Origin of the sequence: Kocuria kalidii (assembly GCF_044462225.1) — a bacterium.
Classification (GTDB): domain Bacteria; phylum Actinomycetota; class Actinomycetes; order Actinomycetales; family Micrococcaceae; genus Kocuria; species Kocuria kalidii.
In genome coordinates, this window is the sequence record NZ_JBISWJ010000063.1 from 1 (window position 1) to 42,239 (window position 42,239).

Genomic DNA, 42,239 nt, shown 5'->3' on the forward strand with positions numbered 1-42,239 from the left:
CCGCCCCCGGGGACCCCTCCTTGTGCTGTCCGGCCCGGATCCTAGTGTTTCCGCTGGTGGGGCCGCCCGGCCCCCCGGCACCGGGAATCCGAGGAGGACGTCACTCTCATGATGGGACCGAGCCATGCGGCCTGCGGGGCGGCCGCATGGGTGGCGCTGACCGCCGACTACCGGCTGCACCTGCAGGACCTGAGCCTCCCGATCGGGTGGGGCCTGCTGGACGTCGGCGACGCCGGGGTCCTCACCGGCGCGCTCGTCACCGCCGGCGCTGCGCTGCTCCCGGACCTCGACCACCCGGGCGGGACCGTGGCCCGGTCCCTGCGCCCCCTGTCCACGTGGCTGTCCCGCGGGATCTGCCGGCTCTCGGGCGGGCACCGTCGCGGCACCCACTCGGTGCTGGGGGTGCTGGCGTTCACCGGCCTGGCCGCGGCCGCGCAGAGGATCGGCGTCCCCGTCGGGGACCTCGGCCGGGTGTGGCCGCTGGCGGCGGTCATGTCCGTGCTGCTCATCGCGTTCGCCGTGCAGGTGCTCGCCTTCGTGCCGGAGCGGGTGGCCAAGCTCAACTGGGTCGTGGGGATCGGGCTCGGCGTCGTCGTGGGCCTGTACCCGCCCGCCCACGAGTGGTGGTTCGCCGCGGCGGTGGGCACGGGCGTGCTGGCCCACATGGCCGGGGACCTGGTGACCACGCGCGGGATCCACCTGCTCTATCCGCTGCGGATGCCGCTGCCCCTGCCGCGGTCGGTGTACAAGAACCGGTCGTTCCTCACCGTCCCGCTGATCGGCAACGCCGGCTCGGCCGCGGAGCTCGCACTGCTCGCCCCGATCACCCTCTTCGCGCTGACGGGCCTGTGGGGCGCGTTCGCCCGGGCCACCGGTCTGGCGGTCGCCTGAGCCCTCAGACCACGCGGCCGTCGTCGGCGTGCCGGCGCTCCTGCTCCGCCCGCTCCTTCTTGATCAGCTCGAGCGTGCGGACGAGCCGCGGCAGGGTGATGATGACGAGCCCGCCCACCATGTTCAGCGGGATGACCCACAGCATCCACAGCAGCCACTCCGTGTAGGAGATGTCGGCGCCCGCGTGCATCGCCCCGAAGATGATGGCCGAGTTCAGCGCTCCGTGCAGCATGCCCAGCCCGACGACCAGCAGGCCGTCGATGAGCGCGATGACGGTGTGCACCACCTCGTTGCTCGACCCCTGGCTCATCCGCGTCCCGAGCGTGATGGTGCTGCCGGCCAGCAGCGCCAGGGCGGCCGTCTCCAGCGACAGACCGCCCTCGAGGTACTTGGTGGCCGACTCCTCCAGGACGTCGTGGAACTGCGGGAACCCCGCCACGATGAACCAGGTGAACAACCACCCGCCCAGCAGGTTGGTCAGCAGGGTCACCACCCAGAAGCGCACCAGCTGCAACCAGGTGCTGTGCCGGGAGACGACGGCGTAGATGGGCACCAGGAAGTTCTCCGTGAACAGCTCCGAGTGGGCGAGCTGGAGGGCGAGCAGCCCGAAGCCGAACGCCGCGCCGGCCAGCAGGTCCGATCCGGTGGCCTCCTTGACCGCGAGGTAGGCGAGGATGCCCACGCCCACGTCGATGCCGCCGAAGAGCCCCGTGATGGTCAGCGCCCGCCACGTGCGGGTCAGCCGTTCCGCCCCCTCGGTGACCGTGTTCTCGAAGCCCTCGACCAGCTCGTCCTCGAGCGGCTCGTCCGTCCGGCCCAGCTCCTTGCGCTTCTCCTCGAGATTCTCGCTGTCGGGTTCCATCGGTGCTCCCTGTGTGCCGTCATCGATCCCTGCCCGGGATACGGCAAGCTTACTGATGGATGGCCCACCTGCTCGATTGGCCTTCGGGGGCGAGTGTGGGTAGGATTGTCGTCGTTGCTCTCAGCGGTGTGCCGCTGAGGTCGGCGAGCGCGAGTGGCGGAATAGGCAGACGCGCACGGTTCAGGTCCGTGTGCCCGAGAGGGCGTGGGGGTTCAACTCCCCCCTCGCGCACCGCACAGCAGGAAGAGCGGGACACCCGGCGGGTGTCCCGCTCTTCCTCGTTCCGCCCGCCGGTGCCTCCGGGGGCACCGGCGGCGGCCTCAGCCGACCGGGACCACGCCGGCGTAGTCGGTCTGGTAGCCGGTGACGGGCGCGTGCGGGATCTCGTCCCAGCGCTCCGGGTCCTCCTGCTGGACCTCGCCGGTGGCCAGGCCCAGCAGCAGCTCCTTCATGGCGAGCACGTTCTGCTGCACGCTCTTGCCGCGGGCCTTCTGCCCGAGGCTCCCGTCCGAGGAGTTGCCCGAGGTCTCGAAGAACACGACCGGGTGGGAGTGGCCCTCCGGATTGAGCCCGTCGTGGTCCAGGCCGAGCATCATCGCCGAGACCACACCGCCCTTGATGTCGATCTCGAGGCTGCCGCCGACCTGGTAGCGGTCCATGCTGATGTAGCCGTACTTCGACAGCTCGTCGTGGACGTGGACGTGCATCTGGCGGGTGAGCCTGTCGTAGGCCCCGTCCGCCAGCCCGGGCAGGGTCGGTCCGCCCGGTGCGAGCGAGATGCCGAGGGAGAGGGTGACGTCGTCGCCGGTCCCGTGCTGCTGCTTCAGCCCCTGGTGGTGGATGTCGATGCCCCACGCCGGGTCCACGGTGGTCCAGTACTCGTAGAACGCCCGGGACTCGTCGGCCGCGAACCCGTCCGCCGTCCAGTCGCGGTTGAGGTCGATGCGCTGCGGCGTCCCGCCCTCCGGCGCGCCGGAGACCTGGTCCCACAGGACGGTGTGCCGGATGTTGGCCTCGGCGCCGTCCGGGTTGTACATGGGGATGACGTGGAAGGTGAACTTCTCGCGCAGCAGCTCGTACTCGGCCGAGCCGTTGCTGCCGAGGTCCTTGAGCAGGGTCAGCAGGGCGTCGGTGCCGTAGGGCTCGTTGCCGTGGATGCGGCCCTGGAGCCACACGTGCTCCTCGCCGGAGCCCACGGTGGCGACCCACAGGTCACGGCCCTGCTCGGAGGTGCTCACCTCCGTCCCGGCCTCCGCCAGGGTGAAGGCGTCCACGCCGTAGCGGCTGGTCCGCTCGAGCTTCTGCAGCTCCCGCACCACGTCGTCGTGGCCGAGGATGCTGGAGATGTTGGTGCTCCCCTCGGTCGAGGGGAAGTTGGCGTCCGCGGCCGCCGGGGACGCGGCGCCGAGGGGGAGCGCGACGGCGAGCGCGGCCACCGCCGCGATCCGTCGGTGCGGGCGGCGCGCGGAGCGGGGGGTCGCGGGGTCGCGGTGCTGAGGGGTCACGTGCTGGTCCTCCGGGGGAATGGTCGGTGCTGCCGGCGCGGTCCCACGGGGAGCCGCACCGGAGCGGGGGTGCTGGTGATGCTAATCACTTCTGCACATCTCCGGCAGCCACCGGCGGACAACCGAAGAAGTACTGCTCAGTAGCACGACCTCCCCCGGCAGATCGTCCACGGGTCCGGCGGGGGCCCACGGGCGGGGCCCCGTCGCGACCGGGGCTGCATCGCGGCCGTCAGACGTTTGCACTAAGTGCAACGTTGCACTTAGTGTAACCACGTGATCCCCTCGGAAGACCGCCGGCGTCAGCTCAAGACCGCCAACCGCCGCGCCATCATCGATGCCGCCGCGGCACTGGCGGAGGAGCAGGGACTCGGCAACTTCACGGTCAGCGACCTCGCCCGGCGCGCGGACGTCTCGCGGCGCACCATCTTCAACCACTTCGCCTCCGTGGACGAGGCCGTCTACGTCCGGTTCAGCGAGCTGCTGGGAGTGATCGTCGACGACTTCGTCGAGATCGCCGACGCCACGCCACCACCGGCCGCCCCGACCACGGGGGCCGTCTTCGAGCAGCTGGCGGACGTCATCGAGCGGACCGAGCTGGTCCAGCCCCTCTCGCACATCGCCCGGCTCGTGGGCACCAGCGAGGACCACCCCGCCACGGTGCTGTGGAGCCACGAGGTGATGCAGAGCGTGACCGTCCGGCTGACCGGCGAGGTGACCCGCCGCAATCCGCAGGCGGACCCGTTCACCGTCGCCCTGCTGGCCGGCTCGCTGATCAACGCCGTGGTCGTCGTCCTCGAGCAGTGGACGGCCGAGACCTCGGCCGTCGACACCCCCCAGAGCCGCATCGTCTGGCAGCGCCTGCTGCGCACCGCGGTGGAGCATCTGCGGCGCGGCTTCGCCGCCTGACCCGAGCGCCCCGGCCCCGGCCGGTCCCCCACCACCGACAGAGAAGAACCATGGCACAACTCCTGTACCGACTCGGGCGCTTCGCCGCCCGCCGCGCGTGGACCGTGATCGCGGCCTGGGCGGCCGTGCTCGTCATCGCGGGCAGCGCCTTCGCCGTCGCCGGCGGGCAGCTGACCACCGCCATCACCATCCCCGGCACCGAGACCCAGCAGCTGGCCGACCGGCTCCGGACCGAGCTTCCCGACGCCGGGCACGGCACCGGGCGCATCGTGTTCCGGACCGAGGACGGCGAGCCGTTCACCGCGGAGCAGCGCGAGCAGATCGACGCCGCGCTCACCGCGGCCGGCGGGTCCCCGGGCGTGCAGGCGGTGCTCGACCCCTTCGAGGCCCAGGACGAGCGCCGCGAGCAGGCCCAGCAGCTCGAGGACGGCCGCGCGCAGCTCGCCGACGGCCGGGACCGGCTCGAGGAGGGTCGCGCGCAGCTCGCCGAGGCCGAGGCCGCTCTCGAGGAGAACCAGCAGCAGCTCGACGACGCCCGGGAGCAGGCCGAGGAGGCCGACGCCCCCGGCCGGGTGCTCGACGAGCTCGACGAGCGCCAGGAGGCCCTCGACGACGCACGCGCGGAGCTGGAGCGCACCCGGACCGAGCTCGAGGCCGGAGCGGGCGAGCTCACGGCCTCCGCGCCCGAGCTCGAGCGCGGCGAGCGGCTGCTCGCCCTGGCCGAGGACATCCGCACGGTCTCCGAGGACGGGACCACGGCGATGGCCGTGGTGACCTTCACGGCCGAGCAGCAGGCCGTGACCGCGGAGGACAAGGACGCGCTGCAGGCCGCGGTCGACGGCGTGGACGTCGACGGGGTGGAGGTCGCGTACTCCACCGAGATCGCCCAGGACATCTCCCAGCTGTTCGGCCCCGCCGAGGTGATCGGCGTGGTCATTGCGGCCGTCGTCCTGCTCGCCATGCTGGGCACCCTGGTGGCCGCGGGCCTGCCCATCCTCATGGCGCTGGTCGGGGTGGGGGTCGGCGCCCTCGCCACCCTGTCCTTCTCCGGGGTCGTGGAGATGACGTCGGTGACCCCGATGCTCGGGCTGATGCTCGGTCTGGCCGTGGGCATCGACTACTCGCTGTTCATCCTCAACCGGCACCGCCAGCAGCTGCTGCGGGGCATGGACCTGCACGAGTCGATCGGGCTGGCCACGGGGACGTCGGGCAACGCGGTGGTCTTCGCCGGGCTGACCGTCATCATCGCCCTGGCCGCGCTCAACGTCACGGGCATCCCGTTCCTGGGCCTCATGGGCACCGCGGCGGCGTCCTTCGTGGCCGTGGCCGTGCTGATCGCGATCACCCTCACCCCGGCCCTCCTGTCGCTGGTCGGGCCGCGGCTGCTCTCGCGCCGGGCCCGGGTGCGGGCGGCGCGCACGCCGGCGCACCGCGGGGAGCGCCGCGAGGGCGTGGCGACGCGCCGACCCGTGCTGACGCTCGTGGCCGGCGTCGTGGCGCTCCTGCTGGTCGCCCTGCCGGCCGCCTCCATGCGGCTGGGCCTGCCGGACGGCTCCTCGGAGCCCGCGGGCTCCACCCAGTACCGGGCCTACCAGATGATCGACGAGAAGTTCGGCGCCGGGACCAACGGGCCCGTGCTCGTGGTCGCGGACCTGCCCGCGGACACCGGAGCGGAGGAGGCCGCCGATCTCCAGGTGGCCGTCGGGGAGGAGCTGATGGACCGCGAGAACGTGGTCTCGGTCCTTCCCGCGGGGCTCTCCGAGGACCGCGGCACGGCGGTCTTCCAGGTCGTCCCCGCCGACGGCCCGGCGGACGAGTCCACCGAGGAGCTCGTCGACGACCTCCGCGCCCTCTCGCCCGCCCTGGAGGACGAGTACGGCGTGGCCGTCGGCGTCACCGGACAGACCGGCGGCAACATCGACGTCTCGCAGAAGCTGGCCGACGCGCTGCCCGTGTACCTCCTCGTGGTCGTGGGACTGTCGCTGGTGCTGATGGTGCTCGTCTTCCGCTCCGTGCTGGTCCCGGTCATCGCCACCGCCGGGTTCATGCTCTCCCTGTTCGCCGCCTTCGGCGCCGTGGTGGCCATCTACCAGTGGGGCTGGCTGGGCGCCCTCTTCGGCGTGCACGACCCCGGGCCGGTGCTCAGCTTCCTGCCCACGCTCCTGGTGGGGGTGCTCTTCGGACTGGCCATGGACTACCAGCTGTTCCTCGTCTCGGGGATGCGGGAGGCCTACGTCCACGGTCGCCCGGCCCGCGCCGCCGTGCGCGAGGGCCTGAACGCGGGCCGGGCCGTGGTGACCGCCGCGGCGATCATCATGATCTCGGTGTTCACCGGCTTCGTCTTCTCGCACATGGCGATGGTGCGCCCGCTCGGCTTCGGCCTGGCCTTCGGCGTCCTCGTCGACGCGTTCGTGGTGCGGATGACCCTGATCCCCGCGGCCATGCACCTGCTGGGCGACAAGGCCTGGTGGCTCCCCCGCGGGCTGGACCGGCTGCTGCCCGACGTCGACGTCGAGGGCGACTCCCTGCGCCGCGACAGCGCCCCTCCGGCCCCGGCCGACCCGAGCGGCTGGGGCGGCGCGGAGCCGGGCGCGGTGCCCGAGAGGACCCCGGAGCCCGCCGGCGTGCGGTGACGTCGGCCACACCCGGTGCGGAGGTGACGCGCGACGTCGTCCTCCTCCGCGCCGGCGCCATAGACTGGACCACTGTGAAAGCACTGCTCCTGGAGAACGTCCACCCCGAGGCCGAACGCATCCTGTCCGAGAAGGGCATCGAGGTCGAGACCCGCAAGGGTGCCCTCGACACCGGAGAGCTCGTCGAGGCGCTCGAGGGCGTCGAGCTGCTCGGCATCCGCTCGAAGACCCACGTGACCCGGGAGGTGTTCGAGGCACATCCGCAGCTGCTGTCCGTGGGCGCCTTCTGCATCGGCACGAACCAGATCGACCTCACGGCCGCCACGGAGCACGCCGTGACCTGCTTCAACGCCCCCTACTCCAACACCCGCTCCGTGGTGGAGCTCGCGATCGCCGAGATCATCTCGATGGCCCGGCACCTCACCGACAAGAACAGCGCCATGCACGAGGGCGTGTGGGACAAGTCCGCCCAGGGCGCCCACGAGGTCCGCGGCCGCACCCTGGGCATCGTGGGCTACGGCAACATCGGCTCCCAGCTGTCCGTGCTGGCCGAGACGCTCGGGATGCGGGTCTACTACTACGACGTCGTGGACCGCCTGCCCCTGGGCAACGCCCAGCGCTGCGACACGCTGGAGGAGCTGCTGGAGCGCGTCGAGACCGTCTCGCTGCACGTGGACGGCCGCGCCGGCAACGACAACCTGTTCGGGCGCGAGCAGTTCGAGCGGATGCGCCCCCGGTCGCTCTTCCTCAACCTGTGCCGCGGCATGGTGGTCGACTACAACGCCCTGCGGGACGCCCTGGTCGGCGGGCACATCGCCGGCGCGTCCGTGGACGTCTTCCCCAACGAGCCCAAGGTGGCCGGGGACCCGTTCAGCTCGGTGCTGCAGGGCCTGCCCAACGTGATCCTCACCCCGCACATCGGCGGCTCCACGCAGGAGGCGCAGGTGGACATCGGGCGGTTCGTGGCCGGCAAGCTCTCCTCCTTCGTGACCTCGGGCTCCACGACCCTGTCGGTGAACATGCCGCAGGTCCAGCTGGACACCGCCGTCAACGGGACCCGCATCCTGCACCTGCACCGCAACGTGCCGGGGGTCCTCGCGACCGTCAACAGCGTCCTGGGCGACCACGGCATCAACATCGACCGCCAGCAGCTGTCCACCCGCGGGGACACCGGCTTCCTCGTGACGGACGCGGGCAACGGCGTGACCCGGGAGGTCATCGAGCAGATCCTGGGGCTGCCCGAGACCATCCGGCTCAGCACGATCAACTGAGTCCCGGCCCGCCTGCCTCCCGCAGGTGACGGAGGCAGGTGGCACAATGACCGCATGAGCGGCGTCCCGGAGCAGCCTGCCGTCCACGGCAGGGGCACCCACGGAGCAGTGGTGTCCGCCCCCGCACCGGCGGGGGCGGTGCCGGGCCCCGACGACGGCGCCCGCGCCGGCGACGACTCCGCCCCCGTGCCGATACCCCCGGGACCGGAGCTCCCGGTGCCGGCGTCCACGGGCACCGGCGTTCCGCCCCCGCCGGGGGCCTCCCCGCTGCTCGCTCCCCGCCCCTCCGGGGAGGCGCCGGATGCCTGAGCCGTGCACGGCCGGTCCCGGGTCCGCGGTCCCCGTGGACGACCCCGCGATTTCACCGGATGGCCACCGCGAGTTCCCGCCCGGTGGCACCGTGGTCGGGCCGCCGGGTCCACCATGGGACGACGACGCCCCCGCACGCCCCCACCCTGGAGCAGTGATGTCACCAGACACCGTCCTTCTCGACCGTTCCACGACTCCGGGCGTCGCGGACCCGGCGGTGCCGCTCATCGGACCGGCCACGGGCCGCGCCCTGCACGTGATGAGCTACAACATCCGCTACCACCACAGCGGCACCCGCGCCGGGGACCCGGACCACTGGCCCGACCGCGCGCCCCGGCTGGCGCGGATGCTCCAGCTCGAGCAGCCCACGCTCCTCGGCGTGCAGGAGGCGCTGCACCACCAGCTGCCCGCGGTGGAACAGGCCCTGCCCGCCGGCTACGGGATGGTCGGCTACGGCCGCGCCGGGGGCAGCAAGGGCGAGTACTCCGCGATCTTCTACGACGCCCGCCGCCTGGAGCTGCTGGAGTGGGACCAGTTCTGGCTCTCCGACACGCCGGAGCTCATCGGCTCCACCACGTGGGGCAACGACGTCCCCCGGATCGTCACCTGGGGCCGGTTCCAGGACCGCGGCACCGGCGCCGACCTGGTGCTCGTCAACACCCACTTCGACCACGACTCCGAGACCGCCCGGGACCGCAGCGCCCAGGCCCTCGTCGAGCTCGTGCACAGCTTCCGTCCGCACACCCCCACCGTGGTCACCGGGGACTTCAACGCGGAGGCGGGCGGGTCCGGCGCCTACTCGACGCTCGTGGACTCCGGGATGCTCGGCGACACCTGGACGGCCGCCGAGGAACGGCTCACCCCCGCGTGGGGGACGTTCCCGGACTACGGCGAGGCCGTGCGGGGCGACGAGCGCATCGACTGGGTGCTGGCCAGCCCCGACGTGAGGGTCTGCCGCAGCGCGATCAACCCGGCGCGCTTCGCCGGGGGCCACCCCAGCGACCACGCCCCCGTCCAGGCGCTCGTCACCGTCGGGGAGGACTGAGCGCTACGGCGCCGCGGGGCCGAGGGTGAGTGCGCGCCACGGCTGGGCGCCGTCGGCCTCCGCCCCCATCGACCCGACGGTCCGGGCGGTGCGTGCCAGCGACGCCGCGTCCTCCTCCGGGGAGCGGCACACGTCCTCGGCGGGCAGCGCGCACCACCGGATCGGGTCCAGGGTGAGGATGTGCGGCGTCCACACCGGGTCGCCGGCGACCCACTCCCCGTCCTCGCGGGCGAACGACATGCTGACCGTGAGGCCCTCGTTGTTGACCGGCACGCGGGTGGCGTGCTCCGAGAGGCTGTTGCCCAGCCCGTGCACGATCCAGGTGTCCCCGTGCTTCTCGATCGGCAGCACCGAGTGCGTGTGGTGGCCGTAGACGAAGTCGAACTCCCCGCTGTCGGCGAGCGCGTGCGTGACCTCGAGCTGCTGCGGGTCGGGCGACGAGGAGTACTCCTGCCCGGCGTGGACCGCGGCCAGCACGATCTCCGCCCCGTCCTCCCGGGCCCGGCGCGCCTTGCCGACCATCTCGGGCACGTCCAGCAGGTCCACCCGCCACGGGGCGTCCGGGACGTTGCCGTTGAGCCCGTAGGTGCCGGTCACCAGACCCACGCGCACGCCGTCCACGTCGAGGACCAGCGGCTCCTGCGCGTCCTCGGCCGTGCGGTACGTGCCGGTGGTGGCGATCCCGGCGTCCTCCAGGACGTCGAGGGTCCGCTCGAGGCCCTCCGGGCCGGCGTCCACGGCGTGGTTGGTGGCCGTGGTGCACGCGTCGTAGCCGAGGTCCGCCAGCGCCGGAACGATCTGCGGCGGCACCTCGAACGAGGGGTACCCGGAGAAGGGGCCCTCGGGCTCGGCGAGCGGGGTCTCCATGTCGCAGATCGCGAGATCCGCCTCCTCCGTGAAGGGGCGCAGCCCTTCCACGAGCGGGCCGAAGTCCAGGTCCCCGTCCCCGTCGGCCTCGGCCTGCGCCCACAGCCCCGGGTGGAGCAGGACGTCCCCGGTGACCACGACCTCCAGCCGGTCCGGCGCCGGGCTCGGCGTGGCGGACGGGGTTCCGCCCGCCGGCGGGGCCGAGGCCGGGGCGGCGTCCGGGGCGGCGTCGGGCGGCTCCGCCGAGCAGCCGGCAAGGACCACGACGACCGCCACGAGGGCCGCGACCGGTCCCGCCGCGGGGCCGCGGCGGACCGGTGGCAGGTGGGGAGGAGAGGTCATGGACCGAGGGTAGGCCACCCGTCCCCGGCCTGCCCACCCCGGCCGGGGCCCGCCCCGGGGCGGGGTGGGCGGGCCGGGGAGCGCACCGCGCGGGGCAGGGCGGTGGCCGCGGAGGTCAGGAGAGGACGGTGGACCAGAGTCCCTCGTCCTCGGGACGGTGCGGGACCTCGGTGCGGGGCACCACCTCGGCCGGCGCGGGGTGGGCCCTGCCCTTCAGCGCGAGCATCTGCTCGAGGTCGTCCAGGGGCGTGGGCGAGTTGTCGGCGCGCAGGTCGACGTCGAGCAGCACGGGGTACTGGAAGCCCGCGAGGGTGTCGGCCACGAGCACCGCCGCGCTCTGCCGGCCCCGGCTGTCCCCGCCCGCGTCCTGGCCGGCGCGCAGGCAGGCCAGCAGCGCACGGGCCATCTCGGTGCTGGTCGGCCCCGTCCCCGCGAGCGCCCCGTCCATCGTGGCGCGCATGGCCTCGACGACCTCCGGGCCGGTCAGGTAGTTGCCGATGACCACGAAGTGGGCCCCGGCCACGCCCCCGGCCCAGGGCGTGCACAGGCTGCCGGTGAGGTGCGCTCCGGGGCCCTCCACGGGCAGGACCGCCACCTGGCGCAGCGCCAGGTCGGGGTCGGCGTCGGTGAGTCCCGCGATCGCCTCCTCGGCCGTGCCCCCGTGGTGCAGGGTGCGGAGCATCTCGAAGCGCAGCCGCCGGTTGGTCCACGCCTGGGACGCCACCACCCCGGCGGTGGGCACGAGGGCGGGCACGGCGTTGCCCACGGCGAGGGAGCAGCTCGCCGTGGCGGCCCCGAGCAGGCGGGAGTCCGCGCTCCGGGCGATCACGGTGTAGGTCACAAGCACCTCCTGGCCGTCACTGCGTGACGGCCGCGTCGTCGTCGATGGCCGGCCCCGCGCCGACCGGGGAGGACGCTCCCGGCACGCCGTGCCGCCCCGGCCGTGCGCCCCACGGGCCCCGCCCTCAGGAGGCGGGGCCGCCGGCGTGCTCGAGCCGGGCCAGCACCGGGAAGTGGTCGGAGGCCCACACTCCGCGCGGACGGTCCGCCAGCACCCGGGAGCCGAGGACCCGGACCGGCCCGCCGTACAGGATCCAGTCCAGCCGCGGCGTCCTGGGCCGGGGCCCCCGGTACCGGTGGAACGTGCCGGGGGCGTCCGCGGGCAGGGTGTCCCGCAGCCCGCCGGACAGCGCCGCGTCCCACGTGCGGGAGCGGCCGGCGGCCGCGTTCATGTCCCCGAGGAGCAGGAGGGGCCCGCCCCACTCCTGGTGGAGGCGCTGCAGCACGGCGAGCTTGCGCAACCGGGCGGACTCCGGCCACGGGTCGAGATGGGTGGCCACGGCGCGCCAGAGCACTCCCGTGCGGCGGTCCCGCAGGTCCGCCAGGACCAGGGTGCGGGGGAAGAAGTCGCCCGGCCACTTCGACCCCGGGACGTCCGAGGTCGGGGACAGCCAGCGCTGCTGCCACCGCTCGATCTCGAAGCGGGCCGTGTCCACGGCCAGCAGGCACCGCTCGCCGCGGCCGCCGGCGTCCCTGCCCTCGCCGAGCAGGACATGGTCGGCGCCCAGGGCCCCCTGGAGCAGGTGCACCTGCCCCGGGAGGACCTCCTGCAGGGCGGTCAGCTGCGGCCGGTGCGCCCGGAGCACCGTCTGCACCGCCGGGGCGCGGGTGAACCACGCGTCCGGCGACGCCCGGCGGTACGACTCCATCGGGCGCCGCACGTTGAAGGTCATGGCCGTGAACGCGCCCCGGCCCCGCGGACCACGAAGGTCGGCGGGGCCGGGGCGGGCGGGGGCGGCCACGATCGCGGGACGGACTACTGCGCGGCGGACTCCGCCGCGCCCTTCTCCGTGCGGGCGCCGCCGTGCTGCAGGTCGCCGCCGCTGTTCTCGAGGTGGGCGCGCATGAACCACTGGAAGAGCTCGAGCTCCTTGACCTGGCCGATGAGCATGTCCTCGGTGACGGGATCGAGCTCGCCGACCTTCTGGATGGCGTCCCGGTGGTCCCCGATCACGCCGTTGTAGACCAGGTCCAGGGCCGCGAGGTGCTCCACGCCGGTGGCGCGGTTGACCGAGTAGTCGTCCCAGCTGCGGGCCTGGACGAGATCACCGGGCAGGCCGCTCGGCCCCACGCCCATGGTGGCCATGCGCTCGGCGAGCTCGTCGACGAAGCCGCGCACGAGCTCGATCTGCGGGTCGAGCATCTCGTGGACGGAGATGAAGTTGGGACCCACCACGTTCCAGTGGGCGTGCTTGAGGGTCAGCTGGAGGTCGTTGAGGGCGTGCAGTCGCTGCTGCAGCGTCTGGGCGACCTCGTGCCCGTCCTCGGTGGACAGGCCGGGCACGGTGTACGGGGCGGTGCGCTGGTTCGGAGTGGCCATGAGTGCGTCTCCATGATTCCGGCCGCCGCCGGACGGCGGCCTTGCTCGACAACAGTGGACGGCTCGCCGGAGCGGGCCTTTGTCCCCACTATGGCACGGGCGCGGAAGAGTGTCAGCACCCTGTCCATTCGCTCTGCGCGATACGCTGCGCCGGCGCCGGGGACCGCCGGGCCGGGCCTTGCCAGGGCTCCGCGCCGCTGGTTGTCTGGACCCATGGACACCACTCCCGCCTCCGGCGACCAGCTCCCCGACGACCCGCACCTGGCCGAGGACATCGGCGTGGCCGCCGACACCCCTGCCGAGGACATGGAGCAGGAACCCCTGCCCACCGGGCAGACCAACGCCGGGCAGCAGGTCTCCGGCGTGCGCGATGCCGGTGCGGCCGCCGACGGGGAGGACCGGGGCCCGGCAGCGGCCGGCTGATCCCGTGACGGCGCCGACCCTCCCCCGGCGGCCATGAGCACCCGGGGCACCAGCACGGACGGCATCGCCCGGGCCACCGGGACGTCCTGGGCGGCCTGGACGTCCCGGCTCGACGAGCTCGGCGGCCGCGAGATGACCCACGCCGAGCTCGCGCGGGCCGCGGCGGAGCAGCTCGAGGGCGTCGTCGACAACCACGAGTGGTGGGGACAGGCCGTCGCCGTGGCCTACGAGCAGCACACGGGCGCCCGCCGACCCGGGCAGGCCGGGGACGGCACCTTCGGGGTGAACGCGAGCCGCACCGTGGCCGGCACCCCGGACGAGGTGCTCGCCCGGTGGGGCGCGGCCATGGCCGGGCGCGACGGGGCCGGCGGCGTCCCGTTCCAGCGCCCTCCGACCACCGCGGCCACGGAGAAGTGGCGCTACTGGCGGGTCCGGCTGGCCGACGGGACCCGGGCCACCGCGACCATCGGCGGCAAGGGGCCCGGCCGCACCACGATCGCCCTGGCGCACACCGGGCTGGGCAGCGCCGAGGACGTCGAACGGTGGCGCGCGGTCTGGAAGGAGCTGCTGGCCGGCCTCTGAGTCCGGGCCCCGCTTGTGAGACGGCTCACTCCTCGCCTACGGTGACCCAAGTACCTGAGACGAGGAGTATCGCGTGACCCTGCCCTACCCGCATCTGCTGGCTCCCCTGGAGCTGGGCTTCACGACGCTGCCCAACCGGGTGCTCATGGGTTCGATGCACACCGGCCTCGAGGAGCTGCCAGGGGGGTTCGAACGCCTCGCGGAGTTCTACGCGGAGCGGGTGCGGGGCGGTGTGGGGCTCATCGTGACGGGCGGCATCGGCCCCAGTCCCGAGGGCGCCACGCACGCCGGCGGTGCCGTGCTCAACACCCCGGAGGAGGCGGCCCGGCACCGCACGGTCACCGACGCCGTGCACGCCGAGGGCGGACGGATCGCCCTGCAGATCCTGCACACCGGCCGCTACGCCATGACGCCCGACGCCGTGGCCCCGAGCCCGCTGCGCGCCCCCATCAGCCCGGTGGTCCCGCACGAGCTCACCGCGGAGGAGGTCGAGCGGACCATCGAGGACTTCGCCCGCACCGCCGCGCTCGCCCGGGAGGCCGGCTACGACGGCGTGGAGGTGATGGGCTCCGAGGGCTACCTCATCAACGAGTTCGTCGCCGCGGAGACCAACCACCGCACCGACCGGTGGGGCGGGTCCTACGAGAACCGGATGCGCCTGCCCGTGGAGATCGTCCGCCGCGTCCGCGAGCGCACCGGCCCGGACTTCATCCTGGTCTACCGGCTCTCCATGCTGGACCTGGTCCCGGGCGGCTCCTCGCTCGAGGAGGTCGTGGCGCTGGCCCGGGCGGTCGAGGCCGCCGGCGCCACCCTGCTCAACACCGGCATCGGCTGGCACGAGGCGCGCATCCCCACGATCGCCACGGTCGTCCCGCGCGGGGGCTTCTCGTGGGTGACCCGCCGGCTGAAGGGCGAGGTGGGCATCCCGCTGGTCGCCGTCAACCGCATCAACACCCCGGAGACCGCGGAGCGGATCCTGGCCGACGGGGACGCCGACATGGTGTCGCTGGCCCGGCCCCTGCTCGCGGACCCGGCCTTCGTGGACAAGGCGGCACGCGGCCGGGCGGACGCGATCAACACGTGCATCGCGTGCAACCAGGCGTGCCTCGACCACACCTTCGCCGGCAGGGTCGCGTCCTGCCTGGTGAATCCCCGGGCCGGGCACGAGACCCTGCTGCGGCTGGGCCCCACCCGCCGGGCGGAGCGCATCGGCGTGGTCGGCGCGGGCCCCGCCGGGCTGGCCTGCGCCGTGAGCGCCGCGGAGGCCGGGCACGCCGTCACCCTCTTCGAGGCGGAGGACCGGATCGGCGGGCAGTTCCTGATGGCCCTGCGCATCCCCGGCAAGGAGGAGTACGCGGAGACCCTGCGCTACTACGGGGTGCGGCTCGCCGAGCTGGGCGTGGACGTGCGGCTCGGGACACCGGCCGGACCCGCGCACCTGTGCGGCTTCGACCGTCTCGTGCTGGCCACCGGGGTCGAGCCGCGGGTGCCGGCGATCGAGGGGGTGGAGCACCCCTCGGTCGTGGGCTACCGGGACGTCCTGCAGCACGGAGCGCCCGTGGGCCGGCGGGTCGCGGTGCTCGGCGCCGGCGGGATCGGCTTCGACGTCGCCGAGTTCCTGCTGCACCCCGCGGGCGCGGACTTCTACCGGGCGTGGGGCGTCGACACGACGCTGTCCACGCGGGGCGGGCTCGTCCCGCCCCGGCCCGGGCGGCCCGCGCGCGAGGTGACGCTGCTGCAGCGCTCCCCCGGCAAGCCGGGGGCGGGCCTGGGCCGTACGACCGGCTGGATCCACCGGGCCTCGCTCCGGGCCGGGGGCGTCCGCACCCTGACCGGGGTGACGTACCGGCGGATCGACGACGACGGCCTGCACCTCACCGTGCCGGGCCCGGACGGCACGGAACCGGTCGAGCAGGTGCTGGCCGTCGACACCGTGGTGCTGTGCACCGGCCAGGAGCCGCTGCGGACGCTGCGCGACGAGCTGGCCCGTGCCGGGCACGACCCGGGCGCCGTCCCGGTGCACCTCGTCGGCGGGGCCGACGTGGCGGCCGAGCTGGACGCCAAGCGGGCGATCCGGCAGGCCACGGAGCTCGTCGCGTCCATCGGCTGAGCCCCCGCTCGTGTCCCCGGGTGCCACCATGGGGGCAGTCCCGCAGGAAGGAATCCCATGCAGCTCGACCTCCAGCTCGTCAACGCCACGGTCCTGACCATGGATCCGGCCCGCCCCCTCGCGTCGAGCGTCGGCGTGCACGGCGGGCGGATCGTGGTCCTCGACGACCCGGACGTCCCGGCGGCCGAGACCGTGGACCTGGGCGGGGCCACCGTGCTGCCCGGCTTCGTGGACGCGCACTGCCACACCACGTGGTTCGGGCTGGGCCTGGCGGAGGTGGACCTCTCCGGCGTCACGTCCCTGGACGAGTTCTACGCGGCCCTGGAACGCGGCATGGCCGCGAAGCCCCGGGACGAGGAGTGGCTCATGGCCACCGGCTTCTACCCGGCCACCGTGGGCGGGGCGCTGCCCGACATCGACGTCCTCGACCGCATCACGGGCCGCACCCCGCTGTTCGTCCGGTTCACGTCCGGCCATGCGGCGGCGGTGAACTCCGAGGCGCTGCGCCGGGCCGAGATCTTCACCCCCGGGACCCCGGACCCGGTGGGCGGACGGGTCGTGCGGGACGACACCGGACGCGCCACGGGCCTGGTCGAGGAGACCGCGCAGGCGGTGGTGCAGGAGCTGTTCCGCCCGTATCCGATGGCCAAGATCGTGGCGGCCCTCGACCGCGCGACCGCCCGCTACGCCGCGGAGGGCATCACCACGTTCGCCGAGGCCGGGGTGGGGGGCGGATGGATCGGGCACAACCCCTCCGAGCTGCAGGCCTACCAGCAGGCCCGGGAGGCCGGCGCCCTGCACGCCCGGGCCCAGGTGATGCCCGTGCTGGACGTGCTGCACGGGATCGGCGGGCTCGGGGACGGCTCCGAGCGGGGGCTCGACCTCGGGCTGCGCACCGGTTTCGGCGACGACGAGCTGAGCCTCGGTCCGGTCAAGGTGTTCGTCGACGGGTCGCTGCTGGGGGAGACCGCCGCGGTGACCGAGGTCTTCTGCGGCGGGGGGCACTCCACGGGCTACTTCCAGGAGAACCCCGAGCAGATGGCCGAGGCGATCCGCAACGCCTACCGCGCGGGCTGGTCCGTGGCCGCCCACGCCATCGGGGACCGGGCCATCGACTTCGCGATCGACGTGATCACCCGGTGCCAGGACGAGCACGGGCGCCACCGTGCCCCCAACCGGATCGAGCACGCGAGCATCACCCGCCCCGACCAGCTCCCGCGGCTCGCGGCGGCGGGGATCTGCGTGACCCCGCAGATCGGCTTCCTGCGCCCCATGGCCGCCCAGTTCCGCCGGCTCCTGGGTCCGGAGCGCACGGACTGGACCTACCGGGGCCGCAGCTTCCTGGACGCCGGGGTGCGGATCGCGGGCAGCTCCGACCGACCGGTCGCCGACGGCGACGTGCTGCGGTCGGTCCAGGCCTGGACCGACCGTCTGGACGGGGACGGGCGGCGGTTCGGCCCCGCCGGTGAGCGGCTCGACGTGGTGGAGGCCCTCGCCGCCTACACGTCCGAGGCCGCCAAGGCCCTGGGGATGTTCGACCGGATCGGCTCGCTCACCCCCGGCAAGCTCGCGGACCTGGTCGTGCTCGACGACAACCCCGTGGATGTGCACCGGAGGGGCGGGTCCGTGGAGCACATCGGTGTCCGGGCCACCTACCGGGGCGGCCGGCCCACGCACCTCGCCGGCTGAGGGGACGGCGGCTCAGCCCTCGACGAGGATCCCGTCCTCGTCGGCCCACACCGTCCGGCCCGGGCGGAAGGTCACGCCCTCGATGACGACCGGCACGTCCTGCTCGCCGATCCCGTCCTTGGCGGACTTGCGCGGGTTGGAGCCCAGGGCCTTGACGCCCAGGGGCAGCCCGGCCAGGGCGACCCGGTCCCGCACGGGGCCGTTGACGATGACCCCGGCCCACCCGTTGCGCACCGCGGACTCCGCGATCATGTCCCCCATGAGGGCGGTGCCCATGGAGCCGTGGCCGTCGACCACCAGGACCGCGCCCTCGCCCGGGGAGTTGAGCACGGCCTTCACCAGGCCGTTGTCCTGGAAGCAGCGGACCGTGCGCACCGGACCGGTGAACGCGGCCGTCCCGCCCAGGTCGAGGAACTGGCGCGGGCAGGACATCAGCTGCTCGCCGCGCTCGTCGTAGAGGTCGGCGGTGCTGAACGGGCGCGGATCGGTCATGGGCTGCTCCTCGGCTTCCGGTGGCTGTTCCGGGACCAGCCTAGCCACCGGCGCCGCGGCCCTCGGTGCCCGAGTGCTCCGGGGCCGGCCGCGGCGCGCGCTCCGCCGGGGCGCCGACGGTCGTGCCCAGCGGGATCTCGTCGATGAGCAGGGACAGCACGAGGCACCCCGCCGCGACCGGCAGTCCCCACAGGAAGATGGGGGGCAGCGACTGCGCGAAGGCCTGCGCCACGGCGTCCTGCACCGGGACCGGCAGGGTCGCGAGCACCTGGGGGCTCAGGGCGTCGACGTCGAGGGAGGGCACGGCACGGTCCGCGAGCGCGTCGTCGAGCCGGGCGACGAAGACCGAGCCGAAGACGGCGATCCCGAAGGACGCGCCGATCTGCCGGAAGAAGTTCGACGACGACGTCGCGGCCCCCACCTCCGAGGGCGGCACCGCGTTCTGCACGATGAGGACGAGGTTCTGCAGCAGGCAGCCGATGCCGAGCCCGGTGACGGCCATCCCCGCGGCCGTCAGGACGTACGGGGTGGTCCGGTCGATCAGCGACAGCAGCACCAGTCCGGCGGCCATCACCACGGAGCCCAGCACGGGCCAGTGTTTGTAGCGACCGGTGCGCGCGATGCGCCGGCCCGTGCCGATCGTGCCGACGAGCATCCCGACGGTCACGGGGATCATCATCAGACCGGCCCGGGTGGCCGACACGCCGTCGACCATCTGCAGGTACGTGGGCAGGTAGGTGATCGTCGCGAACATGATCACGCCCATGCCCACGGCCGCCGCGGTGGGCACGACGAAGTTGCGCACCCGGAACAGGTGCAGGGGGACGATCGGCTCCGGGGCGCGGCGCTCGACCAGCACGAACAGCACGCCGAGCACCAGGACCGCCCCGGAGAGACCGAGGATGCGCGGGCTCGACCACGCGTACGCGGTGCCGGCCCACGTGGTGAGGAGCACGAAGGCCACACTGCCCAGCGCCAGGAGCGCCGCGCCCAGCACGTCGAGCCGCACCCGCCCCCGGGGGACGTGCGGCAGGTGCAGGAAGCGGGGGATGAACACGAGCGTCACCAGGCCCAGGGGCAGGTTGATGTAGAAGACCCACCGCCAGCTCACGAGGTCCGTGAGGAACCCGCCCAGCAGCGGCCCGCTCACCGAGGCGAGGCCGAAGGCGGCCCCGATCACACCCATGTACTTCCCGCGCTCGCGCGGGGAGACCAGGTCCGCGATGATCGCCTGCGCCCCGATCAGCAGGCCGCCGCCGCCCAGCCCCTGCAGGGCGCGGAAGACGATGAGCTGGGTCATGTCCTGGGCGGCGCCCGAGAGCACCGACCCCAGCAGGAAGACCACGACGGCCACGAGGAAGATCCGCTTGCGCCCGTAGAGGTCGCCCAGCTTCCCGTAGACCGGGAGGCCCACGGTGGCGGCGAGCACGTACGCCGCCACCACCCAGGAGATCCGGTCGAGCCCGTCGAGGTCGCCCACGATCGAGGGCAGCGCGGTGGCCACGATCGTCTGGTCGAGGGCGGCCAGCAGCACCGCCATCAGCAGGCCCAGGAACGTCAGCAGCAGCTGGCGACGCCCGGTGCGCCCGGCGTCCGGGACCACCGGGTCAGCGGTCGATCTTCAGCACGGAGCCGTCCTGGACGTTGACGTACACGTCCGCCGAGTTGCCGTCCGGCTCGTCGATCTCGACCTCCCACACGGTCGTGCCGTCCTCCGTCTCGAGCTGCGCCTCGTCGACCGTGCCGTTGGCCGTCTGCAGCGCCGTGTCCAGCGCGTCCTCGAGGGGGACCCGGACCAGGGCGAGCCGCTCCCGGTCGTCGCCGTCGAGGCCGCCCTCCTCCTCCTGGCTGATCACGTCGTTCCCGTCCTGCGAGACGTACAGCTCGTGCTCGCGGTCGTCGGAGGCGACGCTGACCTCCCAGCTGGCCGGGCTGTCCTCCCGGCCGATCTCGAAGGCCTGGGCGTCGCCGCCCACCGCGTCCTCGGCCGCGCCGATCGCGGAGGCCACGACGGCGGCCTCACCGCCGGACCCGCCGGTGGCGTCCGCACCGGGGCTCTCCGAGGGCGCGCCGGTGCCCGAGGGCGAGGGAGAGCCGGAGTCGTCGGCGGTGGGGCTCGCGTCGTCGTCCGGCGTCCCGGTGTCCTCCGCCGGAGCGGCGGTCTCCACGGGGAGGGGGGCTCCGTCCTCGTCGCCGTCGCCGCACCCGGCGAGGAACAGGAGGGACAGGGCGAGCGCACCCGCGAGCGGGCCCTTCTTGTCAGTGTGCTTCATGCTGTGGATTCTTCTCCCCGGCGGGGCCCGTGGCAAGGACGTCGCCGGGGCGCGGACCCGCCCGGCGCGCACCCCCCACCCGCCTCACAGGCGTCGCGTCTACTATCCTGGAGAACGCCTGACCCGGGACCGGGTGCATGCGCACCGTGATCGACGCCAGGAAGGAGGCGGTATGGGTTTCCTCGAGAACCTCGAGAAGAACATCGAGAAGGCCGTCCGCGCCGCCTTCTCCACCGGCTCCCGGAAGCGGGTGGAGGCGGTCGAGATCGCCAGCGCCCTGCGGCGGGAGCTCGACCAGGAGGCGTTCACGATCTCCGCCGGCCGCACCATGGCCCCCAACGTCTTCGTCGTGGAGTTCTCGGACGACGACTTCCCCCGCGCCCAGGACTGGGGCACGCCGCTCGCGGAGGAGCTGTGCGACGTCGTCATCAAGCACGCGCGCAGCCAGGCCTACACCCTGCAGGGAGCGGTCAAGGTGTCGTTCACCCGCAACCCGGAGGTGGAGGCCGGCGAGTTCCGCGTCCACTCCTCGGCGCAGCGCACCGCGGAGTCGCCCAACACCCCCTCGACCCCGAGCGGGCAGCGGATCGCCCGCGGCCACCGCCGCGAGGAGGACGACCCCGTCCGGACCGCGCCCGTCCAGCACTGGATCCCGGTGCTCGACGTCGAGGGCGACCGGTTCTCCATCAATGCGGACTCGATCGTCCTGGGCCGTTCCGCCGAGGCGGACATCACGGTGGAGGACACCGGCGTGTCCCGCAAGCACCTCGAGATCCGGCGGCAGGGCGAGCACTTCGTGGCCGTGGACCTCGGCTCGACCAACGGTTCCTACGTGGACGGGGAGCGGGTGATCGGCCGCACCGAGCTGGTCAACGGCTCCGTGATCACCATGGGACGGACCAGGATCACGTTCCGCCTCCTGACCCCGAAGGGGAGCCGCTGAATGTCCGAGCTCACCGTCACCCTGCTCCGATTCGGCTTCCTGGCCCTCCTCTGGATCTTCATCCTCAGCATCGTCGCGAGCCAGGGGCGCGACATGGCGGTCGGGGGGAGGCTCCCGGCCGTGCTCACGCGCTCCCGCCCCGACCGGCGCGCCGCGGCGGACGACCCGGTGCCGCCCGCCGCGGGTCCCGCCACCGGGCAGCGCTCCCGCCCCGGGACGCTGGCCGTCCTGGACGGGCCCCTCCGCGGCCGGACCTACTCCCTGGGCGACGCCCCCGTGCTGCTGGGCCGCTCCCCCGAGGTGACCGTGCCCCTCGGCGACGACTACGCCTCGGGCCGGCACGCCCGGCTGTTCCCGCAGGGGTCCCGCTGGTTCCTCGAGGACCTCGGCTCCACCAACGGCACCTTCGTGGGCCAGCAGCGCCTCTCCAGGGCCGTGCCGCTCGAGCCCGGGACCCCGTTCCGGGTGGGCAAGACCGTCCTGGAACTGAGGGCCTGACGCATGGCGATCGCCTTCCGCTACGCCGCACGCTCCGACGTGGGCAGGGTCCGGTCGAAGAACGACGACTCCGCCTACGCGGGCCGCCACCTCGCCGTGGTCGCCGACGGCATGGGCGGGCACGTGGGCGGGGACGTCGCGTCGGCCTCCGCGGTCATGGACCTCACGGGCCTCGACCGGCCCGACCACCACGGCGACGGGGCGACCGTGCTCACGGACGAGATCCAGAACGCCAACCAGAACCTCGCCCGGCTGGTCCTGGGCAATGCCCGCCTCGGCGGGATGGGCACCACCGTCACGGCCCTGCTGGCCGACCAGGACGAGCTCGTCGTGGCCCACATCGGCGACTCCCGCGCCTACCGGCTCCGGGGCGACGAGTTCCGCCAGGTCACCAAGGACCACACCTTCGTCCAGCGGCTCATCGACGAGGGCCGCCTGCGCCCCGACGAGGCCGAGTCCCACCCGCACAAGAACGTGCTGATGCGCGTGCTCGGGGACGTCGACGCGTCCCCCGAGATCGACGTGGAGACCGTCCGCCCCGAGAGCGGCGAGCGCTGGCTGCTGTGCTCGGACGGCCTCAACGCCGTGGTCCGGCCGGAGACCATCGAGTCCGTGCTCGGCTCCACCGACGACCTCAACCAGATCGTGGACACGCTCGTGGAGCTGACCCTCGACCGCGGAGCCCCGGACAACGTGACCGTGGTGGTCGTCCAGGTCTTCGAGACCGACGAGACCGCGCCCGTGCCGCTCGTCGGCGAGACGCGCGGTGCGCTCCCGGACGCCTCGCGCACCTCCGACGAGATCACCGCGGACACCGGAACGCAGACCCCGGCCGAGGACGCGTCCGAGTCCTCGGCGGCCGCGCTGCGCCGCGGCCTCGCCGCCCGCCCCCACCTGCTCGTGGGCGCGGCCGCCAACGCCACCCAGACCGGGCGCATCCCCACCGTCAGCGACAGCGTCCTCGAGCGCCGCGCGACCCTCCTGCAGACGTCGGCCCCCGACACGCTGGCGGATCCGCAGGAGGTCGAGTCGGCGCTGCACCGCGCGGACGCCGCCGCCCCGTCCCCGCGCCGGCGCCGGCACAGGCGTGCCGTGACGGTGCTCGCCCTCGCCACGGCCGGGCTGCTCCTCGTCGCCGGCGGATGGCTGACCGGCGGCTGGATCAGCTCGCAGTACTACGTCGGCGAGCAGCAGGGCAGCGTGGCGATCTACAACGGTGTCTCCCAGTCGCTCGGTCCCGTGAGCCTGAGCGACCTCGAGCGCACCACCGACCTGCGGATCGACGACCTCCCGGGCTTCGCCCAGGAGCGGGTGCGCAGCGCCATCCCGGCGGACAGCCTCGAGGAGGCGGAGCGCATCGTGCGCGAGCTGCGCGAGTCCGTCCCGGAGGAGACCGACGGCACCGCGCCGCGCCCCACCGGCACCGTCCTGCGGGCCACGGACCCACCCGCGGCCCCGCCCGCCGCCGGCACCGGTGAGGACCGATGAGCGCCCCCGCCGGGGCCTCCGCCCAGGAGCAGACCGGACCCCGCCAGAAGCCGCGGCGGCTCGCCGAGCTGCTCCTGCTCGTCCTGGCCGTGGGCATCGGCGTGGGCGCGAACATCCTCGTGGACCCCGACCAGCTCGGCTCCGGGGACCCGCACATCCTTCTCTCGGGACTGGTCCTGGGCATCGGCGCCCTGCTGCTGCACGTGGTGGTGCGGCTGCGGGCCAAGTACGCGGACCCCTACGTCCTGCCGATCGTGGTGGCGCTCAACGGCCTGGGCATCGCCATGATCCACCGGATCGACCTCACCACGGACCAGTCGGCCGCGGGCGCCCAGGTGGTGTGGACGGCCTTCGCGATGACCGCCGCCGGCCTGGTGCTCTGGTTCCTCAAGGACCACCGGGTGCTGCGGCGGATCACCTACATCTGCCTCCTGCTCAGCGGGCTGCTGCTGGTCCTCCCCCTCCTGCCCGGTCTCGGTCTGGAACTCAACGGCGCCCGGATCTGGGTCTCGGTGGGCGGCCGCACGTTCCAGCCCGGCGAGGTCGCCAAGATCACGCTGGCCGTCTTCTTCGCGGGCTACCTCTCGACCAACCGGGACCTCATCCTCCTGGCCGGCAAGAAGGTCGGCCCCGTGCGCCTGCCGCGGTTCCGGGACATGGCCCCCATGTTCGCCGCCTGGATCATCGCGATCGGCGTGCTCGTGTTCCAGCGGGACCTCGGTTCCGCCATCCTGTTCTTCGGCCTGTTCCTGGCCATGATCTACCTGGCCACGACCCGGCTGAGCTGGATCGTCATCGGCCTCCTGCTCGTGGCCGTGGGCGGCTTCCTGGCCAGCCAGGTCTTCGGCCACGTCGCCGCGCGGCTGGACTCCTGGCTCAACGCGTTCGACCCCGAGGTGTACAACCGGGCCCCGGGCGGCTCCGGGCAGATCGTCCAGGGCCTCTTCGGGCTCTCCTCGGGCGGGCTCTTCGGACAGGGACTGGGACAGGGCCGGCCCGACCTCGTGTCCTACGCCAACTCGGACATGATCATCACCGCGTTCGGCGAGGAGCTGGGGCTGATCGGGCTCAGCGCCGTGCTGGTGCTGTTCTTCCTCTTCGTCACCCGGGGCTTCCGGGCCGCCCTGGGCACCCGCGACGCCTTCGGCAAGCTGCTGGCCGCGGGGCTCTCCGCGGTCATGGTCCTGCAGCTGTTCGTGGTGGTGGGCGGGGTCACCCGCCTCATCCCCCTCACCGGGCTCACCACCCCGTTCATGTCCGCCGGCGGGTCCTCGCTGCTGTCCAACTGGATCATCGCGGCGATCATCCTGGCGATCTCCCACACGGCCCGCCGGCCCGTGGTCACCGGTCCGGCCACCGAGGCCGACCTCGCCGAGGTCGCCGCCCACGAGGCCGCGCTGCGCGAGGCGGCCCGGCAGGACGAGCAGGAGCGCGCCGAGCGCCGCCGCGACCGCCGCAACGGGGAGCAGACGGACGGGTCGCCGGCGGACGAGGACGCTCCCGGCGCCGAGCAGCCCGCCACGCCGGCGGAGACCACCCGCGGAACCGCGCCGTCCCCCGACACCGCAGCCACCGAGCCGATCGCGGCCGCGGGCCCGGGCGGGCACCGGGACGCCGGGGACGAGGACGAGGACCATCTCGGCGGCACGCCCACCGAGGCGATGTCCCGCCTCACCGACCATGACCGCAGGGACCCCGGAGGGTCCCGGAGCACCGAGCGCGGAGGAGCATCGTGAACCGGGCGATCCGACACACCTGGGTGGCCGGCGTGGCGATCTTCACCGTGCTGCTCCTCGCGCTGACCTACGTGCAGTTCTTCGCGGCGGGCGCGCTCGAGGCCCACCCCTGGAACAACCGCAGCCTGTACGACCAGTTCGGCGCCGACCGCGGGGCGATCCTGGTGGACGGCGACCCGAAGGCCTCCTCCGTGCCCTCGGAGGACGACTTCGAGTTCCAGCGCGTCTATGCGGATCCGCTGGCGTACGGTCACCTGACGGGCTACTTCTCCCTGGTCTACGGCGCCACGGGACTCGAGGCAGCCCTCGGCGACGAGCTCTCCGGCGCCTCCGACGAGCAGTTCTACGACCGGGTGGTCTCGATGTTCTCCGGGAACCAGCCCACGGGCGCCTCGGTCGAGCTCACGATCGACCCCGTGCTGCAGCAGACCGCCGCCGAGGTGCTGCAGGGGCGGAAGGGGTCCGTGGTGGCCCTCGACCCGGAGACGGGCGCGATCCTCGCCATGGTCTCGAGCCCCGGCTACGACCCCAACGAGCTGGCCTCGCACGACTCGGGCTCCGTGATCGCCGCCGCGGAGCGGCTCAACGCGGACCCCGAGGAGCCCCTCGTCAACCGGGCCGTCGCCGGCGACCTCTACGCCCCCGCCTCGACGTTCAAGATCATCGACACCGTGGCCGCCCTGGAGTCCGGGGACTACACCACGGAGACCCTGATCCCGAACCCCCAGGAGCTGCCCCTGCCCGGCACCGACGTGACCCTGCCCAACTACGTGGGCGGCACGTGCACCGCCCGCACGCAGGCGGACCTGGAGTTCGCCCTCGAGCAGTCCTGCAACACGCCGTTCGCCTCGATCGCCCTGGACCTCGGGGAGGACGCGATCCGGGAGACCGCCCGGAACTTCGGCTACGGGGAGCCCCTCTCGGTGCCGCTGCAGGTGACCCCCTCCGTCTTCCCCGAGGAGCTCAACGAGGCGCAGCTCGCGCTGTCCTCGATCGGCCAGTACGACGTGCGGACCACGCCGCTGCAGGTGGCCATGACGAGCGCCACGATCGCCAACGACGGCGTGATGATGAAGCCGCAGCTCGTGGAGACCGTGCGCTCCGCCGACCTGTCCGTGATCGAGGAGTTCACCCCGGAGCAGCTGCGCCGCTCCACGAGCGCGGACGTCGCCAACACCGTCACGGAGCTCATGGTCGAGGTCGTCGACGACGGCATCGCGGGCGGCGCGGCCCTGCCCGGCGTCGAGGTGGCCGGCAAGACGGGCACCGCCGAGATCGGCTCGGACGAGGGCCTCAACGACGCCTGGTTCACGGGCTTCGCCCCGGCCGACGACCCCCAGGTGGCCCTCGCCGTCGTCTTCGAGGACGTGGACGTGGCGACGGGCGCCTCCCTGACCAGTCCGAGTGCCAAGCGACTCTTCGAGGCGGTGTTGAACAAGTGAGACCATCGTCGAGCACCGTCCTGGGCGGGCGCTACGCACTGACCGATCGGATCGCGATCGGCGGCATGGGTGAGGTGTGGAAGGCCAAGGACCGGGTCCTGGGCCGCATCGTGGCCGTGAAGATCCTCAAGGAGGAGTACACGGGGGACCCGAACTTCCTGCAGCGCTTCCGCGCGGAGGCCCGGCACACCGCTCTCCTGAACCACCCCGGCGTCGCGAACGTCTTCGACTACGGCGAGGAGGAGGGCTCCGCCTTCCTGGTCATGGAGCTGGTCCCCGGCGAGCCGCTGTCCAACATCATCGAGCGGCGCAAGACCCTCGGACCGGACACGGTGCTCAACTACATCGGGCAGACGGCCCGGGCCCTGGCGGCCGCGCACGCCCAGGGCCTCGTGCACCGGGACGTGAAGCCCGGCAACCTCATCATCACCCCGGACAACCGGGTGAAGGTCACGGACTTCGGGATCGCCCGCCTGGCGGACCAGGTGCCCCTCACGGCCACCGGGCAGGTCATGGGCACCGCCCAGTACCTCGCCCCGGAGCAGGCCACGGGCCAGACCGCCACGGGGTCCTCGGACATCTACTCGCTGGGCATCATCGGCTACGAGTGCCTGGCCGGGCGGCGCCCGTTCACCGGGGAGTCGCAGATCGCGATCGCCCTCGCGCAGGTCAACGACCCCCCGCCGCCGCTGTCCGACGCCGTGCCCGAGACCGTGCGGGCGCTCCTGATGTCGATGCTCGCGAAGGACCCGCGGGACCGCCCGGCCACGGCCGGCGCCCTGGGCACCGCCGTGGACGCCATCCGCCGCGGTGACGAGGACGCCGCGGTCGCCGCGGTCCCCGGCATGCGGCCCTTCCTCGACCTGCCCGACGACGACGCCACCCAGGCGTTCGAGCCGGTGCGCGACGAGCCGACCCAGGTGCTGGACCGCGACAGCAGGTCCGCGGCGGCGGCCGCGGGCGCGGCGGCCGGACCGCCGCGCCCGATCACCGCCGAGCTGACCGTCGTCGACGCCCCCCGCCGCCCCGAGGAGGACGCCGGGAGCTACGGCGCCGGCCCGGCCCGGCCCGCGCAGCGCCCCGAGACCCGCTCGGTGTGGTCCTGGCTGCTGCCGGTGCTCCTGGTGCTGCTCGTCCTGGGGGGCCTGCTGTGGTTCTTCCTCCTCCGCGATCCCGTGCCCGTGAGCCAGGAGCCGTCGCCGACCGGCACCGTGTCCACCTCGCCGCTGTCCGTGGCCCCGGCCGATCCGGCGGCGGAGGACCCCGGCGCGGACGCGGTGGAGGTCCTCGCCGCCCGGTACGAGGGCCGGCCCGTGGACGACGTGGTGCAGGAGCTCTCGGACCTCGGCTTCCCCGTGGAGCGCGTGGGCCGCACGGCGGACGACGAGGAGAACACCGTCCTGTCCCTGAACCCGGTGGGCCAGGTGTCGCGGAGCACGACCATCACGGTCGAGTACTCGACGGGCCCGGACACCGTCGAGCTGCCCACGGGGATGGTGGGCCGGCCGGCGCAGCCCCTGATCGACGAGATCACCGCCCTCGGCGTCAACATCACCCTCCGGGAGGAGGCCACCGCGGACGCGGAGCCGGACACGGTGCTGCGGACCCAGCCGCTGGGCGGGTCCACCGTCCGCCCCGGCGACACCGTCGAGATGTGGGTCGCCGTCGCGCCGGGGGCCACCCCCACCACCGGATCCCCCGCGTCCACGGCGTCTCCGGCCGGATCCGACCAGGAGGGCTGAGCCGTGCCGGGCCGGAACGTCGTTCCCCGCCTGATCAACGACCGCTACGAGGTGGGCGAGACCGTCGGCCGCGGCGGGATGGCGACGGTCCACCTCGGGCGGGACCTGCGACTGGACCGGCGGGTGGCCATCAAGGTGCTGCGCCCCGAACTGGCCCGGGACGACACGTTCCACGAGCGCTTCAAGCGCGAGGCGCAGTCCGTGGCGGCGCTGAACCACCACTCGATCGTCTCGGTCTACGACACGGGCGAGATCCTCGCGGAGACCGACGAGGGCGTGGACCGGCCCTACATCGTGATGGAGTACGTGCCCGGGCGGACCCTGCGCGAGCTGATCCACGAGGACGCCGTCACTCCCCGGGACGCCGTGGACATCACGCTCGGCATCCTCGACGCCCTCGAGTACAGCCACCGGGCGGGCATCGTCCACCGTGACATCAAGCCCGCCAACGTGATCGTCACCCCGGAACGGCAGATCAAGGTCATGGACTTCGGGATCGCCCGGGCGGTCGAGGACACCGCACCGGCGCTCACCCAGGCCCAGGCGGTCCTCGGCACCGCGCAGTACCTGTCCCCGGAGCAGGCCCGGGGCGAGTCCGTGGACGCCCGCTCCGACCTCTACTCCGCCGGGTGCGTGCTCTTCGAGATGCTCACGGGGCGGGCGCCGTTCGTGGGCGCGTCCTCGGTGGACATCGCCGCCCAGCACGTCCGGGACCGTCCCCCCGCGCCCTCCGAGCTGGATCCCCGGCTCGGGTCCCGTGTCGACGCCTTCGTCGCGAAGGCTCTCGCCAAGGACCGGTCCGTCCGCTTCCAGGACGCGGGGCAGATGCGCCGCGCCCTGCGCGAGCTGCGCCCGGCGGTGCCGGACGATCTCGACGCCACCCAGTCCCTGCACACGGTGCCGGATCAGGACGAGGACACGAAGACCCTCCCGCCCGTCCCCGTGCCCGTCCCCGCCCCGATGGGGGCCGGCGAGCCGACGGCCGAGGGCACGGCGGTCCCGCCGGCCGCGAGGACGGGGGACGGCGGCTCGGCCCCGGCGCGGCGCCGCCGGCGGCGGTCCCTGCGCGGCGCGATGCTGGGCCTGCTCGTGCTGGCGGCCCTCGGCGTCCTGGGGTTCGTGGCCCTCCAGTGGTTCCAGGACCAGCGCGGCGGGCCGGCGTTCACCGCCGTGCCCTACGTGGCGGGCATGGACGCGTCGGTGGCCGAGACGGTCCTGCGCAACGCGGACCTCGTGCCGCAGCGCGAGGAGGTCTTCGACGACGTCGTGCCCGAGGGCGACGTGGTGGGCACCGACCCGGTGGCCGACACGCGGCTCGAGGAGGGTGCCACCGTCGTCATCGACGTCTCGAGGGGTCCGTCGGAGGTGGAGGTCCCCGAGGAGCTCGTGGGCCGGTCGGAGGCGGACGTGCGGGAGGCCCTGGAGGCCGCGGGGCTCGAGGCCGGGGACACCCGCACGGCGAACAGCTCGTGGGCGCCGCGGGGGATGGTGGTCGGGACCGTCCCGGCCGGCGGGACCACCGTCCCGATCGGCTCGGAGGTGGAGCTCGTCCTGTCCACGGGGCGGGTGACCGTGCCTCAGCTCGTGGGTCTGAGCCAGGAGGAGGCGACCGCCGCCCTCGACGCGGACGCGGTCCGCCTCCCCTACGAGATCGCCACCGCACCCCGGAGCGGGGTGCCGGCCGGGCAGGTCGTGGACCAGAGCGTGGACGCCGGCCAGTCCGCGCCGCAGGGCACCACGGTCCGGCTCACCGTGGCGGTCGCCCCGGAACCGCCCCGGCCGCCCGCGCCCACGTCCGCCCCGACGTCGCCGCCGTCCCCGGACCCGACCGAGGAGGAGCAGGACGCCCCCGACGACGCCCCCGGCGACGGGGCGGAGGAGGACAGCGGGGAGGAGACCCAGGAGGACGGCGGACCGGAGGACGGCGGATCGGAGGACGGCGAGCCGGAGGACGACCGCGACGCCGAACCGGCGACCGACTCCGACGCCGCGGCGCTCGGAGCGGACCGGCAGGACGCCCTCGCCGGGCGCGCGGAGGTCGGGCGCGCCTCTCCGGCGTCCGGCCGCACGGAGGCCGAGCGTGCGGTGGAGCGGACGGAGAGCGCGGGGTCCGGGCGCGGCCAGTAGCGGCGCCCGCGGTCCGGCCCTCCTGACCCCGCAGACCGTCCCCGCGGTCCTCGCTCCGGGGACCGCGGGGCCGCGGTCAGACGGTGATCAGCGGGGACAGGGACGCGGCGGCCCGCGCCGCGCCCGTGAGCCCCACGAGCTCGAGCCAGTTGCCGAGCATGAGGTAGCCGCCCTCCGTGAGGACGGACTCGGGGTGGAACTGCAGCCCGTGCAGCGGAGCGCTCTTGTGGCGCAGGCCCATGATCACCCCGTTCGGGGTGCGCGCGGTGACCTCGAGGACGTCGGGAACGGACCGGTCGACCACGGCGAGCGAGTGGTAGCGGGTCGCCGTGAACGGGCTCGGCACCGTGCCGAAGACGCTCGTGCCGTTGTGCTCCACCTGCGAGGTCTTCCCGTGCATGAGCTCCTCGGCGTGGGTGACGGTGCCGCCGTAGGCCTCGGCGAGGGCCTGGTGACCGAGGCAGACCCCGAGCAGCGGCTGCCGCGTCCGCTCGGCGTGGCGGATGAGCGCGGTGCACACCCCGGCGTCGGCGGGGGCGCCGGGTCCGGGAGAGAGCAGGACGCCCTGGTGCTCGTCGGCGAGGGCGCAGGAGGCGCTCTCGCCGAGGTCGTCGTTGCGGATGACCGTGGTCTCGGCACCGAGCTGCTCGAGGTAGCCGACGAGGGTGTAGACGAAGCTGTCGTAGTTGTCCACGACGAGGATCTTGACGGTCACGGGGTCTCCTGGGAGTGGGGCGCCTCTCGGCGCGTTCGCCCGTCCAGCTTACGCGTCCGCGGGACGGCACGCACCGGGCGGCTAGACTGGTGCACCGGACCCCCCGCCGTGCAGACGGCCCGCTTGGTGATCAGGAGGATCAGTGCCCGAGTCCAAGAACCGCCGCAAGAAGACCGCCCGCCGTCCCGGCGGCTCCGGACGGACGGCGCCGTCCGCCACGCCGCCCGTCGACGCGGAGCTCGCACGACTGGCGGCGGAGGGACTGCCCGGCGGCTCCACCGCCTTCGACCCGGAGGCCACGGCCAACGCGGTGGCGCAGGAGCTCACCGAGCGCTCCCGGCACGGCTCGCCGGAGGCCCCGGCCCCGACCCCCACCTGGTACAAGGTCATCATGCTGGGCCTGCTGGTGGTCGGTCTGCTGTGGCTCATCGTCTACTACCTCTTCCAGGGCGCCTACCCCGTCCCCGGGATCGGCACGTGGAACATCGGCGTCGGCCTGGCCCTGATGATGGCAGGCCTGATCATGACCACCAGGTGGCGGTGACGGGTCCCCGGTCCGGCCGCACCACGGACTCCCCGTCCGGACCGGTGTCCGGACGGGGAGTCCGTCGTTCCCGGCCCGCCGCAGCAGCCGCGCACCTGGAACAATGAGGCGAGATCCCCACGACCACGGAGGCACCGTGTCCCATCGCAGCACCGGCCCCGAGGACTCGCCCGAGCCCTCCCCGCGGCCCCTCGAGGACGAGATCGCCGCGTCGCGACCGGAGGGCGGACGACGGTTCGACCCCGCCAGGTTCGAGGTGCGGCTGCGCCGGTGGGCCCTGCTGCTGCTGGTCGCGGCCCCCGTGGTCTGGTTCGTCGTGCAGCAGTTCCGCTAGCGCCGGCCACCGCGTGCACGGCACCGGCCCGCGACCCCGGTCGGGGCGCGGGCCGGTGGTCTCGAGGGCGCGGCCGCCCGGGGATCAGACCTCGGCCGAGATGGACTCCTGGCCCTCGACGGTCGCCTCCGGATCGTCCTGCGGCGCGGTGAACGCGACGTCGAGGCTGATGACGACCTTGTCGGAGACGAGGACCCCGCCGGCCTCCATCGCGGCGTTCCAGGTGATGCCGAAGTCCTTGCGGGAGATCGTGGTCTCGGCGGAGAAGCCGGCACGGGTCACGCCGAAGGCGTCCACCACCACGCCGCTGAACTCGGTCCCGAGCTCGACGGTGCGGCTCACGCCCTTGATCGTCAGCTCGCCGGTGATCGTGCCGTCCTCGCCGTCGAAGGCCACGGCGGTCGAGGTGAAGGTCATCGTGGGGTGCTCCTCGACCGCGAAGAAGTCGGCGCTGCGCACGTGGGCGTCGCGGTCGGCGTTCTTGGTGTCGATGGACGCCGTCCGGATGGTGGCGCTCAGGGTCGAGCTCTCGACCGGGTCGGTGACCTCGAGCTGCGCGTCGACCTCGCCGAAGGTGCCGCGCACCTTGGAGATCCCGGCGTGCCGGACGGTGAAGCCGACCTCGGAGTGGGCGGGGTCGAAGGTCCAGGAACCGGGGACGAGACCGTTGAGCTGGGACATGGTGTTCTCCTTGGGGTGAGCGACGAACAACTGGTTGCTTCGTCAACTACCCTAGGACCCTCTTGGTGATGTGTCAACAACAACGGTCGAGGGGATCCCGGCGACACTCCACGGGGGCGGGGAGGCTCAGGCCTCGGGGTCCAGCGCGGAACGGTCGTTGAGCTCGTGGAAGCGGCGGCGGTGGTAGACGAGCGGTCCGCCCGTGCCCTCGTGGCCCAGGACGTCGACCACGGCGGCGTTGAACACGAGGGCAGGACCGGCCTTGATCCTGGCCAGCGGGACCGCTCGCAGGACACGGCCGACGCCCAGCAGCCGGGGCTCCCCCGTCCCCAGGTACTCCCACGGCATGTCCGCGCCGAAGCGCGGGGACCCGGAGACGGCGAAGGACCTCGCCAGGTCCAGGTTCTCGGCGTCCAGCAGGTGCACCAGGAAGGACTCGGCCTCGGCCAGCAGCGCGGCCGACCCCTGCCGGGCCTGCAGCGAGAAGCCGAGGATCGGCGGCACGACCGACACGGACGAGACCGAGGACGCCGTCAGGCCCACGGGGCCGTCCGGTCCCCGTGCGGTGATGATCGCGACGCCCGCCGGGTGGTCGGCGAACGCCGCCTTGAAGGCCTCGCCGACGTGGTCCAGGTTCTCGAGGTGGCCGGCCGGGACCTCGAGGTCGGCGACCTCCGAGGCCGCGCGCTCGGCGGGCGCACCGGACGGCGGGGCGGCGCCGGGCCCGGGCTCGCGCGTCGCCTGCACCGGGGCACCGGCTCCGGGTGCGCCGTCGTCGGGACCTCGGCCAGGTCCGCGTCCGTGCTGCTGGGCCGCCATGAGAGTCCTTCCGTGGGAGGCCGTGGGAAACCGTGGGCGGGCGCCGCGGGTCGGCGTCATCCGCCCACGCTAAGACCACAACCGGGGCGGGGAGCAAACGATTCCGCCGCAGGTCCGGGGACTCCCGACGTCACAGTCTTGCACGGGCACCTGGTCCGGTGCTCGGGGGTCACCGGGCCAGCCCCCGGTAGCCGCGGGCGTAGTGCACCAGCGGGTCGTCCGCCCGCGCCTCCGCGACACCGCGCCCCATCGCGGTCACCTCACCGACGACGATCCGGTGCGTTGCGGCCGTGTGCACGGCCACGGTGGACAGCTCGAACCACGCGAGCGCCCCGTCCAGCACCGGCGCCCCCGACCGCGGCGCGCGACGGAAGGGGACGCGGTCCAGCAGGCCCTCGACCGGGTTGCCGGGGCTCGCGAGCCAGTTGGCGGTCCCTTCCTGGTCCCGCCGCAGCACGGAGAGCGTCCATGCGCCGGAGGACTCCACGGCGTCGCAGATCCGGCCCTCCTCGAACAGGCTCACGAGCATGGTGGGCGGGTCGTAGGACACGTCCAGGAACCCCGTCACGGTCGCCGCGACGTCGCGCCGGCGGTGCCGCGCGGCCACCACCGCCACGCCGGAGGCGATGTCGGCGGCGAGGAGGCGGTACGCACCGACGTCCTCGGCGTCCGGCGCCGCCGGGTCGACCAGGTGTGCGGGGGCGGCGTCGGGAAGTTCCATGCCGCCAGTGTGGCACGGGGCTCAGCGGGCCGGTCCGGCACGTCCCGTCATCCGCAGGGTGAGGTTCAGCCGCCCGCCCTTCATGCCCAGCGCGGCCGGTCCCGTGCCGGGGAGGATGCGCGGCACGCCGTGGAACGCGTAGCGGGAGGGGCCCCCGAAGACGAACAGGTCCCCGCTGCGCAGCTCGATGTCACGGTACGGCGCCGAGCGGGTCTGCGTGTTCCCGAACCGGAAGACGCACGCGTCGCCGAGGGAGAGGGAGACGATCGGCGCCGCGGAGGCCTCGTCCTTGTCCTGGTGCATGCCCATCCGGGCGGCGGCGTCGTAGAAGTTCACCAGTGCGGTGTCCGGCCGGTGGTCCCGTGCGTCCGGGCTGCCGGGCCCGTAGGCCTCCAGCACGGCCCGGCGGCCCAGCGCGCTCAGCCACGGGGGCATGTCCGGGGCGCGCTCGTGCTCCCCGGTGCGCAGGTACCGGTAGGGCGCCCCGTCCCGGCCCAGCGTGGTGGAGCGCACCGACATGCGCCCGCCCCCCGGAAGCACCACGTGGCGCATGGGTGCGGGGCCCAGCGCCCACTCGCGGCACCGGAGCACGAGCTCCCGCTGGTCCTCGAGCCCGAGCCAGTCCGGCACGTGGACGGCTCCGGGCACGATCTCGGCGCGCTCCCGCGGCAGCTCGAACAGCTCGGGCGTCCCGGACGAGAGGTCGGTCATGGGGCCGAGCGTAGCCGGGCCCCCGGACACCGCTCGGCCCAGCACGCCCCCGCCCACCACGCAGGGCCCGCGGCGCCTACCACGCCCCGCCCGCGGCGCACAGCCCCGGTGTGCGCTCCGCCACGGCGCCGCCGCGCGGACAGGAGTAGCGTGGAGGACCGCCCGAATTCCCCGCGAAAGGTCCGCCGTGCCCCTCCCCCTGTCCGTCATCGACTTCGCCACCGTCCGCCGGGGCGCCTCCGTGGGCGAGAGCTTCGCCGACTCCGTGCGGCTCGCCCAGCACGCCGAACGGCTGGGCTACCGGCGGGTCTGGTACTCGGAGCACCACAACATGCCGACCATCGCCTCCTCGGCCCCCGCCGTGCTGATCGCCCACGTCGCGGCGCACACCGCCACCATCCGCCTGGGCGCGGGAGGGGTCATGCTCCCCAACCACTCCCCGCTGGTGATCGCCGAGCAGTTCGGCACGCTCGCGGAGCTGCACCCCGGACGCATCGACCTGGGCCTGGGGCGCGCCCCCGGCACGGACCCGCGGACGGTGCGGGCCATGCGCCGCGACCCCGCCGCCGCCGAGCAGTTCCCCCAGGACGTCCGCGAGCTGCAGGGCTACCTCGGCGGCCGCTCGATCGTCCCCGGCGTCAGCGCCGTGCCGGGAGCGGGGACGGACGTGCCGCTCACGATCCTCGGCTCCTCGCTGTTCGGAGCCCAGCTCGCCGCGGCCTACGGACTGCCCTACGCCTTCGCGTCCCACTTCGCCCCGGACGCCCTCGTGGAGGCCGTGGCCGCCTACCGCGCCGGGTTCCAGCCCTCCGAGCAGCTCGCCGAGCCGTACGTCGTCGCGGCCGTCAACGTCATCGCCGCGGACACCGCCCAGGACGCCGCGGAGCAGCTCGGGACCGCTCGGCGCGAACGGGTGCGCGCCATGGTGGGCCGCGGCCGTCAGCTGAGCGAGGCCGAGCTGGACATGGTCATGGACAGCCCGGCCGGGCAGCAGATCCTGCACATGCTGCACTGGTCGACGGCGGGCACGGCCGAGGAGGTGCGGTCCTACCTGGAGGAGTTCGCGGCGACGGCCGACGCCGACGAGCTCATGATCGCCCCCTCCTCCCCCACCCAGGAGCAGGTGCTGCGCTCGCTCGAGATCCTGGCCGAGGCCTGGGCACAGGACACGACGGCAGTTCTTCCGTCCGGGGCGTCGCAACTGTAAATTCAGGGAGTCACCGGCGTCCGCCGTCACGGCGCCGCCTCCGGGAGGCGCCCCCTCCCGAAAGGTCACCATGTCCTCCGTCACCGCCAGACGCACCGTCAGACGCACCGCCACCGCCCTGGCGGCCGCGCTCGCCCTCGCGGGCGCGGCCGCGGCCCCCGCTGCCGCGGCACCGCGCACGATCGACCTCGTCAATCTCGGCGACTCCTACTCCGCGGCCTTCGGCACCGGCGGACTCCAGCAGGTCGAGGGCCTCCCCGAGTGCTATCAGGGCACCGGACAGGACCACGTCGACGCCCTGGGATCGCACCCCCGCGTCGACGTGATCCTGGACGCGGCCTGCGCCGGCGCCACCACGCAGGACGTGCGGGGCCTCGTCTCCGTCCCCCTCGTGGCCGACGCCCTCGCGGACGCCGACGTGGTGACGCTGACCATGGGGGGCAACGACATCCTGTGGGGCCGGTTCATCGAGGCCTGCAGCGCTCCCGCCGAGGCCGCCTACGGACCGGAGCCGTGCGAGGCCATGCTCGCCCAGGCGCCCTCGCTCGTCGCCGGTGCCGCCGCCTCCGCGGCCGAGACGGTCGCCGCGCTCGACGCGGAGACGGACGCGCGCATCGTGGTGCTCGGCTATCCGCACCTGTTCGACGACCGGCAGGACACCCCGCTGATCTCCGCCGCGCGCGCCGGCGAGCTCAACGCCTGGACAAACCGCCTCAACGCGGCCCTCGCGGCGGGCGTGGAGGAGGAGGGCGCCGTGTTCGTCGACGTCACCGACCGCTTCCGCGGGCACGGCGTCGGCTCGGCGGAACCGTGGATCCTCTTCGACCCCGAGAGCGACCACAACCTGCACCCGACCGAGCGCGGCTACCTCTCCGGGTACTTCCCGGAGCTCCTCGGCCAGGTGGCCCGGGCCTGCTGACCGCTCCCGGAGCGCGACGAGGGCCCCGGATCGATGATCCGGGGCCCTCGTCGTGGTGGCGCGGCAGGGTCTCAGCGGCCGTGCCGCCGCGGTGACGTCAGGAGTTCTTGGACTGTCCCTTGACGTTCTGGGCGGAGTCCTGGGCGGAGGACTTCACGTGCTGCCCCTCCGACTTGGCCTCGTCCTTGACCTCACGGACGCCGGCCTGCGCGGTGTCCTTGACGGACTTCGCGGCTTCCTTGGCCGGCTCCTTGAGGTCCTTGACGTCGCCCGCGACGCTCAGGGCGACGTTCTTGGCGGCGTCCTTGGCCATGCTCTTGGCACTGTCCGTGGCGGACTCGACGGCGCCCTGGGCGTGCGGCTTCGCACGGTCGGCCGCCTTGGCTGCGAGCTCCTGCTCCTTCTGCGAGGACGGCAGCAGGGACCCGATGAGCCACCCGGTGCCGAGGGCGATCAGCCCGGCGGCGAACGGGTTGCCCCGGGTCTTGGCCTTGGCCGTGGCCGGGGCGCTCTGCACGCCCTCCTTGAGGTCACCGGCACGGTCCTGGACGCCGTCCTTGAGGTCGCCCACACGGTGCTGCGCGCCCTCCTTGAGGTCGTGGCCGCGACCGGAGGCGTCGTCCGACGCCCCCATGATGCGCTCACGGACGTCCGTCGCCTTGTCCCGCAGCTTGTCCTTCTGCCGGTCGACGACGCGGTCCGGGGTCACCTTCTCGGCGACGGCGTCGACGTCCGCGTTGAGGCGGGCGCGGGTCGCCTCGATGTCGGCTCGGATCTCTTCGGGGTTCTGCTGGCTCATCGGTTCTCCTTCTTGGAGGGCTTCACGGTCTCCGGGATCTCGGTGACGGTCTCGCGGGTCAGGGGCAGGGGATCCTCGGTGGCGTCGGTCATCTCCCGCTTGCCCTTGTTGAGGTTCTTCTTGCCGACGGCGGCCAGGATGGCGGCGATGACGGCCCAGATGACCGCCACGATCACCGAGGACCAGGCCAGGCCCACCAGGTTGCTCAGTCCCCACATGAGGGCGATGGAGAGGAAGAGGAGGACGAAGTGGCCGGCCACGCCGGCCCCGGCGAGCATGCCGGCGCCCTTCCCCGCGTCCTTGGCGGACTCCTTGGTCTCCTGCACCACCTGGGTCGTCTCCGCCTTGGCGAGTGCGATCTCCTGCTGGATGAGCGTGGAGAGGTTGGTGCTCAGCGACTTGAACATCTCGCCGAGCGACTCGTGCTCCGCGCGGTTCTCGGCGTCCGAGGGAGGAATGGGGTGGCTCATCGACGCTCACCCTCCTGTTCGGGGTAGACGGTGCCGGGCACGCGGTCGGTGTAGGTGCGAGCCGCCTCGCCCTGCTCGTCCGAGCGGTAGGCGTAGGGGTCCGCCGGGGTGTAGTCCGCGGTCTCGGTCGCGGTGAGGTTGCGGTCGTAGCCCTGGTCGTAGACGGCGCTGGTCGCGACGCCGGACGTGGTGTCCTGTCCGCCCTGACGGGTGCCGGTGCCCTGGTCCTGCTGCCCGCTGACGCCGAAGTACTCCTTGGCGCCCTCGCGGTCGGTGCCGATCTCGTCGCTGTCCTTCGCGCTGCGCGTCGCGCGACCGGCCAGCAGGCCGAGGCCGAGGGCCGCGGCCAGGAACGCACCCGGGCGGCGGGCGGCGAAGCGGCGCACGTCGTCGACCAGGTCACCGGGCTGCTTGTCCTCGAGGGAGGAGGCCACGGACTGGACCTGCTGGTTGACGCTGCTCAGCAGGTTCTTCACGTAGTCGGACTCGGGCTTCTCCCCGCTGGCGAGCGCGTTGATCTCGTCGCTCAGGCTGCGGACGGTGCCGGCGGCACGCCCCTGCACCTGCTGGCCGAGGTCGCTCGTGATCTGGCCGACGTTGATGTCGGTCTTGAGCTGGCTCAGGAGGTCCTTCGCCTGGTCGGTGGCCTCGTTCTTGACGGCGGCCACCTGCTCCTTGGCCGTCTCCTTGACGTCCTGCCCGGCACTGGCCGCCTCGTTCTTCAGGTGGCCCGCCTCGTTCTTGGCGGCGTCCTTCTTCGACGAGGAGTCGCTCTGGGCGGCGTGGCTCGCCGTAGGGTCATAAGGGTTGTTGGTCATGATTTCGCCTTTCAGCAGATATTAATAAGGTCGCTGAGGAATGCGAGCTGCCTTCAGCTTAGGTGGAAGCTCTCGGTGAGCCAAGCTCCCCCGGGATTCCGTAACACCGTGCCGATGCCGCGGGCCGTGGGCGCGGTCCGTCACGGCGACGGGCTGCCGCCGTTGACGTTGAGCGTCTCGCCGATGACGTAGCTCGACTCGGAGGAGGCCAGGAACACGTAGGCCGGGGCGAGTTCGGTGGGCTGCCCGGCGCGCCCGAGGGGCGTCGACTGCCCGAACTCCGGCAGAGCCTCCTTCGGCTGCCCGTCGGAGACCTGGAGGGGGGTCCAGAACGGACCGGGCGCCACGGCGTTGACGCGGATGCCCTTGGGGCCCAGCTGCTGCCCGAGGCCCTTGGTGAAGTTGTTGATGGCCGCCTTGGTGGACGCGTAGTCGAGGAGGTCCGGCGACGGCTGGTAGGCCTGGATCGACGTCGTGTTGATGATCGAGGACCCCGCCGGCAGGTGGCGCAGCGCCGCCTTGGTGATCCGGAACATCGCGAGGATGTTGACCGTGAAGGTGTCGGTCAGCTGCTCGTCGCTCAGGTCCTCGAGACTCTCGACCGCGACCTGCTTGCCGGCGTTGTTGACCAGGACGTCGAGCCCGCCCAGCCCGTTCACGGCGTTCTCGACGAGGGCCCCGCAGAAGTCCTTGTCGCTCAGGTCCCCGGGAAGGAGGACGGCCGTACGACCGGCCTTCTCGATGATGCCCTTGACGACCTGCGCGTCCGGCTCCTCGTCCGGGAGGTAGTTCAGGGCGACGTCGGCGCCCTCCTTGGCGAACGCGATGGCGACGGCCGCGCCGATGCCCGAGTCCGCCCCGGTGATCAGCGCCTTCCGCCCCTCGAGACGGCCCGTGCCCCGGTAGGAGAACTCACCACGGTCGGTCTTCGGCTCGAGCTCCACGTCCAGGCCCGGCTCCGGCTGGTCCTGCTTCGGGGGCTCCACGACGGGATACCGCGTCACGGGGTTCTGGAAGGCGAGCTGGTCCGTCGACTCCTGGTCGGCGTCCTGAGAGCTGGTGTTCGTCTCTGCCATGTCCACTCCTTTCGTCGTGCACTGATGTTATGTCAGCATACTGAGTAATCGTCCCGTCCGACAGCAGTTCTCTCTGGGAGAACACGGCACGACGGCCCCGGCGTCCGGCAGGACCGCCGGGAGCCCGGGAGCGCAGCGATCCCGGACGGGCGGTCAGCCGGGGAGACGGTCGAGGAAGCCGGCCAGGGCGTCGTCGAACGCGGCCGGCTGCTCGAGGTTCGGGGTGTGGCCGGCTCCGTCGACGACGACGAGCTCCGCGCCCGGCGCGAGCTCGGCCATCCTCCGGCCTGCCCCGCCGTCGAAGACGTCGTCCGCGCCGACGACCACCAGCACGGGGATCCGGGCGCCGCGGAGCAGGTCGGTGAAGTCCCGTCGTTCGGCGCGCCCGCGCATCGCGGCCGCGGCACCCTTCGCCGGGGAGTCCTGGAGCATCGACAGGACCTCGGCGGCCACCCCGGGGAGGGACTCCACCGTGGACTCGGCCAGCATCCTGCCGAGGACGTTGCGCCCGTACGTCTGCATGCCGCCCGTGAGGATGGCGTCCGCGGTGACGTGGCGGCGCCGTCTTCCCTCGGCGTCCTCCGCCTCGGGGACCGTGTCGTTCACGACCAGCGCCCGGACCCGGTCCGGGTGCCGGTGGAGGAGCTCCATGGCGATCTGGCCCGACATCGAGAAGCCCAGCACGACAGCCTGCTCGACCTCGAGGTGGTCCAGCAGCCCGGCGACGTCGTCGGCGAACTCCTCGGTGTACACGATGCCCTCGGTGACCTCGGAGCCGCCGAAGCCGCGCAGGTCCGGGGCGACCACCCGCCAGCCCCGGCCCGCGAACACCTCGACCTGGCGGGTCCACATGCTGCGGTCGTAGGCGTGACCGTGCAGCAGCAGCAGGACAGGACCCTCCCCCCGGTCCGTGTAGGTCATGGAGATCCCGTTGATCCGGGCGGTGCCGGCCCTGACGTCGGGCATGGTGGGAGACCCCTCTCTCTCGGGTGCGGACACGACCGCCTCCAGGGTAGCGAACCGGGCCCCTGCGGGAGGGGCGCCCGCACCTCTGCCCGATCCGGTCACTCGACCACGCCGCAGGCCAGTCGCGACCCGGCGTCGCCCGTGCCGAGGGTGACCTCGTCCGGGCCGTCGGGCGCGTAGCGCTCCGGGATGTTGGCGTAGTTGTCCGGACCGGAGTGGATCATCACGGCGCTGCCGTCGTCGTCCGCGAGGTCCTGGACGGCGAACCGGTCCGTCACGGTGGTGAGGTGGCCGAGCCCGCCCTCGGTCACGTAGAGCGACGGGAGGTCTCCGGCGTGCTGCGGGTGCTCGGCCTCGTCCCCGCCGAGGTGCCCGCCGGCGGAGAGGAAGGCGCCCGTGCTGCCGGGGTCGTCCGGCGCGGCGCTGTCCGGCTCGCAGAGGCCGGTCCCGTGCACGTGCAGCCCGTAGAAGCCCGGCTCGAGACCCTGGACCTCGGCCACCACCTCGGTGCCGGCCGAGACCTCCGAGAAGCTGACGGTGCCGACGTCCCCGCCCTCGGCGTCCTGGAGGGTGGCCGTGGACCCGACTCCCGCCCCGGCCGCGGCCGACGTCTCCTCGACGACGGCCTCCTCGTCGGCCCCTGCACCGCACCCGGTCAGCGCCAGGGCCGCCGCTCCGACCAGTGCCCCTGTCAGTCCGCTCCGTCGCATCCGTCGCACAGCTTCTCCTCGTCGCCTCGGGTCCGTGCTCTCGACCATAGGCCCATGTGGGAGTGCGTTCAACGACGAGCATCTTTTGCCGGCAACACGTGCCGTTTAATGTGGGGAGCCCCCGCACACGGTGTGTGCGGGGGCTCGACCCTTCTTCGGTGTGGTCCGGCGGTGTCCTACTCTCCCACACCCT

At 73.4% G+C, this 42,239-nt stretch carries 41 protein-coding genes and 1 tRNA gene; 22 read left to right on the forward strand and 20 right to left on the reverse strand.

The annotated features are described in order from the left end of the window. Nucleotides 1–108 precede the first annotated feature (108 nt). Nucleotides 109–891, forward strand: a complete 783-nt coding sequence (locus ACH9D3_RS08740; RefSeq protein WP_396410633.1) for a metal-dependent hydrolase — start codon at nt 109–111, stop codon at nt 889–891. Nucleotides 892–895: 4 nt separating this feature from the next. Here ACH9D3_RS08740 and ACH9D3_RS08745 read toward each other — a convergent pair whose 3' ends face one another. Beyond that, a complete protein-coding gene (locus ACH9D3_RS08745) occupies nt 896–1,753 on the reverse strand; it encodes a formate/nitrite transporter family protein (protein ID WP_396399671.1) in 858 nt (285 codons plus the stop codon). A 147-nt stretch (nt 1,754–1,900) separates the two neighbouring features. Here ACH9D3_RS08745 and ACH9D3_RS08750 point away from each other — a divergent pair. Next, nucleotides 1,901–1,984, forward strand: a tRNA-Leu gene (locus tag ACH9D3_RS08750). Between the two features lie 89 nt (nt 1,985–2,073). On the opposite strand, the gene ACH9D3_RS08755 is transcribed toward ACH9D3_RS08750, so the two are convergent. After that, nucleotides 2,074–3,258 (reverse strand): M14 family zinc carboxypeptidase, encoded by a 1,185-nt coding sequence (locus ACH9D3_RS08755; RefSeq protein WP_396410634.1) that lies wholly within the window; start codon nt 3,256–3,258, stop codon nt 2,074–2,076. A 273-nt stretch (nt 3,259–3,531) separates the two neighbouring features. Here ACH9D3_RS08755 and ACH9D3_RS08760 point away from each other — a divergent pair, with 273 nt between their 5' ends. From ACH9D3_RS08760 to ACH9D3_RS08780, 5 genes are all read left to right on the forward strand, one after another. Beyond that, a complete protein-coding gene (locus tag ACH9D3_RS08760) occupies nt 3,532–4,164 on the forward strand; it encodes a TetR family transcriptional regulator (protein ID WP_396410635.1) in 633 nt (210 codons plus the stop codon). Nucleotides 4,165–4,214: 50 nt separating this feature from the next. Then, entirely contained in the window at nt 4,215–6,797 is a 2,583-nt protein-coding gene (locus ACH9D3_RS08765) for an MMPL family transporter (RefSeq protein ID WP_396410636.1), read from the forward strand. Nucleotides 6,798–6,871: 74 nt separating this feature from the next. Next, entirely contained in the window at nt 6,872–8,068 is a 1,197-nt protein-coding gene (gene serA, locus ACH9D3_RS08770) for a phosphoglycerate dehydrogenase (RefSeq protein WP_396399675.1), read from the forward strand. Nucleotides 8,069–8,122: 54 nt separating this feature from the next. After that, on the forward strand, nt 8,123–8,377 hold the full coding sequence (locus ACH9D3_RS08775; RefSeq protein ID WP_396410637.1) for a hypothetical protein: 255 nt from the start codon (nt 8,123–8,125) through the stop codon (nt 8,375–8,377). 157 nt (nt 8,378–8,534) lie between these two features. Next, on the forward strand, nt 8,535–9,422 hold the full coding sequence (locus ACH9D3_RS08780; protein ID WP_396399676.1) for an endonuclease/exonuclease/phosphatase family protein: 888 nt from the start codon (nt 8,535–8,537) through the stop codon (nt 9,420–9,422). Nucleotides 9,423–9,425: 3 nt separating this feature from the next. Here the strand turns inward: ACH9D3_RS08780 and ACH9D3_RS08785 are convergent, their stop codons facing one another. The 4 genes from ACH9D3_RS08785 to ACH9D3_RS08800 form a co-directional block, all read right to left on the reverse strand. Beyond that, nucleotides 9,426–10,631 carry a CapA family protein gene (locus ACH9D3_RS08785; protein ID WP_396410638.1) on the reverse strand — a complete coding sequence of 402 codons (1,206 nt, stop codon included), beginning with the start codon at nt 10,629–10,631 and terminating at the stop codon, nt 9,426–9,428. 115 nt (nt 10,632–10,746) lie between these two features. Then, a complete protein-coding gene (locus tag ACH9D3_RS08790; protein ID WP_396410639.1) occupies nt 10,747–11,472 on the reverse strand; it encodes a DUF1028 domain-containing protein in 726 nt (241 codons plus the stop codon). A 124-nt stretch (nt 11,473–11,596) separates the two neighbouring features. Further along, nucleotides 11,597–12,364, reverse strand: coding sequence for an endonuclease/exonuclease/phosphatase family protein (locus tag ACH9D3_RS08795; RefSeq protein ID WP_396399679.1), 768 nt, complete (start codon nt 12,362–12,364; stop codon nt 11,597–11,599). Between the two features lie 83 nt (nt 12,365–12,447). Next, a complete protein-coding gene (locus ACH9D3_RS08800) occupies nt 12,448–13,011 on the reverse strand; it encodes a Dps family protein (protein WP_396399680.1) in 564 nt (187 codons plus the stop codon). 213 nt (nt 13,012–13,224) lie between these two features. On the opposite strand from ACH9D3_RS08800, the gene ACH9D3_RS08805 reads away from it, so the two are divergent. The 4 genes from ACH9D3_RS08805 (at nt 13,225) to ACH9D3_RS08820 (ending at nt 17,815) form a co-directional block, all read left to right on the forward strand. Beyond that, on the forward strand, nt 13,225–13,434 hold the full coding sequence (locus ACH9D3_RS08805; protein WP_396399681.1) for a hypothetical protein: 210 nt from the start codon (nt 13,225–13,227) through the stop codon (nt 13,432–13,434). A 33-nt stretch (nt 13,435–13,467) separates the two neighbouring features. Next, the gene (locus ACH9D3_RS08810; protein ID WP_396410640.1) at nt 13,468–14,016 is read left to right on the forward strand and encodes a hypothetical protein; all 549 of its coding nucleotides are present in this window, start codon (nt 13,468–13,470) and stop codon (nt 14,014–14,016) included. Between the two features lie 73 nt (nt 14,017–14,089). Then, complete coding sequence (locus ACH9D3_RS08815; protein ID WP_396410641.1) at nt 14,090–16,126, forward strand: oxidoreductase; 2,037 nt, start codon at nt 14,090–14,092, stop codon at nt 16,124–16,126. Nucleotides 16,127–16,183: 57 nt separating this feature from the next. After that, nucleotides 16,184–17,815: an amidohydrolase family protein gene (locus ACH9D3_RS08820; RefSeq protein ID WP_396410642.1), complete on the forward strand. Its 1,632-nt coding sequence runs from the start codon at nt 16,184–16,186 to the stop codon at nt 17,813–17,815. 12 nt (nt 17,816–17,827) lie between these two features. Here ACH9D3_RS08820 and rraA read toward each other — a convergent pair whose 3' ends face one another. The 3 genes from rraA to ACH9D3_RS08835 are packed head-to-tail and all read right to left on the reverse strand — an operon-like array spanning nt 17,828 to nt 20,580. Continuing rightward, nucleotides 17,828–18,307, reverse strand: a complete 480-nt coding sequence (gene rraA, locus ACH9D3_RS08825; RefSeq protein WP_396399685.1) for a ribonuclease E activity regulator RraA — start codon at nt 18,305–18,307, stop codon at nt 17,828–17,830. 40 nt (nt 18,308–18,347) lie between these two features. Beyond that, the gene (locus ACH9D3_RS08830) at nt 18,348–19,910 is read right to left on the reverse strand and encodes a DHA2 family efflux MFS transporter permease subunit (protein WP_396410643.1); all 1,563 of its coding nucleotides are present in this window, start codon (nt 19,908–19,910) and stop codon (nt 18,348–18,350) included. 4 nt (nt 19,911–19,914) lie between these two features. Next, a complete protein-coding gene (locus ACH9D3_RS08835; protein WP_396410644.1) occupies nt 19,915–20,580 on the reverse strand; it encodes a PepSY domain-containing protein in 666 nt (221 codons plus the stop codon). A 172-nt stretch (nt 20,581–20,752) separates the two neighbouring features. On the opposite strand from ACH9D3_RS08835, the gene ACH9D3_RS08840 reads away from it, so the two are divergent. The 7 genes from ACH9D3_RS08840 to pknB are packed head-to-tail and all read left to right on the forward strand — an operon-like array spanning nt 20,753 to nt 30,556. After that, the gene (locus tag ACH9D3_RS08840; protein ID WP_396410645.1) at nt 20,753–21,523 is read left to right on the forward strand and encodes an FhaA domain-containing protein; all 771 of its coding nucleotides are present in this window, start codon (nt 20,753–20,755) and stop codon (nt 21,521–21,523) included. Continuing rightward, nucleotides 21,524–22,021 carry an FHA domain-containing protein FhaB/FipA gene (locus tag ACH9D3_RS08845; RefSeq protein WP_396410646.1) on the forward strand — a complete coding sequence of 166 codons (498 nt, stop codon included), beginning with the start codon at nt 21,524–21,526 and terminating at the stop codon, nt 22,019–22,021. It begins immediately after the preceding gene. 3 nt (nt 22,022–22,024) lie between these two features. Beyond that, the gene (locus ACH9D3_RS08850; RefSeq protein ID WP_396410647.1) at nt 22,025–23,509 is read left to right on the forward strand and encodes a protein phosphatase 2C domain-containing protein; all 1,485 of its coding nucleotides are present in this window, start codon (nt 22,025–22,027) and stop codon (nt 23,507–23,509) included. Beyond that, the gene (locus tag ACH9D3_RS08855) at nt 23,506–25,245 is read left to right on the forward strand and encodes an FtsW/RodA/SpoVE family cell cycle protein (RefSeq protein WP_396410648.1); all 1,740 of its coding nucleotides are present in this window, start codon (nt 23,506–23,508) and stop codon (nt 25,243–25,245) included. The genes ACH9D3_RS08850 and ACH9D3_RS08855 overlap by 4 nt, the downstream gene beginning before the upstream one ends. Continuing rightward, nucleotides 25,242–26,687 (forward strand): penicillin-binding transpeptidase domain-containing protein, encoded by a 1,446-nt coding sequence (locus ACH9D3_RS08860; RefSeq protein ID WP_396410649.1) that lies wholly within the window; start codon nt 25,242–25,244, stop codon nt 26,685–26,687. The genes ACH9D3_RS08855 and ACH9D3_RS08860 overlap by 4 nt, the downstream gene beginning before the upstream one ends. Further along, nucleotides 26,684–28,429, forward strand: coding sequence for a protein kinase domain-containing protein (locus ACH9D3_RS08865; RefSeq protein ID WP_396410650.1), 1,746 nt, complete (start codon nt 26,684–26,686; stop codon nt 28,427–28,429). The genes ACH9D3_RS08860 and ACH9D3_RS08865 overlap by 4 nt, the downstream gene beginning before the upstream one ends. 3 nt (nt 28,430–28,432) lie before the next feature. Beyond that, a complete protein-coding gene (pknB, locus tag ACH9D3_RS08870; protein WP_396410651.1) occupies nt 28,433–30,556 on the forward strand; it encodes a Stk1 family PASTA domain-containing Ser/Thr kinase in 2,124 nt (707 codons plus the stop codon). A 76-nt stretch (nt 30,557–30,632) separates the two neighbouring features. On the opposite strand, the gene ACH9D3_RS08875 is transcribed toward pknB, so the two are convergent. Continuing rightward, on the reverse strand, nt 30,633–31,271 hold the full coding sequence (locus tag ACH9D3_RS08875; RefSeq protein ID WP_396410652.1) for a glutamine amidotransferase-related protein: 639 nt from the start codon (nt 31,269–31,271) through the stop codon (nt 30,633–30,635). A gap of 142 nt (nt 31,272–31,413) precedes the next feature. Between ACH9D3_RS08875 and ACH9D3_RS08880 the strand changes: the two genes are divergently transcribed. Next, nucleotides 31,414–31,815, forward strand: coding sequence for a cell division protein CrgA (locus ACH9D3_RS08880; RefSeq protein WP_396410653.1), 402 nt, complete (start codon nt 31,414–31,416; stop codon nt 31,813–31,815). Nucleotides 31,816–31,951: 136 nt separating this feature from the next. Then, complete coding sequence (locus ACH9D3_RS08885) at nt 31,952–32,149, forward strand: hypothetical protein (protein WP_396399697.1); 198 nt, start codon at nt 31,952–31,954, stop codon at nt 32,147–32,149. Between the two features lie 84 nt (nt 32,150–32,233). Here the strand turns inward: ACH9D3_RS08885 and ACH9D3_RS08890 are convergent, their stop codons facing one another. The 4 genes from ACH9D3_RS08890 to ACH9D3_RS08905 all read right to left on the reverse strand — a co-directional run bounded on the left by ACH9D3_RS08890 (nt 32,234) and on the right by ACH9D3_RS08905 (nt 35,081). Then, the gene (locus ACH9D3_RS08890) at nt 32,234–32,830 is read right to left on the reverse strand and encodes a YceI family protein (RefSeq protein WP_396410654.1); all 597 of its coding nucleotides are present in this window, start codon (nt 32,828–32,830) and stop codon (nt 32,234–32,236) included. Nucleotides 32,831–32,956: 126 nt separating this feature from the next. Further along, nucleotides 32,957–33,649 carry a flavin reductase family protein gene (locus ACH9D3_RS08895; RefSeq protein ID WP_396399699.1) on the reverse strand — a complete coding sequence of 231 codons (693 nt, stop codon included), beginning with the start codon at nt 33,647–33,649 and terminating at the stop codon, nt 32,957–32,959. A 169-nt stretch (nt 33,650–33,818) separates the two neighbouring features. Further along, on the reverse strand, nt 33,819–34,370 hold the full coding sequence (locus tag ACH9D3_RS08900; RefSeq protein ID WP_396410655.1) for a flavin reductase: 552 nt from the start codon (nt 34,368–34,370) through the stop codon (nt 33,819–33,821). A 21-nt stretch (nt 34,371–34,391) separates the two neighbouring features. Beyond that, nucleotides 34,392–35,081: an alpha-ketoglutarate-dependent dioxygenase AlkB gene (locus tag ACH9D3_RS08905; protein WP_396410656.1), complete on the reverse strand. Its 690-nt coding sequence runs from the start codon at nt 35,079–35,081 to the stop codon at nt 34,392–34,394. Between the two features lie 187 nt (nt 35,082–35,268). On the opposite strand from ACH9D3_RS08905, the gene ACH9D3_RS08910 reads away from it, so the two are divergent. Both ACH9D3_RS08910 and ACH9D3_RS08915 read left to right on the forward strand, forming a co-directional pair. Next, nucleotides 35,269–36,288: an MsnO8 family LLM class oxidoreductase gene (locus ACH9D3_RS08910; RefSeq protein ID WP_396410657.1), complete on the forward strand. Its 1,020-nt coding sequence runs from the start codon at nt 35,269–35,271 to the stop codon at nt 36,286–36,288. Between the two features lie 70 nt (nt 36,289–36,358). Next, nucleotides 36,359–37,207, forward strand: a complete 849-nt coding sequence (locus ACH9D3_RS08915) for a GDSL-type esterase/lipase family protein (RefSeq protein WP_396410658.1) — start codon at nt 36,359–36,361, stop codon at nt 37,205–37,207. A gap of 97 nt (nt 37,208–37,304) precedes the next feature. Here the strand turns inward: ACH9D3_RS08915 and ACH9D3_RS08920 are convergent, their stop codons facing one another. The 6 genes from ACH9D3_RS08920 to ACH9D3_RS08945 form a co-directional block, all read right to left on the reverse strand. Beyond that, nucleotides 37,305–38,006, reverse strand: coding sequence for a DUF3618 domain-containing protein (locus ACH9D3_RS08920; RefSeq protein WP_396410659.1), 702 nt, complete (start codon nt 38,004–38,006; stop codon nt 37,305–37,307). Next, a complete protein-coding gene (locus ACH9D3_RS08925) occupies nt 38,003–38,476 on the reverse strand; it encodes a phage holin family protein (protein ID WP_396399705.1) in 474 nt (157 codons plus the stop codon). The genes ACH9D3_RS08920 and ACH9D3_RS08925 overlap by 4 nt, the downstream gene beginning before the upstream one ends. Beyond that, nucleotides 38,473–39,294 (reverse strand): hypothetical protein, encoded by an 822-nt coding sequence (locus ACH9D3_RS08930; RefSeq protein ID WP_396410660.1) that lies wholly within the window; start codon nt 39,292–39,294, stop codon nt 38,473–38,475. Before ACH9D3_RS08930 ends, ACH9D3_RS08925 begins: the two co-directional genes overlap by 4 nt. Before the next feature lie 140 nt (nt 39,295–39,434). Continuing rightward, nucleotides 39,435–40,370 (reverse strand): SDR family oxidoreductase, encoded by a 936-nt coding sequence (locus ACH9D3_RS08935; protein WP_396410661.1) that lies wholly within the window; start codon nt 40,368–40,370, stop codon nt 39,435–39,437. A gap of 153 nt (nt 40,371–40,523) precedes the next feature. Then, entirely contained in the window at nt 40,524–41,336 is an 813-nt protein-coding gene (locus ACH9D3_RS08940; RefSeq protein WP_396399708.1) for an alpha/beta fold hydrolase, read from the reverse strand. 98 nt (nt 41,337–41,434) lie between these two features. Then, the gene (locus ACH9D3_RS08945; protein ID WP_396410662.1) at nt 41,435–42,046 is read right to left on the reverse strand and encodes a superoxide dismutase family protein; all 612 of its coding nucleotides are present in this window, start codon (nt 42,044–42,046) and stop codon (nt 41,435–41,437) included. Nucleotides 42,047–42,239 lie beyond the last annotated feature (193 nt).

Coding starts and splice junctions, on each gene's coding strand:
- ACH9D3_RS08740 (WP_396410633.1), top strand. CDS start 109: ATGATGGGACCGAGCCATGCGGCCTGCGGGGCGGCCGCATGGGTGGCG.
- ACH9D3_RS08745 (WP_396399671.1), bottom strand. CDS start 1,753: ATGGAACCCGACAGCGAGAATCTCGAGGAGAAGCGCAAGGAGCTGGGC.
- ACH9D3_RS08765 (WP_396410636.1), top strand. CDS start 4,215: ATGGCACAACTCCTGTACCGACTCGGGCGCTTCGCCGCCCGCCGCGCG.
- ACH9D3_RS08775 (WP_396410637.1), top strand. CDS start 8,123: ATGAGCGGCGTCCCGGAGCAGCCTGCCGTCCACGGCAGGGGCACCCAC.
- ACH9D3_RS08780 (WP_396399676.1), top strand. CDS start 8,535: ATGTCACCAGACACCGTCCTTCTCGACCGTTCCACGACTCCGGGCGTC.
- ACH9D3_RS08785 (WP_396410638.1), bottom strand. CDS start 10,631: ATGACCTCTCCTCCCCACCTGCCACCGGTCCGCCGCGGCCCCGCGGCG.
- ACH9D3_RS08795 (WP_396399679.1), bottom strand. CDS start 12,364: ATGACCTTCAACGTGCGGCGCCCGATGGAGTCGTACCGCCGGGCGTCG.
- ACH9D3_RS08800 (WP_396399680.1), bottom strand. CDS start 13,011: ATGGCCACTCCGAACCAGCGCACCGCCCCGTACACCGTGCCCGGCCTG.
- ACH9D3_RS08805 (WP_396399681.1), top strand. CDS start 13,225: ATGGACACCACTCCCGCCTCCGGCGACCAGCTCCCCGACGACCCGCAC.
- ACH9D3_RS08810 (WP_396410640.1), top strand. CDS start 13,468: ATGAGCACCCGGGGCACCAGCACGGACGGCATCGCCCGGGCCACCGGG.
- ACH9D3_RS08820 (WP_396410642.1), top strand. CDS start 16,184: ATGCAGCTCGACCTCCAGCTCGTCAACGCCACGGTCCTGACCATGGAT.
- rraA (WP_396399685.1), bottom strand. CDS start 18,307: ATGACCGATCCGCGCCCGTTCAGCACCGCCGACCTCTACGACGAGCGC.
- ACH9D3_RS08835 (WP_396410644.1), bottom strand. CDS start 20,580: ATGAAGCACACTGACAAGAAGGGCCCGCTCGCGGGTGCGCTCGCCCTG.
- ACH9D3_RS08840 (WP_396410645.1), top strand. CDS start 20,753: ATGGGTTTCCTCGAGAACCTCGAGAAGAACATCGAGAAGGCCGTCCGC.
- ACH9D3_RS08845 (WP_396410646.1), top strand. CDS start 21,524: ATGTCCGAGCTCACCGTCACCCTGCTCCGATTCGGCTTCCTGGCCCTC.
- ACH9D3_RS08850 (WP_396410647.1), top strand. CDS start 22,025: ATGGCGATCGCCTTCCGCTACGCCGCACGCTCCGACGTGGGCAGGGTC.
- ACH9D3_RS08855 (WP_396410648.1), top strand. CDS start 23,506: ATGAGCGCCCCCGCCGGGGCCTCCGCCCAGGAGCAGACCGGACCCCGC.
- ACH9D3_RS08890 (WP_396410654.1), bottom strand. CDS start 32,830: ATGTCCCAGCTCAACGGTCTCGTCCCCGGTTCCTGGACCTTCGACCCC.
- ACH9D3_RS08895 (WP_396399699.1), bottom strand. CDS start 33,649: ATGGCGGCCCAGCAGCACGGACGCGGACCTGGCCGAGGTCCCGACGAC.
- ACH9D3_RS08900 (WP_396410655.1), bottom strand. CDS start 34,370: ATGGAACTTCCCGACGCCGCCCCCGCACACCTGGTCGACCCGGCGGCG.
- ACH9D3_RS08905 (WP_396410656.1), bottom strand. CDS start 35,081: ATGACCGACCTCTCGTCCGGGACGCCCGAGCTGTTCGAGCTGCCGCGG.
- ACH9D3_RS08915 (WP_396410658.1), top strand. CDS start 36,359: ATGTCCTCCGTCACCGCCAGACGCACCGTCAGACGCACCGCCACCGCC.
- ACH9D3_RS08920 (WP_396410659.1), bottom strand. CDS start 38,006: ATGAGCCAGCAGAACCCCGAAGAGATCCGAGCCGACATCGAGGCGACC.
- ACH9D3_RS08925 (WP_396399705.1), bottom strand. CDS start 38,476: ATGAGCCACCCCATTCCTCCCTCGGACGCCGAGAACCGCGCGGAGCAC.
- ACH9D3_RS08930 (WP_396410660.1), bottom strand. CDS start 39,294: ATGACCAACAACCCTTATGACCCTACGGCGAGCCACGCCGCCCAGAGC.
- ACH9D3_RS08935 (WP_396410661.1), bottom strand. CDS start 40,370: ATGGCAGAGACGAACACCAGCTCTCAGGACGCCGACCAGGAGTCGACG.
- ACH9D3_RS08940 (WP_396399708.1), bottom strand. CDS start 41,336: ATGCCCGACGTCAGGGCCGGCACCGCCCGGATCAACGGGATCTCCATG.
- ACH9D3_RS08945 (WP_396410662.1), bottom strand. CDS start 42,046: ATGCGACGGAGCGGACTGACAGGGGCACTGGTCGGAGCGGCGGCCCTG.